The 57,671-nt window shown below is 69.9% G+C and carries 43 protein-coding genes and 3 pseudogenes (1 of these 46 running past the window's edge); 15 read left to right on the forward strand and 31 right to left on the reverse strand.

Annotated features, from left to right (window positions below; all coding sequences use genetic code 11):
- The 4 genes and pseudogenes from NLX86_RS09875 to NLX86_RS09890 form a co-directional block, all read left to right on the forward strand.
- Positions 1-344, forward strand: a pseudogene (locus NLX86_RS09875) (IS200/IS605 family accessory protein TnpB-related protein); the annotation flags it as partial.
- A gap of 152 nt (positions 345-496) precedes the next feature.
- A complete protein-coding gene (locus NLX86_RS09880; RefSeq protein WP_254371243.1) occupies positions 497-1,741 on the forward strand; it encodes an acetyl-CoA C-acyltransferase in 1,245 nt (414 codons plus the stop codon).
- Positions 1,742-1,814: 73 nt separating this feature from the next.
- On the forward strand, positions 1,815-3,968 hold the full coding sequence (locus NLX86_RS09885) for a 3-hydroxyacyl-CoA dehydrogenase NAD-binding domain-containing protein (protein ID WP_254371244.1): 2,154 nt from the start codon (positions 1,815-1,817) through the stop codon (positions 3,966-3,968).
- A 100-nt stretch (positions 3,969-4,068) separates the two neighbouring features.
- Positions 4,069-4,455 (forward strand): NTP pyrophosphohydrolase, encoded by a 387-nt coding sequence (locus NLX86_RS09890; RefSeq protein WP_254371245.1) that lies wholly within the window; start codon positions 4,069-4,071, stop codon positions 4,453-4,455.
- Here NLX86_RS09890 and NLX86_RS09895 read toward each other — a convergent pair.
- The 10 genes from NLX86_RS09895 to ngcE all read right to left on the reverse strand — a co-directional run bounded on the left by NLX86_RS09895 (position 4,447) and on the right by ngcE (position 18,110).
- Positions 4,447-5,934, reverse strand: coding sequence for a glycosyltransferase family 39 protein (locus tag NLX86_RS09895; protein WP_254371246.1), 1,488 nt, complete (start codon positions 5,932-5,934; stop codon positions 4,447-4,449). The two genes, NLX86_RS09890 and NLX86_RS09895, sit on opposite strands and share 9 nt — an antisense overlap.
- Positions 5,935-6,040: 106 nt before the next feature.
- A complete protein-coding gene (locus NLX86_RS09900) occupies positions 6,041-7,540 on the reverse strand; it encodes an amino acid permease (RefSeq protein ID WP_254371453.1) in 1,500 nt (499 codons plus the stop codon).
- 195 nt (positions 7,541-7,735) lie between these two features.
- On the reverse strand, positions 7,736-9,670 hold the full coding sequence (gene dxs / locus NLX86_RS09905; RefSeq protein WP_254371247.1) for a 1-deoxy-D-xylulose-5-phosphate synthase: 1,935 nt from the start codon (positions 9,668-9,670) through the stop codon (positions 7,736-7,738).
- Between the two features lie 168 nt (positions 9,671-9,838).
- Positions 9,839-11,128: a sugar ABC transporter permease gene (locus NLX86_RS09910; protein ID WP_254371248.1), complete on the reverse strand. Its 1,290-nt coding sequence runs from the start codon at positions 11,126-11,128 to the stop codon at positions 9,839-9,841.
- On the reverse strand, positions 11,125-11,913 hold the full coding sequence (locus NLX86_RS09915; protein ID WP_254371249.1) for an ATP-binding cassette domain-containing protein: 789 nt from the start codon (positions 11,911-11,913) through the stop codon (positions 11,125-11,127). The genes NLX86_RS09910 and NLX86_RS09915 overlap by 4 nt, the downstream gene beginning before the upstream one ends.
- A gap of 174 nt (positions 11,914-12,087) precedes the next feature.
- Positions 12,088-13,200 carry a substrate-binding domain-containing protein gene (locus NLX86_RS09920; protein WP_254371250.1) on the reverse strand — a complete coding sequence of 371 codons (1,113 nt, stop codon included), beginning with the start codon at positions 13,198-13,200 and terminating at the stop codon, positions 12,088-12,090.
- A 120-nt stretch (positions 13,201-13,320) separates the two neighbouring features.
- Positions 13,321-14,520 carry an ROK family transcriptional regulator gene (locus NLX86_RS09925; protein WP_254371251.1) on the reverse strand — a complete coding sequence of 400 codons (1,200 nt, stop codon included), beginning with the start codon at positions 14,518-14,520 and terminating at the stop codon, positions 13,321-13,323.
- Positions 14,521-14,738: 218 nt separating this feature from the next.
- Complete coding sequence (locus NLX86_RS09930; protein ID WP_254371252.1) at positions 14,739-15,686, reverse strand: carbohydrate ABC transporter permease; 948 nt, start codon at positions 15,684-15,686, stop codon at positions 14,739-14,741.
- Positions 15,686-16,609 (reverse strand): carbohydrate ABC transporter permease, encoded by a 924-nt coding sequence (locus NLX86_RS09935; protein ID WP_254371253.1) that lies wholly within the window; start codon positions 16,607-16,609, stop codon positions 15,686-15,688. The genes NLX86_RS09930 and NLX86_RS09935 overlap by 1 nt, the downstream gene beginning before the upstream one ends.
- 52 nt (positions 16,610-16,661) lie before the next feature.
- Complete coding sequence (gene ngcE, locus NLX86_RS09940) at positions 16,662-18,110, reverse strand: N-acetylglucosamine/diacetylchitobiose ABC transporter substrate-binding protein (protein WP_254371254.1); 1,449 nt, start codon at positions 18,108-18,110, stop codon at positions 16,662-16,664.
- 470 nt (positions 18,111-18,580) lie between these two features.
- On the opposite strand from ngcE, the gene NLX86_RS09945 reads away from it, so the two are divergent.
- The 3 genes from NLX86_RS09945 (at position 18,581) to NLX86_RS09955 (ending at position 23,584) form a co-directional block, all read left to right on the forward strand.
- Positions 18,581-22,426, forward strand: coding sequence for a GH92 family glycosyl hydrolase (locus NLX86_RS09945; RefSeq protein WP_254371255.1), 3,846 nt, complete (start codon positions 18,581-18,583; stop codon positions 22,424-22,426).
- Between the two features lie 122 nt (positions 22,427-22,548).
- On the forward strand, positions 22,549-23,394 hold the full coding sequence (locus NLX86_RS09950) for a helix-turn-helix transcriptional regulator (RefSeq protein WP_254371256.1): 846 nt from the start codon (positions 22,549-22,551) through the stop codon (positions 23,392-23,394).
- Positions 23,378-23,584 carry a DUF397 domain-containing protein gene (locus NLX86_RS09955; protein ID WP_254371257.1) on the forward strand — a complete coding sequence of 69 codons (207 nt, stop codon included), beginning with the start codon at positions 23,378-23,380 and terminating at the stop codon, positions 23,582-23,584. Before NLX86_RS09950 ends, NLX86_RS09955 begins: the two co-directional genes overlap by 17 nt.
- Before the next feature lie 106 nt (positions 23,585-23,690).
- Here NLX86_RS09955 and NLX86_RS09960 read toward each other — a convergent pair whose 3' ends face one another.
- The 3 genes from NLX86_RS09960 to NLX86_RS09970 all read right to left on the reverse strand — a co-directional run bounded on the left by NLX86_RS09960 (position 23,691) and on the right by NLX86_RS09970 (position 28,383).
- Complete coding sequence (locus NLX86_RS09960) at positions 23,691-24,515, reverse strand: MerR family transcriptional regulator (protein ID WP_254371258.1); 825 nt, start codon at positions 24,513-24,515, stop codon at positions 23,691-23,693.
- A gap of 159 nt (positions 24,516-24,674) precedes the next feature.
- The gene (acnA, locus tag NLX86_RS09965; protein WP_308409568.1) at positions 24,675-27,389 is read right to left on the reverse strand and encodes an aconitate hydratase AcnA; all 2,715 of its coding nucleotides are present in this window, start codon (positions 27,387-27,389) and stop codon (positions 24,675-24,677) included.
- A gap of 319 nt (positions 27,390-27,708) precedes the next feature.
- Positions 27,709-28,383 (reverse strand): SUMF1/EgtB/PvdO family nonheme iron enzyme, encoded by a 675-nt coding sequence (locus NLX86_RS09970; protein ID WP_254371260.1) that lies wholly within the window; start codon positions 28,381-28,383, stop codon positions 27,709-27,711.
- A 166-nt stretch (positions 28,384-28,549) separates the two neighbouring features.
- On the opposite strand from NLX86_RS09970, the pseudogene NLX86_RS34695 reads away from it, so the two are divergent.
- Positions 28,550-28,672, forward strand: a pseudogene (locus NLX86_RS34695) (transposase); the annotation flags it as partial.
- Between the two features lie 65 nt (positions 28,673-28,737).
- Positions 28,738-28,860 carry a hypothetical protein gene (locus NLX86_RS34700; RefSeq protein WP_308409569.1) on the forward strand — a complete coding sequence of 41 codons (123 nt, stop codon included), beginning with the start codon at positions 28,738-28,740 and terminating at the stop codon, positions 28,858-28,860.
- Between the two features lie 265 nt (positions 28,861-29,125).
- Here NLX86_RS34700 and NLX86_RS09980 read toward each other — a convergent pair whose 3' ends face one another.
- Entirely contained in the window at positions 29,126-30,148 is a 1,023-nt protein-coding gene (locus NLX86_RS09980) for a LacI family DNA-binding transcriptional regulator (RefSeq protein ID WP_254371454.1), read from the reverse strand.
- 88 nt (positions 30,149-30,236) lie between these two features.
- Between NLX86_RS09980 and NLX86_RS09985 the strand changes: the two genes are divergently transcribed.
- Both NLX86_RS09985 and NLX86_RS09990 read left to right on the forward strand, forming a co-directional pair.
- Positions 30,237-32,162 (forward strand): amidohydrolase, encoded by a 1,926-nt coding sequence (locus NLX86_RS09985; RefSeq protein WP_254371261.1) that lies wholly within the window; start codon positions 30,237-30,239, stop codon positions 32,160-32,162.
- A 68-nt stretch (positions 32,163-32,230) separates the two neighbouring features.
- Positions 32,231-33,760, forward strand: a complete 1,530-nt coding sequence (locus NLX86_RS09990) for a UDP-N-acetylglucosamine 1-carboxyvinyltransferase (protein ID WP_254371262.1) — start codon at positions 32,231-32,233, stop codon at positions 33,758-33,760.
- Positions 33,761-33,911: 151 nt separating this feature from the next.
- Here NLX86_RS09990 and NLX86_RS09995 read toward each other — a convergent pair whose 3' ends face one another.
- From NLX86_RS09995 to NLX86_RS10015, 5 genes are all read right to left on the reverse strand, one after another.
- Positions 33,912-35,270 (reverse strand): hypothetical protein, encoded by a 1,359-nt coding sequence (locus NLX86_RS09995; RefSeq protein ID WP_254371263.1) that lies wholly within the window; start codon positions 35,268-35,270, stop codon positions 33,912-33,914.
- 241 nt (positions 35,271-35,511) lie between these two features.
- Complete coding sequence (locus tag NLX86_RS10000; RefSeq protein ID WP_254371264.1) at positions 35,512-37,056, reverse strand: MFS transporter; 1,545 nt, start codon at positions 37,054-37,056, stop codon at positions 35,512-35,514.
- Between the two features lie 101 nt (positions 37,057-37,157).
- Positions 37,158-38,027 (reverse strand): alpha/beta fold hydrolase, encoded by an 870-nt coding sequence (locus NLX86_RS10005; RefSeq protein ID WP_254371455.1) that lies wholly within the window; start codon positions 38,025-38,027, stop codon positions 37,158-37,160.
- Between the two features lie 109 nt (positions 38,028-38,136).
- Positions 38,137-38,535: a RidA family protein gene (locus NLX86_RS10010; protein WP_254371265.1), complete on the reverse strand. Its 399-nt coding sequence runs from the start codon at positions 38,533-38,535 to the stop codon at positions 38,137-38,139.
- On the reverse strand, positions 38,532-39,659 hold the full coding sequence (locus NLX86_RS10015; protein ID WP_254371266.1) for an acyl-CoA dehydrogenase family protein: 1,128 nt from the start codon (positions 39,657-39,659) through the stop codon (positions 38,532-38,534). The genes NLX86_RS10010 and NLX86_RS10015 overlap by 4 nt, the downstream gene beginning before the upstream one ends.
- A 149-nt stretch (positions 39,660-39,808) precedes the next feature.
- Here NLX86_RS10015 and NLX86_RS10020 point away from each other — a divergent pair, with 149 nt between their 5' ends.
- Together NLX86_RS10020 and NLX86_RS10025 are read left to right on the forward strand one after the other, a co-directional pair.
- Positions 39,809-41,425 carry an AMP-binding protein gene (locus NLX86_RS10020; protein ID WP_254371267.1) on the forward strand — a complete coding sequence of 539 codons (1,617 nt, stop codon included), beginning with the start codon at positions 39,809-39,811 and terminating at the stop codon, positions 41,423-41,425.
- 4 nt (positions 41,426-41,429) lie between these two features.
- On the forward strand, positions 41,430-42,236 hold the full coding sequence (locus NLX86_RS10025) for a PaaX family transcriptional regulator C-terminal domain-containing protein (protein ID WP_254371268.1): 807 nt from the start codon (positions 41,430-41,432) through the stop codon (positions 42,234-42,236).
- A 213-nt stretch (positions 42,237-42,449) separates the two neighbouring features.
- On the opposite strand, the gene NLX86_RS10030 is transcribed toward NLX86_RS10025, so the two are convergent.
- Together NLX86_RS10030 and NLX86_RS10035 are read right to left on the reverse strand one after the other, a co-directional pair.
- Positions 42,450-44,768, reverse strand: a complete 2,319-nt coding sequence (locus NLX86_RS10030; RefSeq protein WP_254371269.1) for a bifunctional salicylyl-CoA 5-hydroxylase/oxidoreductase — start codon at positions 44,766-44,768, stop codon at positions 42,450-42,452.
- Positions 44,769-44,770: 2 nt separating this feature from the next.
- Complete coding sequence (locus NLX86_RS10035) at positions 44,771-45,598, reverse strand: enoyl-CoA hydratase family protein (RefSeq protein WP_254371270.1); 828 nt, start codon at positions 45,596-45,598, stop codon at positions 44,771-44,773.
- A gap of 155 nt (positions 45,599-45,753) precedes the next feature.
- On the opposite strand from NLX86_RS10035, the gene NLX86_RS10040 reads away from it, so the two are divergent.
- The gene (locus tag NLX86_RS10040) at positions 45,754-46,215 is read left to right on the forward strand and encodes an ATP-binding protein (protein WP_254371271.1); all 462 of its coding nucleotides are present in this window, start codon (positions 45,754-45,756) and stop codon (positions 46,213-46,215) included.
- 1 nt (position 46,216) lies between these two features.
- On the opposite strand, the gene argF is transcribed toward NLX86_RS10040, so the two are convergent.
- The 10 genes from argF to NLX86_RS10090 all read right to left on the reverse strand — a co-directional run bounded on the left by argF (position 46,217) and on the right by NLX86_RS10090 (position 57,057).
- Complete coding sequence (gene argF / locus NLX86_RS10045) at positions 46,217-47,239, reverse strand: ornithine carbamoyltransferase (protein ID WP_254371272.1); 1,023 nt, start codon at positions 47,237-47,239, stop codon at positions 46,217-46,219.
- 106 nt (positions 47,240-47,345) lie between these two features.
- Positions 47,346-48,572: an arginine deiminase gene (locus NLX86_RS10050; RefSeq protein ID WP_254371273.1), complete on the reverse strand. Its 1,227-nt coding sequence runs from the start codon at positions 48,570-48,572 to the stop codon at positions 47,346-47,348.
- 146 nt (positions 48,573-48,718) lie between these two features.
- Positions 48,719-49,222 carry a hypothetical protein gene (locus NLX86_RS10055; RefSeq protein WP_254371274.1) on the reverse strand — a complete coding sequence of 168 codons (504 nt, stop codon included), beginning with the start codon at positions 49,220-49,222 and terminating at the stop codon, positions 48,719-48,721.
- 120 nt (positions 49,223-49,342) lie between these two features.
- Positions 49,343-51,901, reverse strand: coding sequence for a polynucleotide kinase-phosphatase (locus NLX86_RS10060; protein WP_254371275.1), 2,559 nt, complete (start codon positions 51,899-51,901; stop codon positions 49,343-49,345).
- Entirely contained in the window at positions 51,898-53,391 is a 1,494-nt protein-coding gene (locus NLX86_RS10065) for a 3' terminal RNA ribose 2'-O-methyltransferase Hen1 (protein WP_254371276.1), read from the reverse strand. The genes NLX86_RS10060 and NLX86_RS10065 overlap by 4 nt, the downstream gene beginning before the upstream one ends.
- 92 nt (positions 53,392-53,483) lie before the next feature.
- A complete protein-coding gene (gene mmuM / locus NLX86_RS10070; protein WP_374213858.1) occupies positions 53,484-54,431 on the reverse strand; it encodes a homocysteine S-methyltransferase in 948 nt (315 codons plus the stop codon).
- Positions 54,432-54,434: 3 nt separating this feature from the next.
- Complete coding sequence (locus NLX86_RS10075; RefSeq protein WP_254371278.1) at positions 54,435-54,926, reverse strand: DUF6099 family protein; 492 nt, start codon at positions 54,924-54,926, stop codon at positions 54,435-54,437.
- Between the two features lie 126 nt (positions 54,927-55,052).
- Positions 55,053-55,406 (reverse strand): nucleotide pyrophosphohydrolase, encoded by a 354-nt coding sequence (locus tag NLX86_RS10080; protein WP_254371456.1) that lies wholly within the window; start codon positions 55,404-55,406, stop codon positions 55,053-55,055.
- A gap of 80 nt (positions 55,407-55,486) precedes the next feature.
- Entirely contained in the window at positions 55,487-56,611 is a 1,125-nt protein-coding gene (locus NLX86_RS10085; RefSeq protein ID WP_254371279.1) for an AAA family ATPase, read from the reverse strand.
- A gap of 56 nt (positions 56,612-56,667) precedes the next feature.
- Positions 56,668-57,057: a cell division protein SepF gene (locus tag NLX86_RS10090; protein WP_254371280.1), complete on the reverse strand. Its 390-nt coding sequence runs from the start codon at positions 57,055-57,057 to the stop codon at positions 56,668-56,670.
- Between the two features lie 198 nt (positions 57,058-57,255).
- On the opposite strand from NLX86_RS10090, the pseudogene NLX86_RS10095 reads away from it, so the two are divergent.
- Positions 57,256-57,671: pseudogene (locus NLX86_RS10095) on the forward strand (NAD-dependent epimerase/dehydratase family protein) (it continues 289 nt past the right edge of the window).

A 57,671-nucleotide genomic window follows, 5' to 3' on the forward strand; every position in this document is an offset into this window, starting at 1 on the left:
GCGCGCAGCACTGGCAGAAGCCCCTCACCAGCAAGAACCGTAAGACCACCCGTCACGATGCCGCGAGCATCGCGATCAGACGGCGCGCCCAGGGACATCCGATCCGGCGACGGACGACACCGCCCCACAACGACCAGAGCGATCGTCGTGGGCATCGGACCGTCCAGGCCCGACCGGGCGTCCTTGGGCGTGAGGAAACCTGCCCCCGCATTCCCGGACCGCACACACGATGCGCCGGGCCCGGATGCGGAGCGAAAGCAGGGGACCAGTGCGCCCAACACCGTTCGGGGCGCACGGCTGAGCAGCAGTCTTGGAAACAAGACTCACTCCCGCTCAGTCTCTAGGAACGGTTCGCGCGTTCCGCAGTGTGACCTTCACCGCTCCGGGCGGCAGGGGTGTGCAGTCTGGTTACCCGCAAGTAGCATGAGGGGGTGAGCGCGCGCTCAGCAGCGCGCGTCCCGCAGCAGTGCCATCCCGCACCTGGAGGAGAGCCAACGTGCCTCGTACCGTCAGGGACGTCGTCTTCGTCGACGGCGTCCGCACCCCGTTCGGCAAGGCGGGCCCGAAGGGCATCTACCACGAGACCCGCGCCGACGATCTCGTCGTGAAGGCGATCCGGGAGCTGCTGCGCCGCAACCCGGACCTCGACCCGGCCCGTATCGACGAGGTCGCCATCGCCGCGACCACGCAGATCGGCGACCAGGGCCTGACCCTGGGACGTACGGCGGGCATTCTCGCCGGGCTGCCCCAGTCCGTGCCCGGTTACTCCATCGACCGGATGTGCGCCGGCGCGATGACCGCCGTGACCGCCACCGCCGGTTCGATCGCCTTCGGCGCGTACGACGTCGTGGTCGCCGGTGGTGTCGAGCACATGGGCCGCCACCCGATGGGCGAGGGCGTTGATCCCAACCCGCGCTTCGTCTCCGAGAAGCTGGTCGACGAGTCCGCCCTGTTCATGGGGATGACGGCCGAGAACCTGCACGACCGCTACCCGCAGATCACCAAGCAGCGCGCCGACGAGTACGCGGTCCGCTCACAGGAGAAGGCCGCCAAGGCATACGCCAACGGCAAGATCCAGCAGGACCTGGTGCCGGTCTCCGTGCGCCGTACCGCCCCTGTCGATAGCGGCTCCGCCGCGGGTTCAGCCGGCGAGACCGGCTGGGGCCTGGTCACCGCCGACGAGCCGATGCGCCCGGGCACCACCCTGGAGTCGCTGGCCGGGCTGAAGACGCCGTTCCGTGCGCACGGCCGGGTCACCGCGGGCAACGCGGCCGGTCTCAACGACGGTGCGACCGCCTCGCTGCTCGCCTCCGAGGACGTCGCGCGCGAGCTGGGCCTGCCGGTCAGGATGCGTCTCGTCTCGTTCGCGTACGCCGGGGTCGAGCCCGAGGTCATGGGCTACGGCCCGATCCCGTCGACCGACAAGGCCCTGGCCAAGGCGGGCCTGTCGATCTCCGACATCGGCCTGTTCGAGATCAACGAGGCGTTCGCCGTCCAGGTGCTCGCCTTCCTCGACCACTACGGCATCGCCGACGACGACGCCCGCGTCAACCAGTACGGCGGCGCGATCGCGTACGGCCACCCGCTGGCCTCCTCCGGCGTCCGTCTGATGACGCAGCTGGCCCGCCAGTTCGAGGAGCAGCCGCACGTCCGCTACGGCCTGACCACCATGTGTGTCGGCTTCGGCATGGGCGCGACGGTCATCTGGGAGAACCCGCACTTCGACGGAGGCACCAAGTGAGCGAGCGTAGCGAGCGAGCAATTGAAAGGCGCAGCACGTGCGAATGCAGGACCGAGCGAAGCGAGGGAGCGGCATGAGCACCACCACCGCTGAGCTTCTGAAGGGCGCGGCCGAGCTGTTCCCGGACGAGGTCGTCACGCAGGCGCACGTACGCCACCTCGACCTCCCGGCGGGCGCGGGCAAGTTCGCGCTCATCACGCTGGACAACGGCTTCGACCACACCAAGCCGACCACGTTCGGTCCGCAGTCGCTGGCGAACCTGAACGCGGCGATCGACCAGGTGGAGAAGGAGGCAGCCGAGGGCGCGATCGTCGGCGTCGGTATCACCGGCAAGCCGTTCATCTTCGCGGTCGGCGCCGACCTCAAGGGTGTCGAGCTGCTGAAGCAGCACTCCGACGCGCTCGCCATCGGCAAGGGCGGCCACGACGTCTTCAAGCGGCTGTCCGCGCTGGCCGTCCCCACCTTCGCGTACTACAACGGCGCGGCGATGGGCGGCGGTGTCGAGGTCGGTCTGCACTGCTCCTACCGCACGGTTTCCAAGGCCCTGCCGGCCTTCTCCCTCCCCGAGGTCTTCCTCGGGCTGGTCCCGGGCTGGGGCGGCTGCGCGATCCTGCCGAACCTGATCGGCGCCGACCGCGCCGTCTCGGTGATCATCGAGAACTCGCTCAACCAGAACAAGCAGCTGAAGGGCGCTCAGGTCTTCGAACTCGGCATCGCCGACGCGATCTTCGAGGGCGCGGACTTCCTGGAGCAGTCGCTGATCTGGACGGCGTCCGTCCTCAAGGGTGAGGTCGCCGTCGAGCGCGCCGAGATCGACCGCGGCGAGGCCTGGGACCAGGCCGTCGCGCGCGGCCGGTTCATCGCCGACTCCAAGGTGCACGGCGCCGCTCCGGCCGCGTACCGCGCGCTGGACATCATCGCCGCCGCCAAGGACCTCGGCTCCGCCGAGGCCGGCTTCGACGCCGAGACTGCCTTTGAACTTGAAAACGTCGCGCTGGCGGACCTGATCATGGGCGGCGAGCTGCGGAGCGGCATCTACGCCTTCAACCTGGTCCAGAAGCGCGCCAAGCGCCCGGCCGGCGCGCCCGACAAGTCGCTCGCCCGCCCGGTCACCAAGGTCGGCGTCGTGGGCGCGGGCCTGATGGCCTCTCAGCTGGCGCTGCTCTTCCTGCGCCGCCTCGAGGTGCCGGTCGTCCTCACGGACATCGACCAGGAGCGCATCGACAAGGGTGTGGGCTACGTCCACGCCGAGATCGAGAAGCTGCTGGGCAAGGGCCGGATCAACCAGGACAAGGCCAACCGCCTCAAGGCCCTTGTCACCGGTGTGCTGGACAAGGCCGAGGGCTTCGCCGACGCCGACTTCGTCATCGAGGCCGTCTTCGAGGAGATGGGCGTCAAGCAGCAGGTGTTCGCGGAGGTCGAGGCGGTCGCCCCGGCGCACGCGATCCTCGCCACCAACACGTCCTCGCTCTCGGTCTCCGAGATGGCGTCGAAGCTGAAGCACCCCGAGCGGGTCGTCGGCTTCCACTTCTTCAACCCGGTCGCGATCCTCCCGCTGCTGGAGATCGTCCGCGGCGACAAGACGGACGACGCCTCGCTGGCCACCGCCTTCGGCGTCGCGAAGAAGCTGAAGAAGACCGCGGTGCTGTGCAAGGACGCCCCGGCGTTCGTCGTCAACCGCATCCTGACCCGCTTCATGGGCGAGATCCAGAACGTCATCGACGAGGGCACCCCGGTGGCCACCGCCGAGAAGGCCATCGAGCCGCTCGGTCTGCCGATGTCCCCGCTGGTGCTGCTGGAGCTGGTCGGTCCGGCGATCGGCCTGCATGTCTCCGAGACCCTCAACCGGGCCTTCCCGGACCGCTTCACGGTCTCCGAGAACCTGGCCGCGGTGGTCGAGGCGGGCAAGCGCGGCTTCTACGTCTACGACTCCGGAAAGCCGGAGCTGGACCCGGAGGTCGCGGCCCTCCTCAAGCAGGGCGACACCGTCCTGACCGAGGAGCAGACCCGTGACCGCGTCCTGGACGCAGTGGCGCAGGAGATCGGCCTGATGCTGGCGGAGGGTGTCGTCGCCGAGGCGCAGGACGTCGACCTCTGCCTGATCACGGGCGCCGGCTGGCCCTTCCACCTGGGCGGCATCACGCCGTACCTGGACCGCGAGGGCGTCTCGGAGCGCGTGAACGGCAAGAAGTTCCTGGCGCAGGGCGTGGCGAGCGTTCCCGCGTAAGCAAGCATCCGTACCCGGCCGTACGGAAACCGACGGCGCCCGTCCGCAGCCTGACTGCGGGCGGGCGCCGTCGCGTCCGGACAGCCCCTAGGGTCGGTGCATGACTGATCGCGTCCTCGTCGTCGTCGATGCCGCCAACGTGGTGGGCTCAGTGCCCGACGGATGGTGGCGCGATCGGCGCGGGGCCGCCGAGCGGCTGCGGGACGGCCTCGTCGGACTCGGTGAGGCCGGGCTGCCCGGCCGGCCCGGTCCCCTCCAGATCGTGCTCGTCGTCGAGGGCGCGGCCCGCGGCGTCGCGTCCGTTCCGGGAGTACGGGTCGAGTCCGCGCCCGGCAGCGGCGACGATCGGATCGTGGAGCTTGTCGAGATGGCGGCGACGGCCGGGCGGCCCTGCCTGGTGGTGACCGCCGACCGTGAGCTGCGGCGGCGGGTGGCGGAGCTGGGGGCGGAGTGCGCCGGTCCGCGTACCGTACGGCCCTCAGCGTGAACGGGTGTAGAGAACCGCGCCGTCGACCGTCGTCAGCGGCTCGTAGTGGCCGGCCAGCAGACGGCGCAGGGTCGGGATGCGGTCGGGCGCGAACGGTTTGCCGCGGGAGTCGTCGACGATCAGGGCCGGCGGGTGCTCGGCCAGCTCGTCGGTGAACACCGGCCAGGCGCCCTCGATGGCGTACTTCTCGCCGACCTGCGGGCCGTCGCGGCCGCCGCTGTGGTTGGTCAGCAGCCCCGCGGTCAGGTAGCGGCTGGCCGGGGTCCGGTCGGCGAGCCAGTACGTCTCCGGATGTATCCCCCACACGAGGACACGGTCGCCGGGGCCGGTGCTCGCCTCCACCACGGCCGCCAGCCGCTGTACGTGGGCGAGTTCGGGGCGCGGCGCGAGCAGTCCCCACACCAGGAACAGCGCGCAGCCGCCCGCCGAGGTGAGCAGCGCGGTCGCGAGCCGGTCGCGGGGCAGGACCCGCAGCGCCGCCGTCCCCAACAGGGCGAGCGGCGGGATCAGTTGCAGGTAGTAGTGGCCGAAGAAGTGGAAGCCGAGGACGACGGCGGCCGCCGAGGCGCCGAGCCAGAGCCACAGGTCCGCGGCGGCCGGCCGCGCGAGGCGCAGCGCCCGTGCGACCGGGAGGATCAGGCCCGCGCAGGCCGTGGCGAGGAGCGCGGAGTTCGCCAGCGCCCGGAAGAGCACATGGAGTTCGGAGCCGGTGAAGGACGCGTACGCGGTGGAGCCGGTCACCGTCCAGAAGACGAAACCGGCCGGGTCGGTGACCAGCGCCACCAGCACGACCGGGAGGAGCAGCCCGAGGCCGGTGCGGATCACGGCGGTTCGGGCGGGGGCGCTCTGCAAGAGCAGCCAGAGAACCGGGACCAGCACCGCCCCACCGGTCTGTTTCGTCAGGAAGGCCGCCGCCACCGCGCCGCCCGCCGCTCCCCACCGTCTTCGGTCGGCACACCACAGGGCAGCCGCCGTGCAGGGCAGCATGAAGACCTCGAAGGTGGCCGCCTGCGCGTCCTCGGGGTTGAGACCGATGGAGACCAACAGGTAGAGGACGCCCGCGGTGCGGCCGGCGCGGTCGTCCCACCGGCGCCGGGCGAGCGAGGCGAGCAGGACCGCGGTGCCGAGCTGGGCGAGTACGGCGAGGACCTTCAGGGGCCGCAGCGACTCGTCGCCGAACACGGCGAACGCCGCCTGGTACAGCCAGGGAAGCAGCGGGGGCTTCCGGTCGACGACGGTGTCGTAGAGGGCTCCGCCGCCGGCCAGTATCCGCGCCTGGACGGCGAGATAGCCCTCGTCCGGGTTCCACAGGGGGTGCCGGAAGGACGGGATACGGGTGATCAGCGCCAGCACGGTGAGTACGGGAAGCAACCGCGGCCAGAAGCGGACCGCCGACGGCCCGGCCCGGGGCACCCATCTCGGCCGGGGCAGCACGGCCCCGCGTACGTACCGCAGTGGGGGCGGCGGCTCCGTGAGCATAGGGGTCAAGCTATCCGGCCCCGCAGTCCGCACCGAAGCAGGACATACGGGGCCGCCAGGGCAATACGCGGGTCGGGCATAACCGGGGCCGTCTAGCACACGGCGTCTAGTACGTGGCGTTGCTGCCGTCGCTGCCGAGCCGGCTGTTCCGGCGGCCGTACAGGAAGTAGACGACAATGCCGATGGCCATCCAGATCCCGAAGCGGACCCAGGTCTCGGCCGGCAGGTTGATCATCAGCCACAGCGAGGCGGCGACGGAGACGATCGGCAGGAACGGCACCAGCGGGGTGCGGAAGGCCCGCGGCAGGTCGGGGCGGGTACGGCGCAGGATGATCACGCCGATCGCGACGACGACGAAGGCGAAGAGGGTGCCGATGTTCACCAGCGTCGCGAGCTCTTCGATGCTGGTGAAGCCCGCGATGACGGCGATGAGCACCCCGAGCAGGACCGTGGCCCGGTACGGCGTGCGGAAGGTCGGGTGCACCCGGGAGAAGAACCGTGGGAGGAGCCCGTCGCGGCTCATCGCGAAGAACACGCGGGTCTGGCCGAGCAGCAGGATCATGCACACGGTGGTGAGACCGACGGCGGCCCCGAAGCTGATGAAGCCCGCGTACCAGGGGTGGCCGGTGGCCTTGAACGCGTCGGCAAGTGGCGCGTCGATCGACAGTTCGGAGTAGTGCTGCATCCCGGTGACCACGATCGACACGAGGACGTACAGCACGGTGCAGATGAAGAGCGACCCGAGGATGCCGCGCGGCATGTCCCGCTGCGGGACCTTGGTCTCCTCGGCCGCCGTCGCCACGATGTCGAAGCCGATGAAGGCGAAGAAGACCACGGAGGCGGCGGTGAAGATGCCCATGACGCCGAAGTTCGTGGGCTCGTAGCCGAACATCAGCTGGACGAGCGGGGCATCCAGGCCCGCCCCTCCGGCCTGCTTCTCGGCCGGCGGGACGAACGGGTCGTAGTTCGCGCCGTTGATGAAGAAGGCACCCGCGATGATGACGACCAGGACGACGGTCACCTTGATGGCGACGACGACCGCGGTCACGCGGGCGGAGAGCTTCATGCCGAGGACGAGGATCCCGGTCAGGAGGAGGACCAGCAGGAAGGCCAGCAGGTCGAAGGCGAAGTCGTCGGTCCCTCCCGTCCCTGCCAGGCCGGTCGGCAGATTCCAGCCGACGTGGTCCATCAGCGACCGGACATAGCCGGACCAGCCGACGGCAACCACCGCCGTACCGAGCGCGAATTCGAGGACCAGGTCCCAGCCGATGATCCAGGCGGGCAGCTCGCCCAGGGAGGCGTACGAGAAGGTGTAAGCCGACCCGGCCACCGGCACCGTCGAGGCGAACTCGGCGTAGCAGAGGGCGGCCAGGCCGCACACCACACCGGCAGCGACGAAAGCGAGGGCGGTGGCGGGACCGGCGTTGTTCTTGGCCACCGCGCCGGTGAGGACGAAGATGCCGGTGCCGATGATGACACCGACCCCGAAGACCGTCAGGTCCAGCGCGGAGAGGGACTTCTTGAGCGCGTGCTCCGGCTCCTCGGTGTCACGGATCGACTGTTCGACCGTTTTGGTCCGGAACACGCCGCCTCCGGCTGGTTCCATGTCCTGCTGCGTACTCACCGGCGTACCTCCACGCACTCGTCGTGCTCGCCATGATCGGGACATCGGCGGCCCGGCAGGGCTCCGTACGGGTGGATTTCACGCGAATGGGCCGGTCGGACCACCCATACAGGGTGCCCCTACCGGCCCATCCGATACCGGAGAGTGTCGGTCGGTCAGTTGCCGGCCGGTCAGTCGTCAGTCGCGCGCGGCCTCGGCCGGCTCGTCCTCGGCGCCCTCGGCCTCGTCCTCGTACGTGCCGTCCAGCTTGGCGACCAGGCCGGTGACCTGCCGGGCGATGTCCGGGGCGGTCAGCCCGATCTCGGCCATGACCTCCTTGCGGGAGGCGTGGTCGAGGAAGCGCGACGGGATGCCGAAGTCGCGCAGCGGGATGTCGACACCCGCGTCGCGCAGCGCCTGGGCGACAGCCGAACCGACGCCGCCGGCCCGGCTGTTGTCCTCGACGGTGACGACGACGCGGTGCTGCTCGGCGAGCGGCGCGAGCGCCTCGTCGACCGGCTTGACCCAGCGCGGGTCGACGACAGTGGTCGAGATGCCCTGCTTGTCGAGCAGGCCGGCGATCTCCAGGCACATCGGGGCGAGTGCGCCGACGGAGACCAGCAGGACGTCCCGGGTGTCGCCGGCGGCGTTGCGCAGGACGTCCATGCCGCCGAGCCGGCCCACGGCGGGGACGGCCGGGCCGACCACGCCCTTGGAGTAGCGGACGACGGTCGGGGCGTCGTCGACCTCGACGGCCTCGCGCAGCTGGGCGCGCAGCTGTTCGGCGTCGCGCGGGGCGGCGATGCGCAGGGTGGGGACGCACTGCAGCATCGACATGTCCCACATGCCGTTGTGCGAGGCGCCGTCGTCGCCGGTGACGCCGGCCCGGTCGAGGACGAACGTGACCCCGCACTTGTGCAGGGCCACATCCATCAGGACCTGGTCGAAGGCTCGGTTGAGGAACGTCGCGTACACCGCGAAGACCGGGTGCAGTCCGCCGGTGGCCAGGCCCGCCGCGGAGACAGCGCCGTGCTGCTCGGCGATGCCGACGTCGTAGATCCGGTCCGGGAAGGTGTCGGCGAACTTCTTCAGGCCGACCGGCTGCAGCATGGCCGCGGTGATGGCGACGACGTCGTCGCGGTCGTGGCCGAGCTTGACCATCTCGTCGCCGAAGACCGAGGTCCAGCTGGCAGCCGCGGTGTTGACGGGCAGTCCGGTGTCGGGGTGGATCGGGCCGATGCCGTGGAAGCGGTCGGCCTCGTCCTGCTCGGCGGGTTTGTAGCCGCGGCCCTTCTCGGTGATGCAGTGGACGATGACCGGGCCGCCGAAACGCTTGGCGCGTGCGAGGGCGGACTCCAGGGCCTCGATGTCGTGGCCGTCGATCGGACCGACGTACTTCAGGCCGAGGTCCTCGAACATGCCCTGCGGGGCGATGAAGTCCTTCAGGCCCTTCTTCGCGCCGTGCAGCGTCTCGTAGAGCGGCTTTCCGACGACCGGGGTACGGTCCAGGATCTCCTTGCCACGGGCGAGGAAGCGCTCGTAGCCGTCGGTGGTCCGCAGGGTGGCGAGGTGGTTCGCGAGCCCGCCGATGGTCGGGGAGTACGAACGCTCGTTGTCGTTGACCACGATGACCAGCGGGCGGTCCTTGGCGGCGGCGATGTTGTTCAGCGCCTCCCAGGCCATGCCGCCGGTGAGCGCGCCGTCGCCGATCACGGCGACGACATGGTCGTCCTTCTTCAGGACCTCGTTGGCCTTGGCGAGGCCGTCGGCCCAGCCGAGCACGGTGGAGGCGTGGCTGTTCTCGATGACGTCGTGCGCGGACTCGGCGCGCGACGGGTAGCCGGACAGGCCGCCCCTGGCACGCAGCCTCGCGAAATCCTGACGGCCCGTGAGCAGCTTGTGCACGTACGACTGGTGACCCGTGTCGAAGAGGACCTTGTCCTTCGGGGAGTCGAAGACCCGGTGCAGCGCGATGGTCAGTTCCACCACGCCGAGGTTGGGGCCGAGGTGACCGCCGGTCTTGGACACCGCGTCGACGAGAAAGGCTCTGATCTCCGCGGCCAGCTGGTCCAGCTGCTCCGGGCTGAGCCGGTCCAGATCGCGCGGTCCCGTGATGCGGGTCAGCAGGGCCACCCGTGCCTCCTTGCAGTTGAACGCTTATGCGTACCGGTCCGCTGAGTCTAATGTTCCGTCCACGACCGGGGGCACCGGGCGGTGCGATGTACGTCACGCATACGGCTGAACACGCAGAGGTGCCCGGCGCCGAGTGCGGCGCCGGGCACGTGCTCTGCGGGACCGCGGTCAGGCGCGGCCTGCGGTCTTCTGCGTCTTGCGCGTGACGGAGTCGATCACGACGGTCGCCAGCAGGACACCACCGGTGATCATGAACTGGATCGGCGTGGCGATGCCTTCCAGCGCCAGCCCGTACTGGATCGAGACGATCACCATGACACCGAGCAGTGCGTTCCAGGTCCGGCCGCGTCCGCCGAACAGGCTGGTGCCGCCGATGACGGCCGCAGCGATCACGTTCATCAACAGGTCACCGGCACCGGCGCTCTGGTTCGCGGCCGCGATCTTGGAGGCCCAGAACAGGCCGCCGATGGCGGCGAAGGTGCCCGCGATCGAGAAGACCGAGATGCGGATCGCCGTGACGTTGATACCCGCCCGCCGGGAGGCCTCGACGCTGCCGCCGAGCGCGAAGATCTTGCGGCCGTACGCGGTGCGGCGCAGTACGAAGTCCGTCACGACCAGCACCACCAGGAAGAGGACCAGCGCCAGCGGCAGGCCCTTGTACTGGTTGAACATGATCGCGGCGGCGAATGCGACCACCGCGAGCAGCACCGTACGCATCACGATGTCGATGACCGGCCGGGACGGGACCCCGGCGGCCTCACGACGACGGTTGTCGAAGAAGGTCGAGAGGAAGAAGCCGGCCACCGCGACCGCGGCGAGGCCGTAGGCGGCCGCCACGTCCGAGAAGTAGTACGTGGTCAGCCTGCCGACGACACCTTCGCTGTCCAGGTTGATGGTGCCCTGGTCACCGAGGAGCTGGAGCATGAAGCCCTGCCAGAACAGCAGGCCGGCCAGCGTGACGGCGAAGGCAGGGGCACCGATCCGGGCGAAGAAGAAGCCGTGGAGCGCGCCGATGAGCGCGCCGCCGACGATGGCGACGATCACGGCGAGCCACTCGTTCATGCCGTGGGTGACGCTCAGGACCGCGACGATCGCGCCGGACACACCGCTGACCGCACCGACCGACAGGTCGATCTCCCCGAGCAGCAGCACGAAGATGATGCCGACGGCCATCATTCCGGTGCCGACCATCGTGACGGCGATGTTGCTGAGGTTCTGCGCGGAGAGGAAGTTCGAGTTCAGGCTCTGGAAGATCGCGGCGATGATGACCAGGCCGATGACCACGGGGATCGAGCCCAGATCACCGGCGTGCAGCTTGCGCTTGAACTCCGAGATGTAGCCGGCGAAGCCCTGCTCGCGGACCAGCAGCCGGGGGTCGACCGCGGTGAGCGCGTCGTGGGCGGCCTCCGGGTTGACGACGGGCGCGTCGGAGTGGGCGGAGGTCTTTTCGGTGTTCACTTCTGAACCTCCGTGCTGCGCGCCGCACGACGGGTCACGGCGTTCTCCGTGGCGCCGGTGATGGCGGAGATGATCTCTTCCTGCGAGGTGGACTTCACGTCGAAGACACCGTTGTTCCGGCCCAGCCGGAGGACGGCCACCTTGTCGGCGACTGCCTTCACATCGGCCATGTTGTGGCTGATGAGGATGACCGCGTGGCCTCGCTCGCGCAGCCGCTCGACCAGGTCGAGGACCTGCGCGGTCTGCTCGACACCGAGGGCCGCGGTGGGCTCGTCGAGGATGACGAGCTTCGGCTCGCCGAGCATCGACCGGGCGATGGCCACAGTCTGGCGCTGGCCGCCGGAGAGCGAGGCGATCGGGATGCGGACGCTCGGGATGCGGATCGAGAGCGTGGTGAGGAGCTCGCGGGCGCGGCGCTCCATCTCGACCTCGTTCAGGACACCGCGCTTGCGGAGCTCCCGGCCGAGGTAGAGGTTGCCGACCACATCGATGTTGTCGCACAGCGCGAGGTCCTGGTAGACGGTCGCGATGCCCAGGTTCTGGGCGTCGTGCGGCTTGCCGATCGATACGGACTCGCCTTCCCATTCGATGACGCCTTCATCGATGGGGTGCACGCCGGCGATCGTCTTGACCAGCGTGGACTTTCCGGCGCCGTTGTCGCCGACAAGGGCGACCACCTCGCCGCCGTGGACCTCAAGCTCTACATCGGTGAGTGCCTGAACGGCACCGAAGCGCTTTGAGACCCCGCGCAACGCCAGCACGGGCGTAGCGGACACGTGAACCATCTCCTTCGCCGCCTGACCGGCGGGGATGCCGCGCCGGGGGAAGGGGCGCGGTGGGTTGAGCAGAAGCGAACAGTCGGTGATCGGGCGATCAGCCGGGAGAAGCGTTTCTGTCCGGTGCCGGCCCCGATAGCGGGGGCTGGAAGGGGGCCGGGCACCGGACAGGGCTTCTGGGATCTACTTCAGGCCGAGTGCGTCGCAGGCGGCCTTGTACTTCGGGGTGCAGATCTCGGCGACGGTGTACACGCCGTCCTTGATGACGGTGTCACCGATGTTGTCCTTGGTCAGCGAGACGACCGGGACGAGCACGGACGGGATGCCCTTGTTGGTGGGACTGTCGACCTTCTCCTTGGCGATGGAGTCGAGCTTCTCGCCCTTGGCGAGGGCGACGGCCATCTCCGCGGCGGCCGCGGCCTCCGGCGCGTACGGCTTGTAGACGCTCGCGAACTGCTCACCCGCGACGATCCGCTGCACACCGGCGATCTCCGCGTCCTGGCCGGTGACCGGCGGGAGCTTGGCGAAGCCGGCGGCCTTCAGGGCGGTGATGATGCCGCCGGCCATGCCGTCGTTGGCGGAGTAGACACCGATGATCTTGTCCTTGCCAAGGGCCGAGATCGCCGCCTCCATGTTGGCGTTGGCGTTCTCCGGCTTCCACTCCTTGGTGTCGTACTCCTTGCCGACGTTCACCTTGCCGTCGAGCTCGGCGTGTGCGCCCTTCTTGAAGAGGGCGGCGTTCGGGTCGGTGATCGCGCCGTTCATCATCACGATCTGGCCGCCCTTGGCCTTGTCGCCCAGGGCGTCGAGGAGCGCCTTGCCCTGGACGTGGCCGACCTCTTCGTTGTCGAAGGAGGTGTAGCCGTCGATCGGGCCCTCGGCGAGACGGTCGAAGGCGACGACCGGGATGCCCGCGTCCTTGGCCTTCTTCACGCTGCCGGCGATGGCCTTGGAGTCGACCGCGTCCACGATCAGGGCGTCGACCTTGTTGGTGATCATCGTGTCGACCTGCTGCGTCTGCAGGGTCGCGTCCTGCTTGGCGTTGGCGTAGACGACCTCGCCCTTGCCGTTGGTCAGCTCGCTGATCTTCTTCTCGATGAGCGGCTTGTCGAACTTCTCGTACCGCGCGGTCTGGTTCTCCGGAAGGAGCAGACCGATCTTGATCGCGTCGCCCTTGCCGGCACCGGTCGCCGTGCCGTTGTCGCCCGCCTCTTTCGCGCTGCCACAAGCGGCGAGCGAGACAGCCATTGCGGTGGCGGCCACGGCCACGGCGGCACGACGCATCTGCGTGTTCATACAGAAACCTCCCTGACGAGGCCGCGACAGTGCGGCCGAGGTGGCTCGAAGTCAACTCGGCCCCATCGTCACCGTCAAGGAGTAAATCTTTAACGAGATGACAACGGTGCCATTCGTTATCTAAGTGAAGGCAGGCGTCCCGACAGGAACCGAGCTGTCCAGAAGGGTAGAATCGCCCATTTCGCTCAGCACGAGGGCCAACGCGCCCAATACCTCGGCACGTCCACCGAGCGCCCCGGGCAGAACGGACAGCTGACGGGCCGCGCTGGGAATCGCGTACCGGGAGACCGAGTCTCGTATCGGTCCGAGGACCAATTCTCCCGCTTCGGCCAGATTTCCGCCCAGCACAACCCGACTGGGATTGAGCAGGTTGCAGAGGTTGGCCACACCGCTGCCGATGTGGCGACCGACGTCCCCGATCACGCGGCGGCAGCCGGGATCGCCCTCACGGGCCAGTTGGACCACGCGTTCCATGGTCAGCTCGGCCCCGTAGCTGGGCTGCAGCAGCGGCAGTACGTACCGCGCGGCGGTGAACGTCTCCAGGCACCCACGGTTGCCGCAGCGGCACACCGGACCCGACTCGTCGAGCGTGATGTGCCCGATCTCCCCCGCCGTACCGCCCGGCCCGCGGTAGATCTGGCCGCTGATCACCAGGCCGGCGCCGACACCGCTGGCGACCTTGATGTACGCGAGGTCCTTCACCCCGCGTCCGCTGCCCCAGACGAGCTCGCCCAGCGCGCCGAGGTTGGCGTCGTTGTCGACGTACACCGGGACACCGAGGCGGCCCGACAGCTCGTCGCTGGGATGGATGCCGGTCCAGCCCGGCAGGATCGAGGTGGAGCCGAGGGTGCCCGACTCGACGTCGATGGGGCCCGGCACGCCGAGCCCGACGCCGATCACCTTGTCCAGGCCCACACCGACCGTGCCGATCAGGTGCTTGACCAGCTCCTCCGCCCGGTCGAAGCCCTGCGCGGACGAGGCGTCCACATCCAGCGGCTCGGACTCCTCGGCGAGCACCTGGTGCGCCAGATTCCCGACCGCCACCCGCAGATGGGTATGACCGAAATCGACCCCGATGACGATGCCCGCGTCACCGCTGAGCGAGACGCTGCGGGCCCTGCGGCCACCCGCCGAGGTCGGCGTGACCTCGACGGTTCCCCCGTCCTTGAGCTCGCGGACGATATTGGAGACCGTGGCCGCCGAAAGTCCGGTGCTGCGGGCGATCTCCGCCTGGGTGAGCGAACCGGCCAAGCGCACCGCGCGCACCACCCGCTCGAGGTTGGCCCGGTGCAGAGAAGACTGCGACCCCGGAGTCTCCACGACTCATCCACTCCTGACCTTGGCGGGCGGCACGACCACCGCCCCCGGTCGGGGCCGCCCCTATGAGACCCCGACGTATCTCCAACTTGTGAACTCTAAGCTGACGCTTTCGGCTCGCCTCCCGTCAAGACCTTGAGCGGGGCAAGAACACACAGAACCGCCCACCCGGCCAGTGGCCGGGTGGGCGGTTCTGCCCGCGTCGAAATCCCGGTGGGCCCCTACTTCAGCGCCCCCGCCGTCAGACCGGCGACCACCTGGCGCTGGAAGACGATGTACGCCGCGAGGACCGGCAGCATCGCCATCACCAGACCGGCGAAGAGCCCGGACCAGTCGCCCTTGTACCCCTGGCTGACCGCGAGCTCGACCAGGCCCTGGGAGAGCACCTTCTTCTCCGGGTCGGTGTTGAGCACCGTCGGCAGCATGTACTGGTTCCACTGCCCCAGGAAGTTGAAGATCGCGACGCTGATCAGGCCCGGCTTCGCCATCGGCAGCATGACCTGGAAGAAGGTTCTGGTGTGCGAGGCCCCGTCGATCAGCGCCGCCTCCGCCACCGAGGTCGGCAGCGTACGGAAGAAGGCGGTCAGGAAGAAGACCGTGAACGGCAGCGAGTAGGCGATGTAGACCAGGATCAGGCCGTGCAGCGTGTTGAGCAGGGCGACGTTGTTCAGTACGAAGAACAGCGGCACCAGCGCCAGCATGATCGGGAAGCTCATGCCGCCGATGAAGAGGAAGTAGATGAAGCGGTTGCCGGGGAACTCGAAGCGGGCCAGGACGTAGGCCGCCATCGAGCCGAACAGCAGCGTGCCGACCAGCGAACCGCCCACCACGATGACGGTGTTGAGGAAGTAGTCGCTCATGTGCGCCTGCGTCCAGGCCCGCGACCAGTTCTCGAAGTGCAGCGCGTCCGGCAGCGACCAGGGCGAGGTGAAGATGTCCGCGTCGGTCTTGAAGGACGTCATCACCGCCCAGAGCAGCGGCAGCACCACCAGGATCGCCCAGATGACGAGCACGCCGTGCGAGAAGACATTGAGGACCGCGCCCTCGCTGCTCTTCACCTTCGCAGCCGGCGGGGCGGGCGCCTTCACCACGGGCGGCCGGTCCTCGGCAACGCCGGCCGGACCGGCGGGACCGGCCGGACCGGCGGGAACGGTGTCAGTCGTCTTCATCAGAACTCCAGCCGCTCGCGCCGGCCGAGCCGCATCACGACGGCCGCGAAGGCCAGGGTGACGACGAGCAGGGCGACGCCGATCGTTGTCGCGTATGCCGCCTGGCCGTCACGGAACGCCGTTTGGTAGACGTACAGCGTGAGGACCGTGGTGGAGTAGTCGGGTCCGCCGGGACCCACGGTCATGATCTGGACGACGGCGAAGGATTCCGCGCCCAGCGCCAGGATTCCCATGTACACCCAGCCCGACTGCACGGTGTCCCACAGCAGCGGCAGGGTGATCCTGAAGAAGGTGGTGAAGCGGCTCGCGCCGTCCAGCAGCGCCGCCTCGTAGAAGTCCTTGGGGATGGAGGCCATGCCCGCGGAGAAGAGCACGACGAAGAAGCCGACCGTGCTCCAGACCAGGACCGCCATCACACACCACAGGGCGAGGTCGGGCTCACCGAGCCAGCCCGGCTGGACACTGTCCAGCCCCACGGCCCGCAGCGCGCCGTTGATCGCGCCGTCCTTGGGGTTGTACGCGAACTGGAACAGCAGCGCGACGATCGCGATCGACAGCACCTGAGGGAAGAAGTACGCGATCTTGTAGAAGGACGACCCGGGCACGCCGGCGATGGCGGCGCCCTTGCGGCGCCGCCCGCCGACATTGAGCATGAAGGCGAAGAACAGCGCGAGGCCGAGTGTCACCAGCGGCAGCAGCAGCGCGAACCACAGGCTGTGCTGCAACGACTTCCAGAAGATGTCGTCGTCCAGCATCCGGCTGTAGTTGTCGAAGCCGACCATCTTGAAGTCCGGGCTCAGGCCGGTCCAGTCCGTGAACGAGTAGTAGATGGACTGGATGAACGGCCAGATGACGAAGATGGTGTACAACGCCAGCGGGGTTGCCAGGAACCCCACGATGAACCGGTACTTGCCGTGTTGCATGGTTACCGACCCCGATCTTCCGACGGCCGCCGCCGCCGCTGGTGACGCTTGCTCACTGGTGCTTGTAGTGCTTGATCGACTGGTCCTTGGCAGCCGCGTCGGCGAAGCCCTGGATCTTCTTGATGGTCTCCGCGGGGGTCGCGCGGCCGGCCATCATCTCGCCGAGGCCGGCGACGCCGATCTGCTCCTTCTGCAGCTTCACGTACCAGTCCTGCAGACGCGGGTTCACCACGTTCTCGCCGGCCTTCTTCAGCGCGTCGACACCGGACTGCATGGCCGTGGAGAGCGCGAGGCCGTCGGTACCGCCGTTGAACGCGGTCAGCGACTTGACCTGCTGGGTGAAGCTCTGCGACGACGCCTCGCTGAGCATGATGCGCAGCTGCTCCATGCCGCCCTCGGCGTTCTTCGCCTTGGCCGGGACGATGAACGGCTCGCCACCTGAGGCCCAGATCGTGCCGAACGGCAGCTTGTCGGACTTGTCGAGACCCGTCGGCGCGGCCACCATCATCTTGAAGTCGGCCGGCGTCGTCTTCGCCGCCTCGTTCTCCACCCAGGAGCCGTTCGGGATGAACAGCGCCTCGCCCTTGGTCCAGGCCGTCTGCGACTGGATGTGGTCGATGCCGGGCGTGCCCTTGAGGATGTAGCCCTTCTTGTAGAGCTCGTAGTACGCCTCGAAGGCGGCCTTGACGGCCGGGTGCTCCCAGGCCTTGGGCTCCAGGTTGTCGATCGCGTCGAGGACCTCGCGGCCGCCGATCTTCGCGATGAACGGGTACAGCGAGAACGGCAGGTAGTACGGGTGCTTGCCCGCGTACGTCCAGCCGGCGATGCCCTTCTTCTTCGCCTTCTCGCAGACCGCGAGCATCTCGTCCCAGGTCTCCGGGTACGTGGCGTCGAGCTTCTCCAGGGCGGTCTGCGAGTACCAGACGCCGTACACGGTGTAGGCGTAGTACAGGATCCAGACCGGCTCACCGTCGAACTGGCCCATCTCGACGATTCCCGGGCGCAGCGTGTCGCGCACCTTCTTGTTCGGGTCGTCGAGGGACGGGGCGTCCAGCAGCGGGGTCAGGTCGGTGAGCTGCTTCTTGCCGACCAGGACGCCCATGTCCATCTGCTGGGCACCGGAGTTGTCGATCAGGTCCGGCGGGGTGCCGCCGTTGAAGCGCGGCTGCAGCTCCGACTGGATCTTCTGGGTCGCCCGGTGCTTGACCTTGGGCGCCTTCGGGAAGGCCGCCTCGTACTTCTTCTCCGCGTCGAGGGCGTACTGCTGGCCGAAGCCGCCGTCGAAGATGACGACCTCGAGCTGCGCGCTCTCGTTGACACCGAGCGGATTCTTGGCGGACTTCTTGCCCTTTTCGACCTTTTCGTCGCTGCCGCTGTCGCTGCTGGCACACGCGGAAAGGAAGCTCATCGTCGGCACGGTGATCAGGCCGAGCGCGGCAGAACGCTTGATCAGATCGCGACGGCCAAGGCCCTCGTTGTTGTGTGCGGAGGTGGATCCCATGCTCAAGTCCTCGCCTTCTCCAGGACTCAGGCGGTGTACCGGTCGCCCGTACTTCGCCTCTGGCGAAGGGCCCCGCCACCGCGGTCAGTTGAAGCTGGGTCGTGCAGGGTATGAGGGAGAACTTAGAGGTGTGCGGCAGTTGCTGTGACGTAAACAGCTGCCGGCAGGCCCCCTGTCCCCCCGCGTCCGCCGCCGCGTTGCCACGGCTGTCCAGACGCCGACAGGTATAGTCCACTTCTCGCCGAGGGGGCAAGATCGAAAGCGGGTTTGCGCGGCAGTCTTTCCCGAGTTGAGACCTGGCGAATGAGTGTGCGGGCCACGGGTCTCCTGGTGCGGCCGCATACCTCCACTCGGGCACGGTCTCGGGCATTCCTCCTCAACACCCTTGACACCACCGTGCACTTGGCTCCCTACTGGTCCCTGCGCCTCAGGCTGACAACGTTGTCGAACAGCGGAAGGACAGACTCGGGATGCAGAGCCCACCCCGGCACGGACAAGGCCCCGCGGTCGCCCTCGTGGCCGCCGCATTCGCTCTCGTCGTGACGGCCGCCCAGGGAGCCGCCGTCGCCCAGCCCGCCCCGCCAGCCTCTGTCGACCGGGAGTTCACCTCATCCTTCGAAGCGGACGAAGTGCAGCCCAACTGGCGCAATACCATTGATACGGGACTAGATGGTACGAAGCGCGCCTCGGGCATCGACGGCGGCTTCAGCAGTGGAATACCGGGCAATGTCACCGACAAGGTCACCGACGTACGGGCGAGCGCCGAGAACGAGGGTGGCGGCGAGGTCAAGGAGAACCTCGTCGACCTGTCGTCGAGCACCAAATGGCTGGCCTTCGAGGCCACCGCCTGGCTCGAATTCGACCTGGACGAACCGGTCAAGGTCGTGACGTACGCACTGACCTCCGCGAACGACGCCGCCCCCCGCGACCCCAGGGACTGGACCCTGAAGGGCTCCACCGACGGCAAGGACTGGAAGGTCCTGGACACACGCGAGGGCCAGTCGTTCGAGAACCGCTTCCAGAGCAGGTCGTACGCCATCCCGGACGCAGCCGACTCCACGGCATACCGGCACTATCGTCTGGAGATCACCCGCAACAACGGCGCCTCCGGCATCACACAGCTCGCGGACATCCAGTTCTCCGACGGCGACACCAGCACCCCGGTCCCCGCGGACATGCGCAGCCAGCCCGACCGCGGCCCCAGCGGCTCCCCCACCGCCAAGGCCAACGCCGGCTTCACCGGAAAGCGCGCGCTGCGCTACGCCGGAACCCACAAGCCGCAGGGCCGCGCGTACTCGTACAACAAGGTCTTCGACGTCAACACGGCCGTCACGCAGGACACCGCACTGTCGTACCGCGTCTTCCCCGCCATGCCGGAAACCGACCTCAACTACCCGGCCACGAACGTGGCGGTCGACCTCGCCTTCACCGACGGCACCTATCTGAGTGACGTCAAGGCCCTCGACCAGCATGGCGCCCGGCTGAGCCCGCAGGGCCAGGGCGCCTCCAAGACGCTGTACGTCAACCAGTGGAACCACAAGGAGTCCCGGATCGGCTCGGTCGCGGCCGGCAAGACCATCGACCGGATCCTTGTCGCGTACGACTCCCCCAAGGGCCCCGCCGAGTTCCAGGGCTGGATCGATGACATCAGCATCGCTCCGATGGCCCGGGAGAAGCGCCTGGCGCATCTGTCCGACTACGCGCTGACCAACCGCGGCACCAACTCCAGCGGCGGCTTCTCCCGCGGCAACAACTTCCCGGCCACCGCCGTCCCGCACGGCTTCAACTTCTGGACGCCGGTGACCAACGCCGCCTCCACCAGCTGGCTGTACGACTACGCCCGCGCCAACAACGCCGACAACCTCCCCACCCTCCAGGCCTTCAGCGCCAGCCATGAGCCGAGCCCCTGGATGGGCGACCGGCAGACGTTCCAGCTCATGCCCTCGGCGGTGGCCGGCACCCCGGACGCGAACCGCAGAGCCCGTGCCCTCCCCTTCCGGCACACGAAGGAGACGGCGAAGCCGCACTACTACGGGGTGACCTTCGAGAACGGCCTCAAGGCCGAGATGACCCCGACCGACCACGCGGCCATGATGCGGTTCACCTATCCCGGTGACGACGCGAGCGTCGTCTTCGACAACGTCTCGGGCGACGGCGGCCTCACCCTCGACCCGGAGAACTCCACCGTCACCGGCTTCTCCGACGTCAAGAGCGGCCTGTCCACCGGCGCCACCCGGCTCTTCGTGTACGGCGTCTTCGACGCGCCGGTCACCGCGAGCGGAAAGCTGAGCGGGGGCGGCGGCGATGACGTCACCGGCTATCTGCGCTTCGCGCCCGGCAAGGACCGGGGCGTCACCCTGCGCATCGCCACCTCACTCATCAGCCTCGACCAGGCCAAGAAGAACCTCGCCGAAGAGATCCCCGCCGGCACCCGCTTCGACCGCATCAAGGACCATGCCCAGGACGCCTGGGACGACATTCTCGGCCGGGTCGAGGTCGAGGGCGCGAGCCGCGACCAGCTGACCACCCTCTACTCCAGCCTGTACCGGCTGTACCTGTATCCCAACTCCGGCTTCGAGAACACCGGTACGAAGGCCAAGCCCAAGCACCAGTACGCCAGCCCCTTCTCCCCGCAGACCGGCCCGGACACCCCGACCCGTACCGGCGCGAAGATCGTCGACGGCAAGGTGTACGTCAACAACGGCTTCTGGGACACCTACCGGACGACCTGGCCCGCGTACTCCTTCCTGACCCCGAAGAAGGCGGGCGAGCTGGTCGACGGCTTCGTCCAGCAGTACAAGGACGGCGGCTGGATCTCCCGCTGGTCCTCCCCCGGCTACGCCGACCTGATGACGGGCACCAGTTCGGACGTCGCCTTCGCCGACGCGTACGTCAAGGGCGTGGACTTCGACGCCGAAGCGGCATACGAGGCGGCCCTGAAGAACGCCACCGTCGCCCCGCCCAGCTCGGGCGTCGGCCGCAAGGGCATGGACACCTCCCCCTTCCTCGGCTACGCCTCCACCAAGACCCACGAAGGCCTGTCCTGGTCCCTGGAGGGCTACCTCAACGACTACGGGCTCGCGAAGATGGGCCAGGCGCTCTACGCGAAGACGAAGAACGACCGCTACAAGGAGGAGTCCGCCTACTTCCTGAACCGCGCCCGTAACTACGTCAAACTCTTCGACGGGCAGGCCGGCTTCTTCCAGGGCCGGGACCTCAAGGGCGACTGGCGGGTCCCCTCGGAGAAGTACGACCCGCGGATCTGGGGCTACGACTACACCGAGACCAACGGCTGGGGCTACGCCTTCACCGCTCCGCAGGACTCGCGCGGCCTGGCCAACCTCTACGGCGGCCGTTCCGGCCTCGGCAAGAAGCTGGACACCTACTTCGCCACCCCGGAGACGGCCTCGCCCGAGTTCGTCGGCTCGTACGGCAGCGTCATCCACGAGATGACCGAGGCGCGGGACGTACGGATGGGCATGTACGGGCACAGCAACCAGGTCGCCCACCACGCCACGTACATGTACAACGCGGCTGCACAGCCGTGGAAGACGCAGGAGAAGGTCCGCGAGGTGCTGTCCCGCCTCTACACCGGCAGCGAGATCGGCCAGGGCTACCACGGCGACGAGGACAACGGCGAGCAGTCCGCCTGGTACCTGTTCAGTGCCCTCGGCTTCTATCCGCTGGTGATGGGCAGCGGCGAGTACGCGGTCGGCTCGCCCGTCTTCACCAAGGCGACCGTGCATCTGGACAACGGCCGGAAGCTGGTGGTGCGGGCGCCGAAGAACAGCGCGCGGAACGTCTACGTGCAGGCCCTGTTGGTCAACGGCAAGGCGTGGAAGTCCACCGCACTCCCGCACGACCTGCTGGCCCGCGGCGGCACGCTGGACTTCGCGATGGGCTCCCGGCCCTCGTCGTGGGGCACGGGGAGGAACGCGGCCCCGGTCTCGATCACCCAGGACGACAAGGTGCCGGCGCCGGCCGGTGACGTCCTGGCCGGGAACGGCCCGCTGTCGGACAACTCGTCGGCGACGGAGGCGATGTTCGAGTCCACGGACCTACGGGTGGAGTCGGCGGCCCGCGCCGTGCAGTACACCCTCACCTCGTCGGACCGGGCGAAGGCCCCGAAGGGGTGGATGCTGCAAGGCTCGAACGACGGCGAAACGTGGACGGAGCTGGACAAGCGCTCGGGTGAGTCCTTCGCCTGGGACAAGCAGACCCGGGCCTTCACGGTCGCGCGCCCCGGCACGTATGAGAAGTACCGGCTGGTACCGGACGGATCGGCGACCCTCGCCGAGATCGAACTTCTGGGATAGCCCAGGGGTACGGGGGAGGACCGGTCCGGCGGCCGATCCTCCCTCCACCTCCTTGTCACCATTCGTACGCGCAACGTGACCACGGACGGCTACGCTCGTTCTGCGCGAAGGGAGCGTTGCCCATGCCCCAGCCCAAGAGCATCGATCCGTACACCGACCCGAGGTCGTTCTACGGCTCAGAGCTGCGCCGCCTGCGCGAGGGCGGCGGCCTCTCCCAGGAGCAGGTCGGGGAGCGGGTCTTCTGCTCCGGCGCGTACATCGGCCAGCTGGAGGCGGCGACGCGGCGGCCTCAACTCGACTTGTCGAGACTGCTCGACGGAGTGCTGGGAAGCGGTGAGCATCTTCAGCGCCTGTGCCGCCTCGCCCGTAAGTCGAAGGTGGCGGAGTACTTCGCCGACGCGGCGGACTTGCAGCAGCGGGCGACGACGATCAGCGAGTACGCGTCGATCCTGGTTCCGGGACTGTTGCAGACGGAGTCCTACGCCCGGGCACTGACCCGAGGCGCGCACCGGTTTGCCACGCAGTCGGTGATCGAGGGGCACGTCAGCGCCCGGATGGAACGGGCGCAGCTGCTCGACTCGCTCGCAGCGCCGGTGTTCTGGGTCATCGTCCACGAGGCCATGCTCCGCGTCCCGGTGGGCGGTCCGGCCATCATGCGCGGGCAGCTCACTCATCTCGTGGAGGCGTCACATGCACGGCCGCATGTGGTGCTCCAGGTACTGCCCTTCAGCGCCGGTCCGCATCCGTTCCTGAACACCAACGTGTCCCTGATGGAGTTCAGTGACGAGCCGCCCGTCGTCTACACCGAAGGCGCCTATACCGGCCAACTCGTCGAGGAACCCGCTCTGGTCGCCCAGTACCAATCGGCCTACGATCTGGCCAGGGCCGCCGCGCTGTCGCCGGAGGCGTCCCTGGCCCTGATCGAGTCGGCGGCGAAGGACTACACGACACATGAGCACCGCACATGACCTGAGTACCGCCGCCTGGCGCAAGTCGTCCTACAGCAACGGCGATGGCGGCAACTGCGTCGAGGTCGCCGACGACTGCCCCGGCGTCATGCCCGTCCGCGACAGCAAGGACCCCGGGCGCCCCCCGCTCGTTTTTCGGGCCGCGGGCTGGGCCTCCTTCGTCACCGCCATCAAGAACGGCACTCTCTGATCCGTAAGGGCTCAACGCGTCAGGACCAACCCGCACGGCCCTTGCTGCGCCATGGGCACCTCTGCCACCGATGTGCGGTGTTTGGCACGGGACCTGATAGCTGGGTTCAGACCGGTGTGATCGGCTCCTGTAGTTCGGTCACCCACTGGTCGGGGTCATCCGGGCATTCGAGATAGAGCTCTCGTGCGTAGCCGGTGGAGCGGTAGCCGTTGGCGTCGATCCAGCGGGCCAGGGCTTGGACGCTGGGCATGACCTTGTCCATGGAACCGCGGTGCACGAAGGTGGCGGCACTCTTGATCTCCGGCAGGTCCACGATCGCGAAGTCGAGGCCGCCTCGGGGTTCCATGGCAATCGTCATGCCGGCGTGGACGATGACCGTGTCCTTTCCGTCCGGTGAGACCTCGTAGTAGGCGATGCCCGGTCCCGCCGGGGCCACGCCCGCAGCCGCAAGCCGACGGCACAGCTCTTCGTAGAGCGGTCCGATGACCGGCCCGATCCCTTCAGCCCCATCGGTGGTGGCGGTGCCGGTCAGCTCGGCTACCCGCACTGCAGGAATGCGCTTGACGACAACGTCGTCGGAAGGCATACGTCCCTCGCTCTCGATCGTTTGGAGCCTCGCCTCGACCTGGGCCAACCGCATGGCATCTGCTGCCATCGCCGCCGCGAGTTCTGCCTGCCGCAGCCTCAGCATCCCGCGCAGCTCCCCAGGGCTCACCTGCTCGTCCAGGATGCTCTGCACCTGTTGAAGGGTGAAGCCGAGGTCCTTCAGCGCGATGATCCGGTTGAGCCGGGCGAGCTGGCCGGCTTCGTAGAAGCGGTAGTTGCTGGCCAGGTCGACGTGGGCAGGCCGCAGCAACCCGATCGCGTCGTAGTGACGCAACATGCGGACCGAAACACGGCCGTGCCTGGCGAAATCTCCGATAGTGAACATGATGTCTCCCAGTGCAAGGCCTCACACGGTGTCATGGTCAAGAGGCCCCAGTCGGGTGCTGTATCGCGGTTCAGGCGGCACGGCGCGCAGTCGGCACCGACAACGGAGAAGGGCCGCACCCCATCGCTGGAGTGCGGCCCTTCGGGCGTAGCAGGGCTACTAGCTGCGGATCAGGTTCCGCAGCACGTACTGCATGATGCCGCCGTTGCGGTAGTAGTCCGCCTCACCCGGGGTGTCGATGCGGACGACCGCGTCGAACTCCACGCCCGTGTCGGTGGTGACCTTGACCGTGCGCGGGGTGGTGCCGGTGTTCAGCTCGGTCACGCCGGTGAAGGAGAAGGTCTCCTCGCCGGTGAGGCCCAGGGACTGCGCCGAGGCGCCCTCCGGGTACTGCAGCGGCAGTACGCCCATGCCGATCAGGTTCGAGCGGTGGATGCGCTCGTACGACTCGGCGATGACGGCCTTCACGCCGAGTAGCGCGGTGCCCTTGGCCGCCCAGTCGCGGGACGAGCCCGAGCCGTACTCCTTGCCCGCCAGGATGACCAGCGGGGTGCCGGCGGCCTGGTAGTTCTGCGAGGCGTCGTAGATGAAGGAGACCGGGCCGCCCTCGACGGTGAAGTCGCGGGTGAAGCCGCCTTCGGTGCCCGGCGCGATCTGGTTGCGCAGGCGGATGTTGGCGAAGGTGCCGCGGATCATCACCTCGTGGTTGCCACGGCGGGAGCCGTACGAGTTGAAGTCGCGACGCTCGACGCCGTGCTCCGTGAGGTACTTGCCGGCCGGGGTGTCGGCCTTGATCGCACCGGCCGGGGAGATGTGGTCGGTGGTGACCGAGTCGCCCAGCTTGGCCAGCACGCGCGCGTCCGCGATGTCCGCGACCGGGGTCGTCTCCATCGTCATGCCCTCGAAGTACGGGGGCTTGCGCACGTAGGTGGACTGCGGGTCCCACTCGAAAGTGTTGCCGGTCGGGATCGGCAGCGCCTGCCACTGCGCGTCGCCCGCGAAGACGTCCTGGTAGGACTTGTTGAACATGTCCTCGCCGATCGCGGAGGCGACGACCTCGTTGACCTCGGCCTCGGACGGCCAGATGTCCTGCAGGTATACGGGCTTGCCCTCGGTGTCGGTGCCGAGCGCGTCCTTGGTGATGTCCACCTTCATCGAGCCGGCGATGGCGTACGCGACGACCAGCGGCGGGGAGGCGAGGTAGTTCATCTTGACGTCGGGGTTGATCCGGCCCTCGAAGTTGCGGTTGCCGGAGAGCACCGAGGTGACGGCCAGGTCGTGCTCGTTGACGGCCTTGGAGACCTCTTCGTCCAGCGGACCGGAGTTGCCGATGCAGGTGGTGCAGCCGTAACCGACGAGGTTGAAGCCCAGCTTGTCGAGGTACGGGGTCAGGTTCGCCTTGTCGAAGTAGTCGGTGACGACCTTCGAGCCGGGGGCCAGGGTGGTCTTGACCCACGGCTTGCGGGTGAGGCCCTTCTCGACTGCCTTCTTGGCCACCAGCGCGGCGGCGACCATGACGTACGGGTTCGAGGTGTTGGTGCAGGAGGTGATCGCGGCGACGGTGACGGCGCCGTGGTCGATCTCGTACGTCGAACCGTCGGCGGCCGTCACCAGGGTCGGCCGGGTCGGCACACCGTTGGTGGAGGCCGGGGCGTCGGACGCCGGGAAGGACTCCTTGCCCGCCTCGTCGTCGTCCTCGACGTAGTTGCGCACGTCGCTCTTGAACTGCTCGGCGGCGTTGGCCAGGACGATACGGTCCTGCGGGCGCTTCGGGCCGGCGATGGAGGGGACGACCGTGGAGAGGTCGAGCTCGAGCTTCTCGGAGAAGTCGGGCTCGGCGGCCGGGTCGAGCCAGAGGCCCTGCTCCTTGGCGTACGCCTCGACAAGCGCGACCTGCTGCTCGCTGCGGCCGGTCAGCTTCAGGTAGTTGAGCGTCTCGCCGTCGATCGGGAAGATCGCGGCGGTGGAGCCGAACTCCGGCGACATGTTGCCGATGGTGGCGCGGTTGGCGAGGGAGGTCGCGGCGACGCCCTCACCGTAGAACTCGACGAACTTGCCGACGACGCCGTGCTTGCGCAGCATCTCGGTGATCGTGAGGACCAGGTCGGTGGCGGTGGTGCCGGCCGGCAGCTCGCCGGTCAGTTTGAAGCCGACGACGCGCGGGATGAGCATCGAGACGGGCTGGCCGAGCATCGCGGCCTCGGCCTCGATGCCGCCGACGCCCCAGCCCAGTACACCGAGGCCGTTGACCATGGTGGTGTGGGAGTCGGTGCCGACGAGGGTGTCGGGGTAGGCCTGGCCGCCCCGGACCATGACCGTACGGGCCAGGTGCTCGATGTTGACCTGGTGGACGATGCCGGTGCCGGGCGGGACGACCTTGAACTCGTCGAACGCCGTCTGACCCCAGCGCAGGAACTGGTAGCGCTCCTTGTTACGGCCGTACTCCAGCTCCACGTTCTGCGCGAACGACTCCGGCGTGCCGAACTTGTCGGCGATGACCGAGTGGTCGATGACCAGCTCGGCGGGGGCCAGCGGGTTGATCTTCGCCGGGTCGCCGCCGAGCTCCTTGACGGCCTCGCGCATGGTGGCGAGGTCCACGACACAGGGCACGCCGGTGAAGTCCTGCATGATCACGCGGGCCGGCGTGAACTGGATCTCCTGGCTCGGCTGCGCCTGGGAGTCCCAGCCGACGAGCGCCCGGATGTGGTCGGCGGTGATGTTCGCGCCGTCCTCTGTGCGGAGCAGGTTCTCCAGCAGCACCTTCAGGCTGTAAGGGAGGCGCGCGGAGCCCTCGACCTTGTCCAGCTTGAAGATCTCGTACGACTCGTCGCCCACGCGCAGCGTGCTGCGGGCGTCGAAGCTGTTCGCCGACACGACAGTCTCCTTCATCAATGTGCGCGTACTAACCGTCATCCTGCCGCCACGGCTCCAGCCCGATCCGCTAAGGTAAGGCTCAGTTAGGTAACCCTTACTGGTGGCGGCTGCGGTACGCCTTCGGCAGATATCTCGATGTCGAGATAACTCTAGTACATGACCGCCGGACCGTCATGCCCGCACGCCCCCTGTCCTGTCTCAGTCGATCTGGTCCCCGTCTCAAGTGATCTGGTCCGATTTGCTCGTCGTCTCAGGTGATCTGGTCCGCCAGATGTTGGATGTCCCGTCTCATCAAGGCGGTCATCGCACACGACGCGGATCAGCGCATGACGGAGCGCGCGATGCGGAACCCTACGTCGTCGACCTGGAAGCTCGGGTGGCTGCGGCGCCGCGCGGAGGCCCTGCAGCTCCAGTGCTCGTCGAACCAGCCGCCGCCACGTAGCACCCGGTAGGTGCCGTAGACCTCTGCGTCATAGATGTCCCAGCACCAGTTCCAGACGTTGCCGAGCATGTCGTGAAGGCCCCACGGGTTGGGCCGCTTGCCGCCCACGTCGTGGATGCGCTCGTGTGAGTTGCCCCGGTACCAAGCGATCTCGTCGAGCGGGCCGTAATGCGGTCCGGTCGTACCGGCTCGGCAGGCATGCTCCCACTCGGCTTCGGTCGGCAGCCGGTACCCGTCGGCGGATGCGTCCCACTCGACGCCTTCGCCGTTGGCGTGGAGGTGGTAGACGGGTGCGAACCCATCGCGTTGGGACAGTGCGTTGCAGAACCGGATGGCGTCCCACCAGGAAACGCCCTCGACGGGCAGCTTGTCGCCATCGGCGGCGCTTGGCCGCTGGCCGGTGATCTGTGCGTACAGCGCCTGGGTGGTTGGGAACGTTGCGAGCTGGTAGGGCGCAAGTTCGACCGACCAACTGCGCTGTGTCCGCCGGTCCGACAGCGTTATCTGCCCCGGCGGGATGGCGATCATCTCGCTTCCTGCGCGCGCGTCCATGAGCACGTGATCTTACGGGCACCTGTCCTGGACGCCAGTGGCCAGCCCTCCCCGCCGCGCACAGCGAGGGATCGAGCCCGGCCTGAGGTGATCCCCGTGGTGTGGACACACCGTCGCACTCGGCCGGCCCCTCGCGGACGGCGCACGCCATGCCCAGTTCAAGAAACTGTGCGCCAACTGTCCTCTCAAGGACCGCTGCACCCGCTCCAAGACCGGCCGCGTCCTCAGCGTCCACGCCAAGTACGACCTGCTCAAAGCCGCCCGCGACCAAGACACCAGCGACCCCGGCCGGCAGGCCGAATACCGCCGCTGGCGACCACCGGTCGAACGCGCAATCGCCTGGCTTGTCGCCGCGTGCCCTACGGCGGCGTCATCCTGGCTCCACAACCGCGCCGCGCCCTCAACCTCCGCCGCCTGATCAACCTCGGACTCACCCGCACCAACGACACCTGGACGATCACCCCCGCACGCGCTTAACGCAAGAGGCCACCCGGCCCCCGGCCGGGCGCCCCCCACACAAGATCTTCAGGGGCCTTCTAGACCGGTGTCGATTGTGGGACGCCGTGGACGAGTCGCACGCCGCGTTTGTCACCGCAGCCCGACGCAGTCTCCAGGATGACGGGGTCCGCAGAATCCGTCGGACTCCGCAATCTGAGCACCAGTCCGATCAGGACTGAACGACAGCCCTGGTGTGATCGTTTGCCATCCAACCTGGTCGATGCAGGTCAGTGCGACCGAGTGACTAACTTCGTTGGCAACGGACAACCGGGGGCTGGGACGAGGCGCGCACCCGCAGGCCCGCCGGAACCGTGAGCTGACCGGGCGGTCCCGCCTGCCCCGACTCGACCAGGGCCACCAGGGCGGACACCGCCGACCTGGCTGTCCACTCTGGGTTCAGGGTGACCGTGCTCACTTCGAGTTCACCCTCGGCGTACCCCGGATCCTCACTCGCGCAGACCAGCAGCAGGTCGTCCGGTACGCGCAGCCCGTGGCGCGCGGCGGCGGCGAGGAGCTGGCGGCCACCCGGGTCGTACACGGTGTAAACGGCGTCGGGTCGGCGGGCCGCTGTCGCGAGTGCCGGGTCGAAGGCCCGGCCGACGCGGTCGTCCGGGCCGAAGGGAATCAGAAGCGGAACCTGACCGCGCTCCGTGCACCAGTGCTCGTACGCCTGGGTCACTGCGTGCGTGTAGTACTCGCGGCCGTAACCGGAATGGAGCGCGATGCGCCGGGCGCCCGCTGCCGCGAGATGGTCGAGCACCTCGCGTGTGGTTGCGGCATGGTCGTTGTCGACCCAGATGTCGCCGGGCCGCGGATCGGCGGGCCTGCCGTCGAAAACCACCGGAACCCCTCGGGCACGCAGCGCCCGCAGCACCGGATCGCCCTCGGGGCTGTCGAGCAGCAGCATCCCGTCAACGGCGAGGGTGTGCCACAGGGTCTCGGCGCCGCGCTCCGCGGGGAGGGTGGTCAGGGCGAATCCGTGGACGTGGGCGGCGGCGGTGGCGGCCGTCAGCCACCTGGAGAAATACGCGACTTCAACGAAGTTCCAGGCCAACCCGGCGTATGTGGTGACGGCCAGACCGAGGCTGCGGGTGCGGGTGCGGGGCGTGCGATGTGACCCGTAGCCCAGCCCCGTCGCGACCTCCCGGACCCGGCGGCGGGTGGCCTCGCCGATCCGGCCGGTTCCATTCAGGGCGTGTGAGACCGTCGCGGTGGACACCTCTGCGGCGCGCGCGATGTCGGCGATGGTCGGTCCGGACACGCGCATCATCGTACGGATTCCGCAGCCGGAGGCGGGTTCTGGTTAAGGCGTTAATCAAACAGTGTCCTGGCCACATCCAACGTTTGGAGTGGTCATGACGTCTTCACCCTCCCTGTCCCGGCCTCTGCCCCGGGCCGTGTCCCGCCGTGAGCTCATCGCCGCCGCCGGAGCCGCGGGCGCGGCCGGTCTGCTCGGCACGGCCGCCGGCCCGGCCGCCGCGGCCGGTTCCCGTACGGCGGCCTCCGCGTCGCTGATCATCCACAACGCGCGGGTGTTCACCGGGGTGGCGGGGGCCCGTCCGGCCGAGGCGGTGGCCGTCGGCCGGGACGGGAGAATCCTGGCCACCGGGACCGGCTCGGCGCTACGCCGGCTGATCGGCCGGGACACCGAGGTGGTCAATGCGCGCGGCAACACGGTGATGAGCGGCATCCACGACGGGCATGTGCACCCGCTGGGCGCGGGCGACCGGTCGCTGCGGCCTTCCCTGGAGGGCGCGGAGACCACCGTGGCCGAACTGCAGGAGATCCTGAAGGGGTTCCTGGCCGACACCGGGGGCGCGGCGCAGGAGCCGGACGGCTGGCTGGTGGTGGAGGACTGGAACCCGGTCGGCCTGCTGCCCACCGGCACGAATCCGCACCACTCGATGCTGGACGCCCTGCCGACCCGTCGCCCGGTGGCGCTGGTCGGCGGCGACGGGCACAACCTGTGGGCGAACCGGCGCGCGCTGGAGATCGCGGGTATCACGGCCGCCACCCCCGACCCGGTCGGCGGCAGGATCGTCAAGGGGCCGGACGGGCAGCCGACCGGTCTACTGAAGGACGACGCACAGGAGCTGGTGCAACAGCACATCCCGGAGCCCACGCAGGCCGAGCTGGTCGCGGCGTGCGCGCAGGTGCTGGGCCAGGCCGCCGCCTCCGGTGTCACGACGATGATGGACGCGCTGGCCGGCCGCCATGAACTGCGGCTCTACCAGGCTCTGGCGAAATCGGGGAAGCTGCCGCAGCGGATGCTGCCGGCGATCCGGCTGGATGCGGAGCAGGCACAGGACCCGGGGGCCTCGCTGGCATATGCCCGTGGGCTGCAGCGGGAGTTCCAGGGGGTGCGCGGACTGCGCTTCGGCATGGTCAAGGTGTTCCTGGACGGGGTCATCGAGTACCCGGCGCAGACGGCCGCGCTGTTGAAGCCGTATCTCGACGGCAACGGCAAGCCCACGAACAATCGGGGCGAACTCTATGTTTCCGCACGTGACTACGGGCGGCTGACCGCAGCGTTCAACCGGATCGGCTGGCAGATGCACGCGCACGGGCTGGGCGACCGGGCGGTACGTACGGCGCTCGACGGGTACGCGTACGCACGCCACGCCACCGGGCGGCGTGACGCGCGCAACGCCATCGCCCACCTGCAACTCGTGGACCCGGCGGACCTGCGGCGCTTCGCTCAACTGGGCGTGGCGGCCTGTATGCAGCTGCAGTGGGCGGCCAAGGACACGTGGACGATGGAGGCGCTGCTTCCGTACATCGGTCCGGAGCGGCACCGCTGGATGTACCCGGCCCGCAGCCTGGAGAAGGCCGGGGCGAGGCTGGCGGGCGGCTCCGACTGGCCGGTCGACGCGCTGCAGGTGTGGAACCAGTTGCGGACGGCGATCGACCGCAAGGGCGCGTACGGCGAGGGCGAGCTGTACCGACGGCTGGAGGGGCTCAGCCGTGCGTCCGTCCTGCGGATGCACACCCTCGGCACGGCCTGGCAGTTGCGCCAGGACGGGCTGACCGGAACCGTGGAGAAGGGCAAGGCCGCGGATCTGGTGCTGTTGGACCGGGATGTGACGCGCTGCCCGGTTCCGGACATCAGCGACACGAAGGTGGAGCTCACGCTGGTGGGCGGCCGCACGGTGCACGACGCGCACACGGCGACCGGGCGGGCGGCCGCGGCCCGGCTCACGCGCGCGGCGCAGGGCCCCCGCCCCGCCTCGTACGCCTCGGTGCACGGTGGGCGCCACCGCGCATGCGGGTGCGGGAGCTGACGGGCGGTAACACCCGTATGCCACACCCACGGCGAGCGCCATCTCATATCTGAGATAACGTTCGCCCCATGGCAGACGACTACCTCGTACGCATCGGCAAGCTCATCCGTGACGCCCGTCAGCATCGCGGCTGGACACAGAGTCAGCTTGCCGATGCGCTCGGCACCAGCCAGAGCGCCGTGAACCGCATTGAGCGCGGCAATCAGAACATCAGCCTTGAGATGATCGCTCGAATCGGCGAAGCCCTCGACAGCGAGATCGTCTCCCTCGGCTACGCCGGACCGATGCATCTGCGCGTGGTCGGCAGGCGCCGGCTGTCCGGTGCCATCGACGTCAAGACCAGCAAGAACGCGTGCGTCGCGCTGCTCTGCGGCTCGCTGCTCAACAATGGCCGCACGGTACTGCGGCGGGTCGCCCGGATCGAGGAAGTCTACCGGCTCCTCGAGGTGCTGGGCTCCATCGGCGTACGCACCCGGTGGATCAACGACGGGACCGATCTGGAGATCGTGCCGCCGGCCGAGCTCAACATGGAAGCCATCGACGCGGACGCCGCGCGCCGGACCCGGAGCATCATCATGTTCCTCGGCCCGCTGCTGCACCGGATGGACCACTTCACGCTCCCGTACGCGGGCGGCTGCGACCTCGGCACCCGCACCATCGAGCCGCACATGATCGCGCTGCGCCGCTTCGGCCTGGACATCACCGCGACCGAAGGGCTCTACCACGCCCAGGTGGAACGCGCCGTCGTCCCGGACCGCCCCATCGTGCTGACCGAGCGCGGTGACACGGTGACCGAGAACGCGCTGCTGGCCGCCGCCCGGCACAACGGCGTCACCGTCATCCGCAACGCCTCCTCCAACTACATGGTCCAGGACCTGTGCTTCTTCCTGGAGGCCCTGGGTGTACGGGTAGACGGCGTCGGCACCACCACGCTCACCGTGCACGGCATCCCGAATATCGACGTGGACGTCGACTACTCCCCCTCCGAGGACCCGGTCGAGGCGATGAGCCTGCTGGCGGCCGCTGTTGTCACCGAGTCCGAACTCACCATCCGCCGCGTCCCGATCGAGTTCCTGGAGATCGAGCTCGCGGTCCTGGAGGAGATGGGACTCGACCACGACCGCTCCGCCGAGTACACGGCCGACAACGGCCGCACCCGGCTGGTGGACCTCACGGTCCGGCCCTCCAAGCTGGAGGCGCCGATCGACAAGATCCACCCCATGCCGTTCCCGGGCCTGAACATCGACAACGTGCCCTTCTTCGCGGCCATCGCGGCGGTGGCCCAGGGCAAGACCCTGATCCACGACTGGGTCTACGACAACCGCGCGATCTACCTCACCGACCTCAACCGCCTCGGCGGCCGCCTCCAGCTCCTCGACCCGCACCGGGTCCTGGTGGAGGGCCCCACCCGCTGGCGCGCGGCGGAGATGATGTGCCCGCCGGCCCTGCGGCCGGCGGTGGTCGTCCTGCTGGCGATGATGGCGGCGGAGGGCACCTCCGTACTGCGCAACGTCTATGTCATCAACCGCGGTTACGAGGAACTGGCGGAGCGCCTGAACTCGGTGGGCGCGCAGATCGAGATCTTCCGGGACATCTGATGCGGGTGTGACCCGACGGCCTCTCCGACCAGGCAAAAATAGCCGCTCAGAGAGGCCGCGGTGTGTGAACTTGCGCACGGCGCGCGCCAAAGTCGGCGCGTTGCCGGCCGGGCTGCGTCCACAGCTGCGCCGGCGGGAACCCGTCGCACGCTCACCGTGGCGGCGGCTCCTGCACCGGCGTCTCGAGTGTGCTTCTGGCGGCCTCGCCTTCCGCGAGGAATTCCACCAGCGCCAGAGCGATGAGCAGGACGAGCACGATGCCGACGACGACCCACCCGGTGGGATAGCTCCACAGGATGTACGTCACGACGGCCGCAGCGACCAGAACCCAGGTGATCCAGGTCCGGTGACGCTGGACGAACGGGCCAACCGGGCCTGTGCGCAGGCCCGCGCGGTCGGCGGTGGAGCGGACCGCGCCGATGCCCGAGTTCCACAGCTGTCGTACGAGCCTGGCCCAGCGGCCGGGACCGGTGAGCCAGGCGGCCAGCGCGATCACCACGCCGAGCACCACGGTCATCCGGACCGTGGTGCGCAGATAGCGTGTCAGCGCGTCGTAGACGGACTCGGCGGCGGGCTGCGAGACGCTGTCCGGCAGCGCGTTCAGATACACCACGCGGAAGACGGTCAGGCCGGCGCCGAGCAGCAGCGTGGCGAAGGCGAAGGCGAGTGCGGACGCCACGAGAACGCGCCGGCGGTGGCGCGAGAGCAGCACCCCGGCGGCCACCAGCAGCACCGAGAGCACCGGCAGCCAGAATCCGGCGATCTGAAGGAGCCGGAAGCCCGTCTTGACCTTGCCGATGTTGTCGGCGCGCAGGACGGTGAAGTCGGTGTGCACCTCGGGGATCCTTGCCGCCACCGTCATGCCTTCGTCGACGAGGCGCTGTTTGACCTGGTCGACGACCGGGGCGAGGTCGACGGTCACCGAGTCGTTGTTGATCTTCACGGCGCTGTCGCCACTGCCTGTCAGGGCCTTGTTGACGGCGGCATGAATCCTGCGGTTGGCGCCGGTCCAGATCCGCTCGAAGGTGTCCGAGGCGATGATCTCCTGTGCCTTGTCGTGTACGAAGCTGCGCACGGCGCTCTCCAAGGAGTTGCCGAGCTTGCCGAGCGCCTTCTCCAGCCGGGGCCGGTCCGCCGGGGCCGCCCCTTCCAGCAGGGTCGCCAGGTCGATGTGCTCCATCACCGCGTTGGTGACCCGGTTCGCGGCGGCGGCCTGGACGTCCGGGTCGGAGGCGAGCGGTGCGACCGTGGCGACGTACCGGTCCGTGTCGCCCACCTCGTCCGCCGTCCACGCCGCCACGGCGGCGAGCGGTGCGAGGATGCAGCCGATGACGATGAGCAGCGCCGCGAAGGACGACCTCCACCGGTGCCCGGGAGCCCGGTCCGCCTTGTCGGCCTCCAGCTCGGCGATGCGGGTGCTCAGCTGCTCCAGTTCGGAGCGTCCGTCGCCCGCGCTGCCCGGCGTGCGGGCAGGATCCGCGCCAGGGCCCGCTGCTCCCTCGTCCGCCATGGCGCGCCCTCCCCGTATCTATGGGTTCGACGCCATCAGACCCCGCGGGGCGGACACACGCGAGCGCTCCGCGCCTGTACGGACGAACGACACGCGGCATCGCGCAACGTGCGCCTCGTCAACGCACCGGCGTACGCCCCAGGCTCCGCGGGAGCGCCTGGGAGGCCGGGATCATGCCCGCTGGAGTTCCGCTCATCGGCCCGCCGGCAGGGTCCCTGAGGCCGTTCCCCGCCGGGCGGCCTCAGGGGCCTGGGCCGATCCCGCCCTGGAGGCGTTCCAGGTCCGCCGGGCGGACCTGGATGACCAGGAGTGCGATCACGGCGGCGACCACTGTGAAGGCGGCCGCCACGATGAAGGCCGCGGATACTCCGGATGTGAGGACCTGGTCGCCCCAGGGGGCGGGGAGCTGCCCGGTGCGCTCGAACTGCAGCCGCTCCGCCGGGGTGGCCTGGGCCAGGAAGCGCGGCACCTGGGTCTCGGCCTCGTTGCCGCTGGCTGTGCCGAACACCGTGACCAGGATGGACAGCCCCAGCGCGCCGCCCACCTGCTGGGTGGCGTTGAGCAGTCCCGAGGCGGCGCCCGATTCGTGGGCCGGGACGCCGGAGACGGCCATCAGCGTCAGCGACACGAACTGCATGCCCATGCCCATGCTGAAGACGAGCATCGGCCCGAGGATGCTGCCCAGGTACGTGGAGTGGATGTCGGTCAGGGTCAGCCAGGCCAGACCCACCGCGGCCAGGATCGCCCCGGTCACCATGAACGGCTTCGGACCGTACTTCGGCAGGAGTTGGGACGCCAGCCCCGCGCCGACCGCGATGACCGCGCTGACGGGCAGGAAGGCGAGGCCGGCCTGGAGCGGGCTGAAGTCCAGCACGTTCTGTACGAAGAGCGTCAGGAAGAAGAACATGCCGAAGATCGCGGCGGCGAGGCTCAGCATGATGCCGTATGTGCCCGCGCGGTTGCGGTCGGCGAACATCTTCAGCGGCGTGATCGGCTGCCTCGACCGCCTCTCGACCAGGAGGAAGACCGCGAGCAGTACGACCGCCGCGGCGAACGACGCGAGGGTGAGACGGTCCCGCCAGCCTTCCTGTGCTGCGCGGATGAAGCCGTAGACCAGCAGGACCATACCGAGCGTGGAGGTCAGCGCCCCGGCGAAGTCGAAGCGGCCGGGATGGCGCTCGGACTCCCTGATCCAGCGGGGCGTGGCGAGAACGATGAGCAGCCCGATGGGTACGTTGACGAAGAAGACCCAGCGCCAGTCGAGCCATTCGACGAGCATGCCGCCGGCCAGCAGGCCGATCGCGCCGCCGCCGGCCGAGACCGCGGCGAAAACGCCGAATGCCCGGTTGCGTGCCGGGCCTTCGGTGAACGTCGTGGTGATCAGTGCGAGCGACGTCGGCGAGGCGATGGCGCCACCCACGCCCTGGAGGGCGCGGGCCGCGAGGAGTTGACCGGCGTTCTGGGCCAGGCCGCCCAGCAGCGACGCGACGACGAACAGCACCACACCGGAGATGAAGACCCGGCGGCGGCCGAGGATGTCCCCGGCGCGGCCGCCGAGGAGGAGCAGGCCGCCGAAGGTGAGGGTGTAGGCGTTGACCACCCAGGACAGGCTTGTGGTGGAGAAGTTCAGCGAGTTCTGGATGTGCGGCAGCGCGATGTTCACGATGGTGATGTCGAGGACCACCATCAGCTGGCACGAGGCGATGACGAGAAGGGCGATACCGTTCCCGCCGCCTCTTTGCGGGGCGGCGGTCTGCGGAGGTGGGGTCGGCTGCGAGGTCGGCATGGCGCATCGTGCCCGCACGAGAGTTCACCCGCACGAGGGATCAGTGGGCGGTTTCGTCCACTATTTGACGGTAAGCCCTGGGTCGGCCCACCACTAGTCGATCAAGCGTGCGACCCCCGGGACGTCTCTCCGGCCGTCTCACCGATGAACGAGCGCAATGCGGCGGACAGCCGTTCCGGCTGGTCCTCGGCGATCAGCGTGCAGCTGTCCTCGATCTCCAGCAGCCTTCCCTGCGGCAGGAGTTCGGCCAGGCGCCGGCCGTGGGCGCGGGGCATCATCCGGTCCTCGGTGGCCCAGACGACCAGCGCGGGGCGGTCGAACGTACGCATCCCCTCGGCGGCTTCCAGGAGTTCCGTCCTGCGTACGCCCAGGTTGTAGCGGCGGAAGTCGGCGCGGATCGCGGGGTCGGTGAGCAGCGGGCGCAGCCAGCCGTCGACGATCTCGTCCGGTACGGGGTGCTTGGTGAGCGCACCGATACCTACCGGGAGGCGGCGCAGCGGGCGCAGGGCCAGCGTGCGGGCGAGGAGGATGACACCGCCGGGGATCCGGCAGGCGCGGGAGATCAACTTGCCGGGGACGCCGGGCGGATAGTTGTCGAAGGCCTCGCAGGAGATGAGGACCAGGCGGGCGAGGCGGTCGGGATGGCGCGCGGCGACGGACTGGGCGCGGCCGCAGTCGCTCTCGACGAGGGTGACGTCGGTGAGGCCGAGCCGGTCGAGGAACTCCGCGATGAGTGCGACGACCGCGTCGGGGGTGAGCGGAACGCCGGGCCGCATGGGGGTGCGGTGTGAGCCGTACGGCAGGGTCGGCGCGAGGACGCGGTGGTCGGCGCGCAGGTCGGCGACGACCTTTCGCCACACGGTCGCGTCGTGGACCAGCCCGTGCAGCAGGACGACGACCGGGCCCGGTCCGCCGGTGTCCTGGTAGGTGATGGTGCCTGCGGTGAGCTCGATGTCCCGTGTTTCCGTCATGGCGGCCCCGTCCGGTGCGTGCGACGCGCTCGGTTCTCGGTTCTCGGTCATAGCGATGTTATGTCCAGGCGCCGAGGCAGGGGCAGGGGCCAGGGGCCAGGGGTGCAGGTCAGGGCAGCACCGCGAAGCCGTCCAGCTCGACCATGGCCTGTTCGTCCCAGAGCCGCGTCGCGCCGATCACCGCCATCGCCGGGTAGTCCCGGCCGGCCAACCGGTGCCAGATTCTGCCGAGTTCGGGGGCGTGGGCACGGTACGCGGCCACGTCCGTCGCGTACACCGTGACGCGGGCGAGAGCGGCGGGGGTCCCTCCGGCCGCACGCAGGGCGGTCAGCAGGTTGGTGAGGGCGGTTTCGAACTGGGCGGGCAGCGTCTCGCCCGTCACCTTGCCGGCCGGGTCGAGCGCGGTCTGGCCGGCCAGGAAGACCACGCGGCTGCCGGTCGCGGTGACGGCGTGCGAGAAGCCGGTCGGCGGGGAGAGTTCTGCGGGGTTGATGCGCTGCAGGCTCATGCGTACAACTCCTTGGCGATGATGGTGCGCTGAACCTCGGTGGCGCCTTCGTAGATGCGTGGGGCGCGCACCTCGCGGTAGAGGTGTTCGAGGAGATGGCCGCGCTGGAGGGCGCGCGCGCCGTGCAGTTGGACGGCCGCGTCGACGACGTACTGCGCGGTCTCGGTGGCCAGCAGCTTCGCCATGGCGGAGCGCCGTGCGATGCCTGGCGCCGCGCCGTCGTACGCGGAGGCTGCGGCGTACACGAGGAGCCGGGCGGCCTCGGTGCGGGTGGCCATCTCGGCGACGCGGTGGGCGACGGACTGCAGTTCGTTCAGCGGGCCGCCGAACGCGGTGCGTCCTGCGGTGTGCACGAGTGTGGCGTCCAGCGCGGCCTGGGCCATGCCGACGGCGAACGCGCCGACGCTCGGACGGAACAGGTTCAGGGTGTTCATGGCGACGCGGAAGCCGCGGTCCGGCTCGCCGAGTACGTCGGCCGCGGTGACCGGGACGCCGTCGAAGGTGAGCGCGCCGATGGGGTGCGGGGAGAGCATGTCGAGGCGGGCACCCGTCAGTCCCGGTCGGTCCGCGGGGACGAGGAATGCGGTGACTCCACGGGCACCGGCGCCTTCGGTGGTCCGGGCGAAGACGGTGTAGAAGTCGGCCTCGGGGGCGTTGGAGATCCAGCACTTCTCGCCGGACAGCCGCCATCCGCCGTCGTTCGCGCCCCGGTCGGTGGCCCGGTCCGCCTTGAGGGCCAGCGCGGCGGCGTCCGATCCCGCGCCCGGCTCGCTGAGTGCGAAGGCGGCCACCGCGCGGCCCGCCATCACCTCGGGAAGCCAGCGCTGCCGCTGCGCGGCCGTGCCGGATTGCACGATCGGGTACGTGCCGAGACCCTGGAGGGCGAGGGCGGTCTCGGCCTCGGTGCACGAGTAGGCGAGGGATTCGCGCATGAGACAGAGGTCGAGGGCCCCGGCCGTGAACAGCCGGTCGAGAAGCCCGAGTTCGCCGAGGGCGGCGACGAGCGGGCGGTTGACGCGGCCCGGCTCCCCCTTCTCCGCGAGGGGGCGCAATCGCTCGGCGGCCAGCGCGCGCAGCTCCGCGCACCACTCCTGTTGTTCCGGCTCCAGCGCGAATCCGGGCATCGCACGCCCCTCTCTTATCGCGAACTGTTGACTGTCGTCACCATCACGATACGCTCGTTCCGCGACCGCACGGCCGGCCCAGCCCACGGGTTCTGGGGGTTCTTCCCCCCAGAGAACACAACGGACCGTCGCAAGGGGGCGAACCCGCCTTGAACCTCAAGCCTTCGGCGCACACGGACACTTTTGCGCGCGACCATCTGCCGCCCGCCGACCAGTGGCCGGACCTCGCTTTCGACCTGCCCGGCCTGCGCTACCCCGACCGCCTCAACTGCGGGGCCGAGCTGCTGGACCGTACGGTCGAACGGTTCGGCGCGGAGCGGCCCGTCTTCCGTACCGCCGCGGGCCCGGTCTGGACGTACGGAGAGCTACGGGGGCACGTCGACCGGATCGCGCATGTGCTGACCTCCGATCTGGGTGTGGTGCCGGGGAACCGGGTGCTCCTGCGCGGACCCACCACCCCCTGGCTCGCCGCGTGCTGGCTCGCGGTGATGAAGGCGGGCGGGGTGGCGGTCACCGTGCTGGCGCAGCAGCGCGCCGGCGAACTGGCGACGATGTGCGAGATCGCACGGGTCAGCCACGCGCTGTGTGACATCGGGGCGGTCGACGATCTGGCGAAGGCCGAGGTGCCGGGGCTGCGCATCACCGCCTACGGCGGGGACGCGCCGGACGATCTGCTGCGGCTGGCGGCGGGCAGGCCGCAGCGGTACGCGGCGGTGGAGACCTCGGCCGACGATGTCGCCCTGATCGCCTTCACCTCCGGCACCACCGGGCGCCCCAAGGGCTGTATGCACTTCCACCGCGATGTGCTGGCCGTCGCCGACACGTTCTCCCGGGAGGTGCTGCGTCCGAGTCCGGACGACGTGTTCGCGGGCAGTCCGCCGCTCGGCTTCACCTTCGGGCTCGGCGGCCTGGTGATCTTCCCGATGCGGGCGGGCGCTTCCGCGCTGCTGCTCGAACAGGCCGGGCCCCGGCAGCTGCTGCCGGCGCTGGCCGAGCACCGCGTCTCGGTACTGTTCACCGCGCCGACCGCGTACCGCGCGATGCTGGACGAGCTGGGCCGGACAAACGGCCGGTACGACATCAGCGCGCTGCGGCGCTGCGTGTCGGCGGGAGAGAACCTGCCGGCCGCCACCTGGCAAAGCTGGCACGAGCGCACCGGGCTGGGCATTATCAACGGCATCGGCGCGACCGAGCTGCTGCACATCTTCATCTCCGCGGCGGACGAGGCGATCAGGCCGGGGACGACCGGCCTTCCGGTACCCGGCTGGGACGCGCGCGTGGTGGACGGGGCCGGCCGGCCGGTGCCGGACGGGGAGCCGGGACTGCTCGCGGTGCGCGGGCCGGTCGGCTGCCGCTATCTGGCGGACGCGCGCCAGCGCGAGTACGTACGGGACGGCTGGAATTTCACCGGTGACACCTACGTACGCGAACCGGACGGCTACTTCCGCTATGTGGCCCGCGCCGACGACATGATCATCTCGGCGGGCTACAACATCGCCGGACCCGAGGTCGAGGAGGCACTGCTGCGGCACCCGGACGTGGCGGAGGCCGCGGTGGTCGGGCGGCCCGACGAGCGGCGGGGCCAGATCGTAGTGGCGTACACCGTGCTGCGGGAGGGCGCGGAGCAGTCGGCGGAGGGCATGAGAGAGTTCATGCGCTCGGAACTCGCCCCGCACAAATGCCCGCGCGCGTTCGTCTTCCTGAGCGCCCTGCCGCGCACCGCCACCGGGAAACTGCAGCGCTTCCGGCTGCGCGATCTAGAGTGACCACGTGGCCGAGCAGCACACCCCGCGATCCCTGATCGTCACCTACTACGGCGCCTACGGACGCGAGTCCGCGGGCTCCGTCCCGGTGGCCGCCCTCGTCCGGCTGCTGGGGGCGGTCGGGGTCGACGCGCCGTCCGTACGCTCCTCCGTCTCCCGGCTCAAGCGCCGCGGCTTCCTCGTCCCGGGCCGTACGGAGGAGGGGGCGGCCGGCTACGCCCTGTCCCCGGAGGCCCGCCAGCTCCTGGACGACGGCGACCGGCGCATCTACGAGCCTCCGGCGCCGCGGCTCGACGACGGGTGGGTGCTCGCCGTCTTCTCCGTACCGGAGCCGGAACGGCACAAGCGGCACTTGTTGCGTTCCCGGCTGGCGCGGCTGGGTTTCGGGACGGCGGCACCGGGTGTGTGGATCGCTCCGGCGCGGCTGTACGACGAGACCAGGCACACCCTGGAGCGGATGCATCTCGGCTCGTACGTGGACCTGTTCCGCGGTGATCATCTGGGCTTCACGCCGACGGCCGAGGCGGTGGCGCGCTGGTGGGACCTGGCGGGGATCGCCAAGCAGCACGAGGAGTTCCTGGACCTTCACGAGCCGGTGCTGCGCTCCTGGCAGGCGGGGCGAACGGTCACCCCGCAGGACGCGTACCGGGACTACCTGCTCGCCCTGGACTCCTGGCGGCAGCTGCCGTACGCGGACCCGGGCCTGCCGGCCGAGCTGCTGCCGGAGGGATGGCCGGGCGGCAGGTCGGCGGCCGTCTTCGGTGAGCTGCACGCGCGGCTGCGGGAGGCGGGGGCGGAGTTCGCCCGGTCGTGACGCGCTTGCGGCGGACCTCGTCCGGTGGAGAACAACCTGCTGCTGACCGTGGCCGGCCTTCGGCCGGGACACCGGCCAGTCGTCCGTGACCGCCGAAGCCGCGGTCGAGGACCGCCTCGGCCACGGCGGGCTCACGCTCTGGGAGGCCGACGGCACGCCCGTGCCCCTGGCGGGCGCCACCCGTGCCGCCGGGCGGCTACCGGGCCGTGACCCTCAGCTCAGTGTGAGTCGCGGCTTCGGGCCGTCCGTGCGGCCCGTCGGGGGTTTGCGGCTGCCCGCCCGGTACGGGAGGGGCCAGGGGGCGCCCGGGCCGGTGTAGTTCTGGTCGGCCGCGGCGTGCAGGGTCCAGTGGGGGTCGTACAGGTGCGGGCGGGCCAGGGCGCACAGGTCGGCGCGGCCTGCCAGCAGCAGGGAGTTGACGTCGTCCCAGGAGGAGATGGCGCCGACCGCGATGACGGGCACGCGGAGGGTGTTGCGGATCCGGTCGGCGTACGGCGTCTGGTACGAGCGGCCGTACTCGGGACGCTCGTCGGGCACGACCTGGCCCGTGGAAACGTCGATCGCGTCGGCCCCGTGCGCGGCGAAGGCGCGGGCGATCTCCACGGCGTCCTCGGCGGTGTTTCCGCCGGCCGCCCAGTCGGTGGCGGAGATGCGGACGGTCATCGGCCGGTCGGCCGGCCAGCTGTCGCGTACCGCGTCGAAGACTTCGAGGGGGAAGCGCAGCCGGTTCTCGAGCGGGCCGCCGTATGCGTCGGTGCGGCGGTTGGTGAGCGGGGAGAGGAAGCCGGAGAGCAGGTAGCCGTGGGCGCAGTGGAGTTCGAGGAGGTCGAAACCGCATCCGGCGGCCCTGCGGGCAGCGGCGGCGAACTGTTCGCGGATGTCGGTGAGCCCGGCCCGGTCGAGTGTGCGCGGCGCCTGGCTGACGCCTGGCTGGTACGGGATCGCGGACGCGGCGGACAGGGGCCAGTTGCCGTCGTCCAGGGGCTGGTCGATGCCTTCCCACATCAGCCGCGTCGAACCCTTGCGTCCGGAGTGGCCGAGCTGGAGCCCGATCGCCGTGCCCGGGGACTGCCGGTGGACGAATGCTGTGATCCGTTGCCAGGCGGCGGCCTGTTCCGGGGTGTAGAGGCCGGCGCAGCCGGGGGTGATGCGGCCCTCCGGGCTGACGCACACCATCTCGGTCATCACCAGCCCGGCTCCGCCCAGCGCCCGCGCGCCGAGATGGACGAGGTGGAAGTCGCCGGGGACGCCGTCCTCGGCGGAGTACATGTCCATGGGCGAGACGACGACCCGGTTGCGCAGGGTCAGCCCGCGCAGCCGGAACGGGGTGAACATCGGCGGGGTGCCGGGTGGGCAGCCGAAGTCCCGCTCGACGGCCTCGGTGAAGGCGGGGTCGCGCAGCCGCAGGTTGTCGTGGGTGACGCGGCGGCTGCGGGTGAGGAGGTTGAAGGCGAACTGGTGGGCCGGCTGGCCGAGGTACGTCGGCAGCTCCTCGAACCAGCGGAGGCTGGCGGCGGCGGCCCGCTGTGTCGACTCGACGACCGGCCGGCGCTCGGTCTCGTATGCGGCGAGGGCTTCGGGCAGGCCGGGCTGTTCCTGGATGCAGGCGGCCAGGGCGAGGGCGTCCTCGACCGCGAGTTTGGTGCCGGAGCCGATGGAGAAGTGCGCGGTGTGGGCGGCGTCGCCGAGCAGCACGGTGTTGCCGTGCGACCAGCGCCGGTTGACGACGGTGCGGAACGCGCTCCAGGTGGACTTGTTGCCACGGAGCGGGCGGCCCCCGAGCGCCTCGGCGAAGATCTTGGCGCAGCGCTCGGCGGACTGCTGCTCGTCGCACTCGTCGAGTCCGGCGGCCCGCCAGACCTCCTCCCGCATCTCGACGATGACGGTGGATGCGGCGCAGGCGCCGGTTCCGTAGGGGTAGCCGTGCAGCTGCATCACGCCGTGTTCGGTCTCGGCGATCTCGAAGCGGAACGCGTCGAAGGCGAAGTCGGCGGCGAGCCAGATATAGCGGCAGTCGTGGGTGGCGATGTGGGGCGCGAAGACATCGGCGTGCGCCTCGCGGGTGAGGCTGTGCACGCCGTCGGCCGCGATCACCAGGTCGTACGCCGTGGAGAGTTCGGCGGCGGGTGGCGCCTCCGCGCGGAAGCGGAGGTGTACGCCGAGCGACCGGCAGCGTTCGTGCAGGATCTCCAGCAGCCGACGCCGGCCGAGAGCCGCGAAGCCGTGGCCGCCGGAGGTGAGGGTGCGGCCGCGGTGGACGACGTCGATGTCGTCCCAGCGTACGAACTCGTCCTGCAGGGCACGGTAGACGGCCGGGTCGGCGTGCTGGATACCGCCCAGGGTCTCGTCGGAGAGGACGACGCCGAAGCCGAAGGTGTCGTCGGGGGCGTTGCGTTCCCAGACGGTGATGTCGCGCTCGGGGCCGAGTCGTTTGAGCAGGGCGGCCGCGTACAGGCCGCCAGGCCCGCCGCCAATGACGGCGACCCGCATGGCTGTCGGCTCGGTGCTCGCGGGCGGGCTGCTCGCGGGCATGGTCACCTGCCCTGCCATTTGGGCGGGCGTTTCTCGGTGAAGGCGGCATGGAACTCGGCGTAGTCCTCGCCGTTCATGAGGAGCGCCTGTGTCGCCGCGTCCAGCTCGACTGCGGCGGCGAGGGGCATGTCGAGTTCGGCGGTGAGCAGCGCCTTGGTCTGTGCGTACGCCAGGGCCGGCCCGTCCGCGAGACGGCGGGCCAGGTCGCCGGCCCGGGTGTCGGTGTCTCCCTCGTCCACCAGCTCGCTGATCAGGCCGATCCGCTCGGCCTCGGGGGCGCGTACCGGTTCGCCGAGCATCAGCAGCCGGGTGGCGTGGCCCAGTCCGACGACGCGCGGCAGCAGGTAGGCGGCGCCCATGTCGCCGCCGGAGAGTCCGACCCGGGTGAAGAGGAACGCGAAGCGTGCGGTGGGGTCGGCGATACGGAAGTCCGCGGCCAGGGCGAGGACGGCGCCGGCGCCCGCGGCGACGCCGTGGACCGCCGCGATCACCGGGAAGGGGCATTCGCGCAGCGCCCGTACCACCTGGCCGGTCATCCGGTTGAAGTCGAGGAGCTGCGCGGTGTCCATGGCGAGCGTGGCGCCGATGATCTCGTCGACGTCGCCGCCCGAGCAGAAGCCGCGCCCTTCGCCGCCGAGCACCAGGGCCCGGACGGACCGCTCACGGGACAGTTCGGCCACGAGGTCACGGAGATCCGCGTACGCGCCGAAGGTGAGGGCGTTGAGTTTCTCGGGCCGGGCGAGGGTGACGGTCGCGACGCCGTTGTGCCTGGTGAGCCGCAGGTGACGCCACTCTTCGGTGCGGGGCGCGGAGCCGGTGAAAGGGCTCATGGGGGGGCGGCCTCCTTCGTCGGAAGACTCGGGAAACCGTATCACTGATCTGTGACTGCCGTCACGTGCACGCGATAGAGACCCCGGCTCTCGGGCGGCAAACGGCCTCCGTATGGTTGAGCGCCGCACTTCTTGACCCTCCGAACGGACTCGTCTTGCCCGACCCCGACCCCGCCTCCGACCCCGACCCCGACCCCGCCTCCGGCCCGGCCTCCTGGCGCATCACGCTGCCGCACACCACGGCTGCCGTGCCGCTCGCCCGCGCCCTCGTCCGTACGGTGCTCGCCGACGTCGGGACGCCGACGGACAGCGACACGGCGGAGCTGCTCACGGCGGAGCTGGTCGCCAACGCGGTGGAGCACACCTCGGGCGACTCCCCCATCGGGCTGGTGGTCGAGATGCTGCCGTCGGGCTGCCAGGTCGAGGTGCACGACGACGACCCGGAGCCGCCGGGCGGTCTGACTCCCCCGCGGCCGGACTCGGTGCCCGACCCCTGGCAGGAGCACGGTCGCGGGCTGCTCCTGATCCGCTCGCTCAGCTCGGCCTGCGGCCACCGCCGCACCGCCCGTGGCAAGGCGGTCTGGTTCACGCTTCCGGCGTGGCCGCACCCGGCCTGAACTACGCGCCCGGGCCCGGGTCCAGGCCCGCCATCGTCGCGACCATGACGGCCTTGATGGTGTGCAGCCGGTTCTCGGCCTCGTCGAAGACGACCGAGTGCGCGGACTCGAAGACCTCGTCGGTGACCTCGAGCGAGGTCAGGCCGTGCCGCTCATGGATGTCGCGGCCGACCTGGGTGCTGAGGTCGTGGAAGGCCGGCAGGCAGTGCAGGAACTTCACCGCGTCGTTCCCGGTGGCGCGCAGCACGTCCATGGTGACCGCATACGGCGCGAGCGCTTCGATCCGCTCGTCCCAGACCTGCTTGGGCTCCCCCATCGACACCCACACGTCGGTGGCGACGAAGTCCGCGCCGGCCACTCCTTCGGCCACATCCTCGGTGAGGGTGATCCGGGCGCCGCTCGCCTCCGCGGCCTTGCGGGCCTGGGTGACGATCTCCTCGGCCGGCCAGTAGGACTTGGGCGCCACGATCCGTACGTCCATGCCGAGCAGGGCGCCGGCGACCAGGTAGGAGTTGCCCATGTTGAAGCGCGCGTCACCGAGGTAGGCGAAGGCGATCCGCTCCAGCGGCTTGTCGGCGTGTTCGGTCATGGTGAGCACGTCGGCGAGCATCTGGGTGGGGTGCCAGTCGTCGGTGAGCCCGTTGAAGACGGGGACTCCGGCGTACGCGGCCAGCTCCTCAACGGCGTCCTGGCTGTCTCCGCGGTACTCGATGCCGTCGAACATCCGGCCGAGCACCCGCGCAGTGTCCTTCACCGACTCCTTGTGCCCGATCTGCGAGCCCGAGGGGTCGAGGTACGTGGTCGAGGCTCCCTGGTCGGCGGCGGCGACCTCGAACGCGCAGCGGGTGCGGGTCGAGGTCTTCTCGAAGATCAGCGCGATGTTCCGGCCCCGCAGCCGCTGGACCTCGGCGCCCGCACGCTTGGCCGCCTTGAGTTCGGCAGCCAGTTCGATCAGGCTGCGGAACTCGGCGGCGGTGAAGTCCAGCTCCTTGAGGAAGCTGCGGCCTGCGAGGTCGGTCGCCATGGGGGCGCTCCTAGGTCACGAGTACGAGGACCATGGAAGTCTATACGACACTCTGCATTGCTATACAGACGCCGGTTATCAGACGCAGGGTCGGTTACAGGGGCTGCTAGACGGCGTCACGCTCCACCGGGCAGCTCATGCACCGCGGCCCGCCCCGCCCCCGGCCCAGTTCGCTGCCGCGGATCTCGATGACCTCAATGCCCTCCTTCCGCAGATGGGTGTTGGTGGTGACATTGCGCTCGTACGCCACCACCACCCCCGGCTCGACCGCCAGCACGTTGCAGCCGTCGTCCCACTGCTCGCGCTCCGCCGAGTGCACGTCCTGCGTCGCCGTCAGTACCCGGATCGAGTCCAGGCCCAGAGCGGCCGCTATGGCACGGTGCATGTGCTCGGGCGGATGGTCGGTGACCTTCAGCTCCCGCCCGCCGTCGCCCGGTTCGATCGTGTACGAGCGGAGCATGCCCAGCCCCGCGTACTGGGTGAACGTGTCGCCGTCGACCATCGTCATCACGGTGTCCAGGTGCATGAGCGCCCGCCGCTTCGGCATGTCCAGCGCCACGATCGTCTTCGCGGAGCCGGCCGCGAAGAGGCCGCGCGCCAGCATCTCGACCGCCTGCGGGGTGGTGCGCTCGCTCATCCCGATCAGTACCGCACCCTTGCCGATGACCAGGACGTCGCCGCCCTCGATGGTGGAGGGGTAGTCGGACAGCCCCTCCGACCAGTGGTGGAACGCGCCCGAGCCGGTGAAGAGCGGGTGGTGGCGGTAGATCGCCTCGAAGTGCACGGTCTCCCGCTGCCGGGCCGGCCAGCGCATCGCGTTGATCGACACGCCGTCGTAGATCCAGGCCGAGGTGTCCCGGGTGAAGAGATGGTTCGGCAGCGGGCCGAGCAGGAAGTCGTCCAGATCCATCACGTGGAACCGTACGGACGTCGGCTCGGGGTGGCGCTCCAGGAACTCGCGTTTGGTCATCCCCCCGACCAGGGCCTCGACCAGTTCGGCGGCCGGCAGCGCGTCGAACGCGGCCCGCAGATGGTCGGTGGCCAGCGGCCCGTACTCCTTCTCGTCGAAGACCCGGTCAAGTACGAGCTTGCGGGCCTCGTGGATGTCCAGCGCCTCGCGCAGCAGATCGCCGAAGAGATGGACCTCGACGCCGCGGTCGCGCAGTACATCGGCGAACCCGTCGTGCTCCTGACGCGCCCGGCGCACCCACAGCACGTCGTCGAAGAGCAGCGCGTCCTTGTTGCTGGGCGTGAGCCGCTTCAGCTCCAGATCGGGCCGGTGGAGGATGACGCGGCGCAGCCGCCCGGTCTCGGAGTCGACATGGAATCCCATGAGGAACACGTTCCCAGAGTGCGGACGATCAAGTGGCTCAACGCGGCAAACCTTTCCCGCCCAGCGGCTGTGGGCGGGAAAGGGTGCGGGGACGCGCGCGGGCGCCCGGCCGACGGACCGGCTGACGGACCAGCGCGGCCGACGGACTAGAGGAGGCCCAGGGCGCCGGTGGCCTGGCCCTGCAGCGCCGGGGTGAGCAGGGCCGCCTCGGGTACGGCCAGGTCGGGTAGGCCGAAGTTGTCCGCACGCGGGGCGGACAGCGGCGCCCCCAGGGACGCGCCGGGACCCTCCGCCCGCAGTTGGGACGGCGGCGTCGCGAGCCTGGCCGTGGCCTCCTCGGCCTTGCCGACGAGGTTCGGCACCGGGGCCGCGACCAGGGTCGGGGGCAGCTCGGTGGACACCGGCAGCCGCGGAAGCGCGTCCTCCGGCAGCATCCGGCCATGCTGGTGACGGGGCGCTGCGGGCGCCCCCGGCACCGGTACCGGTACGCCGGTGCTCAGTTCGGGCGCGGCCATGCCGAGCGGCGTCTCGAGCGCCTGGAGCGGCACCGTGATCGGCACGTGCTCCCCGGCGGTGGCGGGCGATGCCGCCACCGCCGCGGCCATGCACGTCATCAGCGCCGTGAGGCTCCCGCGCGCGGTCATCTTCATACTGCACTCCGTCCCTTCCAGGATTGCGGATACTCCGCTGTCCTGGTTGAACGAGCCCGCAGCCCAAACCCCCGCATCTTTCCCCCATCTGGAGCAGCGCCGCCCGCGCGCGGACCGGAATCAGAGCCTCGGGTCCACCGGCTCCGACTCCAGGGCCAGCACGGCGAAGACCGCTTCGTGGACGCGCCACAGCGGCTCGCCGTCGGCCAGCCGGTCCAGGGCCTCCAGGCCGAGCGCGTACTCGCGCAGCGCGAGCGAGCGCTTGTGGCCCAGGAACCGGTTGCGCAGGCGGGTGAGGTTGTCCGGACGCGTGTACTCGGGACCGTAGATGATCCGCAGGTACTCCCGGCCGCGCACCTTGATGCCCGGCTGGACCAGCCGGCCCTGCTCGGTGCGTACGAGCGCCTGGAGCGGCTTGACCACCATGCCCTCGCCGCCGCGGCCGGTCATCTCCAGCCACCAGTCGATGCCGGCCCGGACCGAGTCCTTGTCGCCGGTGTCGACGACAAGGCGCCGGGTGGTCTGCAGCAGCCCGGTGGGGTCGTGCTCCGCCAGCCGGTCCAGCCACGCCAGCTGCTCGTCGTGCGGTACGGCGGCCAGGCTGCGGCCCTGGACGGCGAGGAGCTGGAACGGCGCGAGGCGCACGCCGTCCAGGCCCTCGGTGCTCCAGCAGTAGCGCCGGTACGCCTCGGTGAAGCGGGCCGCGTCCGCGGCGCGTTCGCGCTGCCGGTCGAGCAGCGCGTCGGCCTCGACACCGCGGGCGGCCGCCGCTTCCAGCGCGGCCACCGCGCCGGGGAACACGGCTCCGGAGGCGGCGCCCACCGCCGCGTACTGCTTGCGCAGCAGGCCGGACGCCTTGAGCGACCACGGCATCAGCTCCGCGTCCAGGAGCAGCCAGTCGGTGTCGAGCTCCTCCCAGAGCCCGGCCGCGGTGACGGCCGTGCGCAGCCGGCCGAGGATCTCCTCGGTGACCTGGGGGTCGTCGAAGAACGGGCGCCCGGTGCGGGTGTACAGGGCGCCCGTGGGCCCCTCGGCCCGCCCCTCGACCCCGAACCGCTCGCGCACCACGTCCGCGTCCCGGCAGACCAGCGCGACCGCCCGCGAGCCCATGTGCTTCTCCTCGCACACGACCTTGGCGACGCCGTCGGCCTTGTACGTGGCGAACGCCTCGGCCGGGTGCTCCAAATAGCCTCCATCAGCCTCAATCTCCGACGTACCGGTGGGCGACATGGTCGGCGGCAGGTAGGCGAGCAGACGCGGGTCGACCGCGAACCGGCTCATCACCTCCAGCGCGGCGGCGGCGTTCTCCTCGCGGACGGCGACCCGACCCATCTGGCGGGTCTCCACGACCCGCCGGCCGTGCACATCGGCGAGGTCCAGGGGACGCCCGTCGTGCCCGCCCGGGGCCTCGGTGGCGAGCGGCCGGACCGGCTCGTACCAGACCTTCTCGGCCGGTACGTCGACGAGTTCACGCTCGGGCCAGCGCAGCGCGGTCATCTTCCCGCCGAACACGGCCCCGGTGTCCAGGCAGATGGTGTTGTTGATCCACGAGGTGTTCGGCACGGGGGTGTGCCCGTAGACGACGGCGGCGCGGCCTCGGTAGTCCTCGGCCCACGGGTAGCGCACGGGCAGGCCGAACTCGTCGGTCTCGCCGGTCGTGTCGCCGTACAGCGCGTGCGAGCGGACCCTGCCGGAGGTGCGGCCGTGGTACTTCTCGGGCAGCCCGGCGTGGCAGACGACGAGCTTGCCGCCGTCGAGGACGTAGTGGCTGACCAGTCCGTCGATGAACTCCCGCACCTGCGCGCGGAAGGTGTCGTCCTCCTTCTCCAGCTGCTCGATGGTCTCGGCGAGTCCGTGCGTGTGCTGGACCTTCTTGCCCCCCAGGTAACGGCCGAGCTTGTTCTCGTGGTTCCCCGGCACGCACAGGGCGTTGCCGGAGGCGACCATGGACATGACTCGGCGCAGGACGCCAGGGCTGTCCGGTCCGCGGTCGACGAGGTCGCCGACGAAGACGGCCGTGCGGCCGTCGGGGTGCGCCCCGTCGACGTACCCCAGCTTGACGAGCAGGGTCTCCAGCTCGGAGCGGCAGCCGTGGATGTCACCGATGATGTCGAAGGGGCCGGTGAGGTGGGTCAGGTCGTTGAACCGGCGCTCGATGACGATCTCGGCGTTCTCGACCTCCTCCACGCTGCGCAGGATGTGCACCTTGCGGAAGCCCTCGCGCTCCAGGCCGCGCAGCGAACGACGCAGTTCGCGCCGGTGGCGCTGGATGACGTGACGGGGCATGCCGGCCCGGTCCGGGCGCGCGGCGTTGCGCTCGGCGCACACGTCCTCGGAGATGTCGAGGACGATCGCGATCGGCAGTACGTCGTACTGGCGGGCCAGCTGGACCAGCTGCTTGCGGCTCTCGGACTGCACGCTGGTCGCGTCGACGACGGTCAGGCGGCCGGCGGCCAGGCGCTTGCCGGCGATGTGGTGGAGGACGTCGAACGCGTCACCGCTGGCGCTCTGGTCGTTCTCGTCGTCGGCGACGAGGCCACGGCAGAAGTCCGAGGAGATGATCTCGGTAGGCTTGAAATGGGTCCTGGCGAAGGTGGACTTGCCGGAACCGGTGGCGCCGATCAGGACCACGAGGGACAGGTCGGTCACGGCGAGAGTGCGCTTGCTCGGGCTGGTCATGCCGCCTTCTCCTCCTTCGTGGTCGTTGCGGTCTTCGTGGTGGCCGTGGCCTCTTCACTTCTGAAGACGGCCATCTGGGTCGGTGCCCCGACTTCGGGGTCGTCGGTTCCGACGGGTACGAACTCCACTCCGTACCCGTGCCGCCGGGCGACGGACTCCGCCCACTCCCGGAACTCCGCCCGCGTCCACTCGAAGCGGTGGTCGCTGTGCCGGACGTGCCCGGCGGGCAGGCTCTCCCAGCGGACGTTGTACTCGACGTTCGGCGTCGTCACGAGCACCGTCTGCGGGCGCGCGGAGCCGAACACCGCGTACTCCAGGGCCGGAAGCCGCGGCAGGTCGAGGTGCTCGATCACCTCGCTGAGCACCGCGGCGTCGTACCCCTTCAGCCGCTTGTCGGTGTACGCGAGCGAGCCCTGCAGGAGCGTGACCCGCTCGGCCTGCCGCTCGCCCATCCGGTCCAGCTTCAGCCGCCGGGCCGCGACGGTGAGGGCCCGCATCGACACATCGACGCCGACGATCTCGGTGAACCGGACGTCCTTCAGCAGAGCCTGCACCAACTGGCCCTGTCCGCAGCCGAGGTCGAGGACCCGGCTCGCCCCCGCCGCACGCAGCGCCGCCAGGATGGCGTCGCGTCGCTGCACGGCGAGCGGCACGGGACGCTCCTCCGTGTCGGTCGACTCGTCGACGGCGTTGTCGATGTCCTCGACCTCGGTGTCGTCGGCCTCGGCCAGGCGCACCAGCTCCAGCCGCTCCCTCGCCTGCCGGGTCAGACCCCAGCGGCGGGACAGGAAGCGGCTCGTGATGAGCTGCTGTTCGGGGTGGTTGGCCAGCCAGCCGTCACCGGCGCGCAGCAGCTTGTCGACCTCGTCCGGTGCGACCCAGTAGTGCTTGGCGTCGTCGAGGACCGGCAGCAGGACATAGAGGTGCCGCAGCGCGTCGGCGAGCCGCAGCTCGCCTTCCAGTACGAGCCGTACGTACCGCGAGTCGCCCCACTCCGGGAACTGCTCGTCCAGCGCCACCGCCTCGGCGTCCACGGTCGCCCAGCCGAGCGGGCCGAAGAGCGCCCGCACCAGCTCCGCACCACCGCGGGCAGGCAGCGCGGGCACCTCGATACGCAGCGGCAGCGGCTGCTCCGCCAGCTCCGGACGGGCGTTGCACTGGCCCTTCATCGCGCTGGAGAAGACGCTGCTGAGCGCGACGGCGAGCAGCGAGGACGCAGCGTACGGCCGGTCGTTCACATACTGTGCGAGCGCCGCATCGGGCGCGCCCGAGCGCCCCTTACCCTTGCCGCGCCGGACGAGCGCCACCGGATCCACCTCCAGCAGCAGCGCGGCTGTGCAGCGATCGGCGGACGCCTCGGGGTAGAGGACATGCGCCGTACCGTGCGAGGTGGAGAACGCCTGCGCTTTCTCGGGATGCTTGTGCAGCAGGAAGCCGAGATCGGTCGCGGGTCGCTCTGGGGTACCGGTGGTACTGATCGTCAGGAACACACATCCGAGTATCGTCCGGCCCGCCGTCTCCGACCAGGCATTTTCGTCACAGCCCCATGCCTGTCAGCCCGTACCGGTCAGCCCCCTGCCTGTCAGCCCGTACCTGTCAGCCGCGTCAGCTCGGCGATCTGCCGGGGCCCCACCCGGCAGCAGCCGCCGACCAGCCGCGCGCCGGCCGCCTGCCATTGCCTCACCCGCGCCGGATCGTAGGTGACCGGGCCTCGCCAGGACCTCGCTTGCGCATCCCACTCCTCTCCACTGTTCGGATAGACGACGACCGGCTTTCCGGTCACCTCGGCCGCCACGGCCACGGCCTCGTCCGCATCCGCCGGCTCGCAGCAGTTGATGCCGGCGGCGATGACCTGGTCGACCCCGGCCACCAGCGCGAGCGCCCGGTCCAGGGGCTGCCCGGCCCGTGTCGTACTGCCGGTGATGCTGTACGAGAGCCAGACCGGCACCCCGCACCCCTCCACCGCCCGCAGCAGCGCCTCCGCCTCGTCCGCGTCCGGCACCGTCTCCAGGGCGAGGACATCGGGCCCGGCGGCGACGAGGGCTTCGATCCGCGGCCGGTGAAAGCGCTCCAACGCCCTGACGGACAGCCCGTACCGCCCGAGGTATTCGCTGCCGTCGGCAAGAACCGCGCCGTAGGGCCCCACCGAAGCCGCGACCCAGACCGCCCGGTCGCGCGCGGCGCCGGCGGCTCGCCTCGCCAACGTCACACTGCGCCCCAGCAGCTCCTCCGCCTCCTTCCGCCCGGTGCCTCGTTTCGCGAAGCCCTCGTAACTGGCCTGGTAGCTGGAGGTGATGAGCACCTGCGCGCCCGCCAGGACGTACGCGTGGTGCGCCGCCTCGACCTGTGCGGGGTCGTCCGCGAGCAGCCGGGCGGACCACAGGGCGTCGGAGAGGTCGCAGCCCTGCGCCTCCAGCTGGTTGGAGAGACCGCCGTCGAGGACGACGGTCCCCCCGGCGAGCGCGTCGCGCAGCGGCCGGGCGGGCTTCACCGGAGCCCGGGCCCGGTGAAGATGCCAAGATCCATGCATCCATCATGACGCCCCCGCCGTCGAATCGCGGGCCGCGCCCGGTGTGCTGCCCTGATCCCTCAGCGTGAGTCTGCGGAGCATCGCGCGCACCCGGTCGCTCGACTCGTCCGCGGCGTCGATCGCCTCGATGCACTGCCAGTACAGGCCCTCCTCGTCCGTGGCACACGCGACCCCGACGAGCGCGATGCCGACCTCCCCGAGCAGCCCGCCGAGGCCGAGTAACGCCTCGCGCGCATCAGTCACTTCGGTGAGCTGCGCCGCCCGTATCCCACCCGCCCGCAGCACCAGCTGGTCCAGCACTCCGCAGCCTCGCCCGCCGGACTCGCTGAGGCCGCGGGCCTCGACTCTGAGCTCCGGTGGCCCGACGAGGGCCAGTTGTCCGCCGATGGCCTGCGCCAGAGCCTGCGCCTGCCAGGCCTCGGCCACGATGTCCAGCGCCACCCGGCTCTGCGCCAGAGCGTGCCGGCCGGCCCTGATGAGCCGCACCGCATCCATGCGCGATCCCCCGTCCGTACGACATCCCTCAGTACCGCCTCCACTACCCAGAGTGAAGCCAAGAGGCTCGGAAAGCCAGGGGTATTCGGAAATCTGTGGACACCAGAGCGGTTTCGAACAACTTCGTCACTCCGAAGAGTGACGATCCTTGTCAGCCTTGCTGGGCGAGGACCGCGACGCCGGGAAACGCAGCTCATTCCGGTCGATCTTGGCGGCCAGCGCCGCCAGCACGTCCACGCCCAGTACCTCGCAGAACTGCAGCAGGTACGCCAGCACATCGGCGACCTCGTCGGCCACCCGGTGCGCCGAATCCGGCTCCTCCATGACCCGCGCCGACTCCTCGGGCGTCAGCCACTGGAAGATCTCGACCAGTTCGGACGCCTCCACGCTCAGCGCGACCGCCAGGTTCTTGGGTGTGTGGTAGGGCTGCCAGCCCCGCGCCGCCGCGAATTCGGCCAGCCTGCGCTGCAGCGCGGCCAGATCCTCCGCCTTACCCGATGTTTCAGATGGCTCAGCTGCCTCAGATGGCTCAGATGGCTGGGATAGCTCAGATGGCTCAGTCACGGCACCAGGTCTACCACCGAGACGCCGGCCACCCCCCGGGCGCCGTCCCCGTCGGCGACCGCCCCCACCAACCGGATGTGTCCGCGCCCGCACGACATCACCGCCAGCCGCACCAGCTCCCCTGTCTGCCGGGCGTCCAGACAGCGGTCGAACCCGTCCGCCAGCACCGTGAGCACCTGCTGCGCCGGGAGCAGCTCCGCCGCCGGGTCCACCGCCAGCACATCCGGCCCGGTGAGCAGGACCAGCGCCAGGGCGAGGTAGCGCAACTCGCCCTCGCCCAGCCGCCCCACCGGGGTGGCACCCTGTGCGCCGCGGCCCAGTACGGCCCGTACCCGCCCGTCGGCCAGATCCTCCGCGGTCAGGTCGTCCACCGGCCCGGTGCAGCCCGCCCGGGCCGCCGCGATCAGGGCAGCATGCCGGGTGACGCACTCGGTCCGGGTGCGCCGCAGCACCTCGGCGAGGTTGTCGCAGCCGCCGCGCAGCCGTCCGCCACCGACCGGTACCGGCGCGCGCATCCGCTGCGGCTGGGGGTCGCACGCGAACACCGACCGCAGCGCCACCACCACCTGTTCCGCGGCCGCCAGCACCTGCCGCTGGCCTTCCGTACTGCCCGCGACGCGCAGCGGCAGCAGGGCGGTGCCGAGCCGGTCGTCCGGCAGCGGAGCCCGGGTCACCGCGACCGCGCCGCCGGTGTGCCACGCGGCCTGCACGCTGCTGCGGCCCGGATCGCGCAGGGCAGTGGTCAGCAGCGTCCGCCCGTCGGCGGTCAGCCGTTCGCCGACGATGCGGAGTTCGGGCTCGGCCTGTACGGCGAGATCGAGCCGTACAGGTCCGGCGGGGCCGTCGACCGTGCAGCCGATCCGGAAGCCCCGCCGTCCCTGGGCGTCGGCGCCCGCCCGCTCGGGCACGCATCCCGCCGGGTCCGGGAAGACCTCGCCGAGCGCGGCGCCGGAGCCGAGCCGCGCCAGCGCCTCGTACGCCTGCAGGGCACTCGACTTTCCGCTGCCGCTGGCCCCCGCGAAAAGGGTGACCGGGCCCAGCGGGAAGGAGGCGCCACGGTGTGACTTGAAGGCGGAGAGCCGCAGTTCGGTGACCGTGGGGCGCTTACGGTGTGCGTCCATGGAAGGGACGCTACGCAGCCAGAAAGGTGGCGAACCGTTCCGCCTGGATGACCTTCCTACGAACGAGGGACGGCGGCGGCCGCGATGCCCTCGACCTCGGTACCGACCGGCGCCAGCAGGAAGACGTTCCGGTCGACCCGGTGCATGCCGCTGCCGAGCCCGAAGACGACACCGCTGCTGAAGTCGAGAATGCGCTTGGCGACTTCGGTGTCGGCGCTGGTCAGGTCCAGCAGGACCGGGATCTGGGCGACGAGGTACTCGGCGACCTCGCGCGCGTCCGCGAAGACCTGCACCCGGAGCACGACCATGCGGCGCTGCTCTGCCGCCGGGTACTCGTTGGGCAGGGTGCGGTGGTCGACTCTGGAGGGCCACTCGTTGCGGCTGCGCAGCGGAACGACCTGGGCGAGCCCTTCCCACTGTTCGTCGGTGACGTCGTACCTGCTCACCGGACCACCTCGCCCGCACGCTTCGTCTGCATCCGCCCATCCTCGCGCCCCTCACCCGTTCGGCCCAACAGCGACACGCTCGGTCGTGAATAACTCCAATGGCGGACACCACCGAGCCCCCGGCCCCGTTTCGGCCGAGCCTGTTCGAAGGCTCATCAGCCGACGGCCAGCCCCCCGTCAGCCCACGGAGGAGCTCGAATGGACACCGCTTTCTCGCGTGTTTTCTCGCGTGCTTTCTCGCTCAGCCGACAACACGCCGTCGTCACCGGCGGTGCCGGATTCGTCGGTTCGCATCGGTGCACCGCGCTGCTCGACCGCGACCGGCCGCCCGACCTGGTGCTGCACCTCGCGCCCCCGGCGTCGCCCGCCGTCTGGCTGGGGCTGCCGCTGCACACGATGGAGGCCGGCAGCCTCGGTACGCGGCACGCCCCGGCCCTCGCCCGCAACTCCGGAGCCCGCTTCCTGCTGGGCAATGTGAACCCGGTCGGGGCGCGCAGCGTGTGCGACGAGTCGAAGCGGTCGGCGAGGCGCTCACCACCGCCCAGGCCGACGCCGACGCCACGGACACCGGCATCATGCGGCTGTTCAACACATACGGCCCGCGGATGCGCGGT

The organism is Streptomyces sp. A3M-1-3 (genome assembly GCF_024213665.1).
Classification (GTDB): Bacteria; Actinomycetota; Actinomycetes; order Streptomycetales; family Streptomycetaceae; genus Streptomyces.

Excerpts from the sequence above, each read along its gene's own strand:
- NLX86_RS10035 (WP_254371270.1), bottom strand. The coding sequence starts at position 45,598 with ATGAGCCCTTTCACCGGCTCCGCGCCCCGCACCGAAGAGTGGCGTCAC.
- NLX86_RS10055 (WP_254371274.1), bottom strand. The coding sequence starts at position 49,222 with ATGAAGATGACCGCGCGCGGGAGCCTCACGGCGCTGATGACGTGCATG.
- NLX86_RS10075 (WP_254371278.1), bottom strand. The coding sequence starts at position 54,926 with ATGGATGCGGTGCGGCTCATCAGGGCCGGCCGGCACGCTCTGGCGCAG.
- NLX86_RS10000 (WP_254371264.1), bottom strand. The coding sequence starts at position 37,056 with ATGCCGACCTCGCAGCCGACCCCACCTCCGCAGACCGCCGCCCCGCAA.
- NLX86_RS09945 (WP_254371255.1), top strand. The coding sequence starts at position 18,581 with ATGCAGAGCCCACCCCGGCACGGACAAGGCCCCGCGGTCGCCCTCGTG.
- NLX86_RS09995 (WP_254371263.1), bottom strand. The coding sequence starts at position 35,270 with ATGGCGGACGAGGGAGCAGCGGGCCCTGGCGCGGATCCTGCCCGCACG.
- argF (WP_254371272.1), bottom strand. The coding sequence starts at position 47,239 with ATGGCGACCGACCTCGCAGGCCGCAGCTTCCTCAAGGAGCTGGACTTC.
- NLX86_RS09960 (WP_254371258.1), bottom strand. The coding sequence starts at position 24,515 with ATGTTCACTATCGGAGATTTCGCCAGGCACGGCCGTGTTTCGGTCCGC.
- NLX86_RS10010 (WP_254371265.1), bottom strand. The coding sequence starts at position 38,535 with ATGAGCCTGCAGCGCATCAACCCCGCAGAACTCTCCCCGCCGACCGGC.
- NLX86_RS09950 (WP_254371256.1), top strand. The coding sequence starts at position 22,549 with ATGCCCCAGCCCAAGAGCATCGATCCGTACACCGACCCGAGGTCGTTC.
- NLX86_RS09890 (WP_254371245.1), top strand. The coding sequence starts at position 4,069 with ATGACTGATCGCGTCCTCGTCGTCGTCGATGCCGCCAACGTGGTGGGC.
- NLX86_RS09920 (WP_254371250.1), bottom strand. The coding sequence starts at position 13,200 with ATGAACACGCAGATGCGTCGTGCCGCCGTGGCCGTGGCCGCCACCGCA.
- NLX86_RS09915 (WP_254371249.1), bottom strand. The coding sequence starts at position 11,913 with ATGGTTCACGTGTCCGCTACGCCCGTGCTGGCGTTGCGCGGGGTCTCA.
- NLX86_RS09930 (WP_254371252.1), bottom strand. The coding sequence starts at position 15,686 with ATGAAGACGACTGACACCGTTCCCGCCGGTCCGGCCGGTCCCGCCGGT.
- NLX86_RS09895 (WP_254371246.1), bottom strand. The coding sequence starts at position 5,934 with ATGCTCACGGAGCCGCCGCCCCCACTGCGGTACGTACGCGGGGCCGTG.
- NLX86_RS10015 (WP_254371266.1), bottom strand. The coding sequence starts at position 39,659 with ATGCCCGGATTCGCGCTGGAGCCGGAACAACAGGAGTGGTGCGCGGAG.
- ngcE (WP_254371254.1), bottom strand. The coding sequence starts at position 18,110 with ATGGGATCCACCTCCGCACACAACAACGAGGGCCTTGGCCGTCGCGAT.
- NLX86_RS09990 (WP_254371262.1), top strand. The coding sequence starts at position 32,231 with ATGGCAGACGACTACCTCGTACGCATCGGCAAGCTCATCCGTGACGCC.
- NLX86_RS10085 (WP_254371279.1), bottom strand. The coding sequence starts at position 56,611 with ATGGACGCACACCGTAAGCGCCCCACGGTCACCGAACTGCGGCTCTCC.
- NLX86_RS09980 (WP_254371454.1), bottom strand. The coding sequence starts at position 30,148 with ATGCGCGTGTCCGGACCGACCATCGCCGACATCGCGCGCGCCGCAGAG.
- NLX86_RS09885 (WP_254371244.1), top strand. The coding sequence starts at position 1,815 with ATGAGCACCACCACCGCTGAGCTTCTGAAGGGCGCGGCCGAGCTGTTC.
- NLX86_RS09955 (WP_254371257.1), top strand. The coding sequence starts at position 23,378 with ATGAGCACCGCACATGACCTGAGTACCGCCGCCTGGCGCAAGTCGTCC.
- NLX86_RS09900 (WP_254371453.1), bottom strand. The coding sequence starts at position 7,540 with ATGGAACCAGCCGGAGGCGGCGTGTTCCGGACCAAAACGGTCGAACAG.
- NLX86_RS09970 (WP_254371260.1), bottom strand. The coding sequence starts at position 28,383 with ATGGACGCGCGCGCAGGAAGCGAGATGATCGCCATCCCGCCGGGGCAG.
- NLX86_RS10050 (WP_254371273.1), bottom strand. The coding sequence starts at position 48,572 with ATGGGATTCCATGTCGACTCCGAGACCGGGCGGCTGCGCCGCGTCATC.
- NLX86_RS09985 (WP_254371261.1), top strand. The coding sequence starts at position 30,237 with ATGACGTCTTCACCCTCCCTGTCCCGGCCTCTGCCCCGGGCCGTGTCC.
- NLX86_RS10005 (WP_254371455.1), bottom strand. The coding sequence starts at position 38,027 with ATGACGGAAACACGGGACATCGAGCTCACCGCAGGCACCATCACCTAC.
- NLX86_RS10030 (WP_254371269.1), bottom strand. The coding sequence starts at position 44,768 with ATGCCCGCGAGCAGCCCGCCCGCGAGCACCGAGCCGACAGCCATGCGG.
- mmuM (WP_374213858.1), bottom strand. The coding sequence starts at position 54,431 with ATGCATGGATCTTGGCATCTTCACCGGGCCCGGGCTCCGGTGAAGCCC.
- NLX86_RS10060 (WP_254371275.1), bottom strand. The coding sequence starts at position 51,901 with ATGACCAGCCCGAGCAAGCGCACTCTCGCCGTGACCGACCTGTCCCTC.
- NLX86_RS09935 (WP_254371253.1), bottom strand. The coding sequence starts at position 16,609 with ATGCAACACGGCAAGTACCGGTTCATCGTGGGGTTCCTGGCAACCCCG.